This is a genomic window from Levilactobacillus tongjiangensis (assembly GCF_003946345.1).
GTDB classification, from domain to species: Bacteria; Bacillota; Bacilli; order Lactobacillales; family Lactobacillaceae; genus Levilactobacillus; species Levilactobacillus tongjiangensis.
In genome coordinates this window covers 1-57,671 of record NZ_RHNY01000012.1, presented here as the reverse complement: position 1 = coordinate 57,671, position 57,671 = coordinate 1, and the positions used below count along the sequence as shown (strand labels likewise).

Here is a 57,671-nt window from a genome sequence, read left to right as displayed (position 1 = left end):
CCAGTTCTTAAACAGTCCGGCAACCATTAAGGACATCATGGGGCACTTCCCAGATGCATTATCTGGTGAAATGGAAGGGGCCGCTGTGGGTCAAGTTGCTCACCAATTTGACGTCCCTTACGTGGTGGTTCGGGCAATGTCTGACAACGCCGACAATGATTCTGGTGTTAATTTTGATGACTTTATTGTTGATGCGGGCCACCGTTCCGCACAAATGTTACTGGACCTGCTAGCCGCACAGGACTAGTTCAGGTTTATTCAGGAGGTTTTTAGGGTGCAAGAGGTTCATGTAAGTAATAGTAATGCTGTCCAGGAAATCTACCTGGACAACGCCGCCACGACACCAATGGCCCCAGAGGTCTTGGCAGAGATGACGGATAAGATGGCCAACGTCTACGGCAACGCCTCGACGTTGTATGGGTTAGGGCGGCAAGCCCACACCCTGATGGAAAATAGTCGGCAAGTAATTGCCAACAGCATCAATGCTGCCCACGATGAAGAGATCATCTTCACTAGTGGCGGAAGTGAGGGCGATAACACCGCTATTACTCAGACGGCGTTGACCCGCCAGTCCTTAGGCAAACACATCATCTCGACCGCAGTGGAACACGAAGCCGTGTTACGACCACTGCATGCGTTGGAGGAAAAAGGGTTTGAGGTCACGTATCTGCCCGTTGATGAACAGGGTCGAATCAGTTTGGACGATTTCAAGGCGGCTCTCCGTGATGACACCATTCTGGTGACTATCATGATGGGGAACAATGAAGTGGGAAGTCGGATGCCGATTCACGAGATTGGTGAGATCTTAAAGGATCATCAAGCTTGGTTCCACACGGATGCTGTTCAGGCGTATGGTTCGTTGGACATTGACGTGCAGGCAGATCACATTGACTTACTGTCGACGTCCGCCCACAAAATCAATGGTCCTAAGATGATTGGTTTCCTGTACAAACGGGAAGGGGTCAACTTCCCTAGTCTGATCAAGGGTGGCGACCAAGAGGAAAAGCGGCGGGCCGGTACGGAAAACGTCCCAGCTATTGCCGGCTTTGCCAAGGCCGTTGAACTCTTGACGCCAGCCGCTAAAGAAGAAAAACGCGTCCGTTTCCACGGCTTCAAGGAACAGGTTGTGAAAGGGTTGACCGCCAATGGCGTTGACTTCGATATCAACGGTTCTCTGGAAGGTGAAAACTTGGAACACGTATTGAATATCTGGATCAAGGGTATTTCGACTTATGTGATGCAAACGAACCTTGATCTGGCTGGCATCGCCGTTTCTGGTGGTTCCGCATGTACCGCTGGTTCAATCGAGCCATCGCACGTGCTGACTGCTATGTTTGGTGAGGACAGTCCCCGGATTGCTGAATCGATTCGGTTGTCATTTGGTCAGCAGACGACGAGTTCAGAGATTGATGCGTTTGTTAAAAATGTGAGCGCCATTGTGAAGCGCCTATCCCACAGTGAGGTGAAGTAGGATGTTATTTGAAAAGACAATGCAGGTTGATGGTGATACGGATACGTATGAACTCCACCCTAACGTGAAGCCATACGCACTGAAGGACGTCGGGTTCCAAGTCTCCAACGCGGGGAACTACACACTCGAACGCTCCGTTGATCCCACGTCACCCTACAATAAGAACCAAATGTTAAAGGTGATTGTTGCTAAGGATTTGAGTGGCTTCAAGATGTCCACGACCAATGCGTCTGGCAACGCGCGGGTCAATATTTTCAAGGGTGCCCATGCCGAGGGCAATGTGGAACAATATCACTTTATTCTGCAAAACTTGATTGACCGTGAGATTTTACAAAAGAAGTAATTACGTGGTGGCTTTCCTCAGGGAGGGCCACTTTTTTTGTAGAACGAGAAGTCAGCGCGGCACGATTTTGGTTGCAACGATAGTGACACATTCAATAATGTGGGGTGATATCTGAGCTGCTACCTAGCTGGATAGCACCCGGTAATTTAAAGCATTATATTAACCGTTGACGATAATAATTAAAGGCGCTAAGATGAAGTTATTGATTATCAGAAGAAAGAACTTAATCCTTTGGCCTTGCCAATTTAGCCTTTGAAATTCACGTAACGACGGGAGAGACAGTTATGACCGAGATAGCGGGCGTCACCTTTTTTCAGCAAGAATTGACCTATCAGGAGAATCGACATCGCCAAGAAATTCTCTATTCTAAACCGGTAAACACGTTATTCCGAAAGCAACGGGTGTATTCGGAAATTAAGTCACAGGAACCCCGGTTTAAAGTTGGTCAGGATAAGATTATTGTGGGGAATCATGCGGTTATTGAGCCTTATGCAGCATTTGGCCGAGGACGCGTCATTCATTCCATGGGCGCGTTCAGTTATTCTTGGAGCAATTTGCCGGTGAATACTGTTATGGGTCGTTATTCTTCGGTTGCGGTCGGGTCGAGTGTGATGAATGTGGATCACGCGCTACACCACTTTACGACCTCGAGCCTCACGTTTGACAGCTATCATCAGCCGTTCAAGGACTATTTGACGGACCATCCCGAGTTGTCGTTTGATACGGTCGGTCAGGATGGCATGTACCGCATCAAGCCTGTCGTGATTGGGAATGACGTCTGGATCGGTAAGGGCTGTGTGTTTGGTAATAAAGGGATTGTTGTGAACGATGGGGCGGTCGTTGCGGCCGGGTCATTGGTCACGAAAGACGTGCCCCCGTACGCAGTTGTGGGCGGTTGGCCAGCAAAAGTAATCAAGTTTCGGTTTGATTTTGCGACCATTCACGAGTTGATGCGGCTGAAGTGGTGGCAGTATGACTTTGGGCAGTTTCAAGGAATCGAAGTTAAGGAAGAGATCGGCAGTTTCATTCAAAAAGTACGGACACTTGAGAACCGAGGCCAACTCACACCTTACGTGCCGACACCCTTAACGTTAGCAATGATTCAGGCGGCAGCGAAACGGGAGGATGAGTAGATGGCAACTGTGATTCGACACAATACGTTTTTTCAAAAAGAAATCAGTCTCCAGTCGCGGCCACGGGCAGTCACATTACCTTTTCAGACTGAAGTAGCTGACTGCTTGCGGCACCGTCACGTTTATACGCGTTTTAATTCAGCGGACCAACGCTTCAGTCTCAATGCTGACAGAATCAGAGTGGGCCAGAACGTGGCGATCGAACCGTTTACCACCTTTGGTTCAGGGCGACATTTTTTTACCATGGGTGCGTTTAGCTATTCTTGGAGTCAGTTGCCGGTGAATACCCTAGTGGGTCGCTACACGTCCATTGGTAGCCGTGTTCGCCAAATGGGCCACAATCACCCGTTACAACGGTTCACAACGTCTAGTGTGAGTTTTGATAGCCATATTCAGGCGTATCAGGATCACTTGGAGAATGAGCGGTCGGACTTTCAGACGGTAGCTAATCCAGAGGCAACGGTGAAGCCAGTGGTAATTGGTAACGACGTGATGGTTGGGGATGACGTGGTCTTTGGCAATGGCGGTATCGTCGTGAGTGACGGGGCGGTGATTGCGGCGGGGAGTCTGGTAACCCGTGACGTGCCGCCTTACGCAGTTGTGGCCGGCTGGCCGGCCCGGGTGATTAAGTACCGGTTTGACTTTAAAACGATTGACGACCTCTTAGATTTCAGATGGTGGCAGTACGATTTTGCCAAGTTTCACGGTGTGCAAGCGGCTGGCCCCATTAAAGAATTTATTAGTCAGGTAGCAACATTAGTGGCTCAGGCAGACCTGTCGACCTATGAACCACAGCCGTTGACTACGGCGATGTTGCAGGAATCTTTGCGGGAGTCTTGAACTGAGTCATCGGTGCGTAGTCGAAAGTGGCTGCTTTTTTTAGACCATCAGTGGGCGAATTACCCACTCAGTCGTTTTCATAGTGAGCAAAATAGTGAAAGGATACGCCAGGCTTGCAAAACGGCTTGAGAATGGGTAAACTAGGTCATACTGGATTTATGCGACCTTCAAATCGTAGATTCTCCAGAATCTGATAGAAATGATGGTGATACCATGCAAGACAACAGTCACACACGCGTTGTCGTTGGTATGAGTGGCGGGGTCGATTCTTCCGTCGTAGCTTTGCGGTTAAAGCAGCAGGGATACGACGTAATCGGCGTCTTCATGAAGAATTGGGACGATACAGACGAGAATGGTGTTTGTACCGCCACTGAAGACTACAAGGACGTAGCCAAGGTTGCCTCAGAAATCGGCATTCCTTACTACTCCGTCAACTTTGAAAAGGAGTACTGGGACCGCGTGTTCACGTACTTCTTGGACGAGTACAAGAAGGGGCGGACGCCTAACCCAGACGTGATCTGCAATAAGGAGATCAAGTTTAAGGCCTTCTTGGATTACGCTTTGGAATTAGGGGCAGACTACATTGCCACTGGTCACTACGCTCAGTTGACGCGTGATGAAAACGGTGACGCTCACTTGATGCGGGCCGTTGACCAGAATAAGGATCAGACCTACTTCTTGAGTCAGCTCTCCACTGAGCAGCTCGATCGGGTTATGTTCCCAATTGGTGATTTGGTTAAGCCTCAGGTACGTGAGATTGCGAAGGAAGCTGGATTGGCAACTGCTGATAAGAAGGATTCGATGGGAATCTGCTTTATCGGTGAAAAGGGCCACTTCAAGGACTTCTTGAACACTTACTTACCTGCCAAGCCTGGTAAAATGATGACGGTCGACGGTGAGGTCAAAGGTGACCACGCTGGTTTGATGTACTACACGATCGGTCAGCGTCGCGGCCTAGGTATCGGTGGCGATGGTGAAGACAACGAGCCTTGGTTCGTTATCGGTAAGGACCTGACGAAGAATATTTTGTACGTGGGTAAGGGGTATCATAATCCTCACTTGTACGCCACGCACTTGTCAGCTTCTGACATTCACTGGGTCAACACGATTGACCGCGGTTCAGAGTTCCACTGCACGGCTAAGTTCCGGTACCGTCAAAAGGATACCGGCGTGACCGTTCACTTGAGTGAGGATGGCCAGCAGGTCACCGTTGAATTTGACGATCCAGCCCGGGCAATTACGCCAGGACAGGCCGTTGTTTTCTACAATGGCGACGAGTGTTTAGGAAGTGCCATCATTGATGCTGCTTACAACAAAGATCGTGAGTTACAGTTGATCTAGGTTTGTCTTTGATTTACTGTCCGCAATTGATGCCTCCGATTGGCAAAGATGACGTCTGTTGTGGGGACCGGAGCAAGCCGTAGTGCGGTCTTGCTCCTCGACTGGAAGCCTCAGAAGTTCATTGAGTCTCCCAGCTCGTCCCATGGCCTAAGCTTGGGATAAATCACCCAAGCTAACGCCATCGACACAACCGACACCATCTTTGCCAACCTCCAGCTACGAAGCTGAATTGAAGCTCAGTTAATCTGGTTCATTGGTCAGCCATGTAGTGTTGAGGGTGTCATTGAAAAATGGGAGCAGGGTTGCATCACTTTTCTTGGTGGTGCAAGCGTTTAGCCAACAACCATAATCAAAATATTAATAAGTCCCACCGAGCCGGTTTGACCGGTTGGGTGGGACTTTTTCGGTATAATGGGGGTAGACGGCAGTTCGCGGGAATTATTCCGGCTTTTCTGAAGGAGTTTCTTTGAAAACTCATGAAAAACTGGCATAATATAGGTTATGTGACTAGACGGAAAGGACGGCAATAATCAGTGAAATTATACTTTATTCGCCACGGTAAAACACAGTGGAATTTGGAGGGGCGGTTTCAGGGGGCCGGCGGTGATTCACCGCTGTTAACTGAAAGCTACCAGCAAATGGTCCAAGTTGGCCGTTATCTGAAGGGAATTCCTTTTCAACATGCGTATTCAAGTCCCATCAAACGGGCTCGAATCACGGCGCAACACGTGGTTAGGGAACTGCATCAACACGTCCCGCTGACACTGATGAGTCGACTAGAAGAATTTCATTTGGGTCAGTTAGAGGGTATGGCCTTCGATGATGTGAAGACTAAATATCCCGCTGAGCTGGATGGTTTTCGGAATCATCCCGATCAATATGACACCAGTCGAGTTGGCGGAGAGACCTTTACTGAGGTCATTGACCGCATGACACCGGGTATCCAGGCCATCGTGGCAGCTAATTCCAACCCCAGCGACAACGTTCTGGTATTCAGCCACGGCGCTGCCCTTAACGCTGAGATTAACGCGCTGTTAGGCACGCCACTAGCTGACCTACGGAAACGGGGTGGCCTACGGAATACCAGTGTGACGGTACTTGAGACCAGTGACGGTCAGAACTTCGAGTTGATTGACTGGAACAACACCAGCTTTTTGACAGCAACGGCCAAGCCAACCGATACGATTTAGAGGTAGAAAATGACTGAAAAACAAACAACAGATAGAGCAGCTAGCAAACAGCGCTCAGAACAATTGGTCCACAAATTGGTTCAACAAATTGACCGGAATCCAGGGGATGCCGATGCTTACTATGAACTGGCTACAGCGCTAGTTGATTTGAATTCGTTTGCCCAGGCGGAGGAACTATTGATGAAATCGCTCGGTCTATTTGGGGCCCAACCAGAAACGGTGGAGAAACTTCACTATGGGCTTGGCAACGTTTACTACGCTGCTCAGGATTATACTAAGGCGATTCAACAATTTGACCAATTAGGTCCGAAATGGAAAGGTGCCGGTTACTTAATGTTGGCGCAAAGCTACATGGCTAATGGGGATCACAAGCGCGCGTTAGCCTTTGCATTGACGGCGTTGACGAGTCAACCACAAGATGTGGCGACGCTGCAGGTCGTCGCAGAAAACCTCCTGGCAGTGGGCAACTTTACGCAAGCAGCTACGTACTATGATCAAGTCTTAACGCTGGACAACCAGAATGGCCGAGCCACATTTGATCGCGGTTTAGTGGCGATGGTTCAGGGTACGCCCTATGCCGATTACTTTAAGCGAGCAGAACAATTAGACCCACAGTACTTTCAACAGGGGCAGAAGCGCCTCGCTGATATTGAAAAATTCATTCAAACTCAGGGCGGCCACGACACCAAGTAAGGAGGAGACGAGCGGATGGCAACCGAATCACTAGATTTATTTGCAGGTGAGAACACGACGAAAGCCGATTACGTGGTCGGTACTGTCAGTGCGGTCTTCTTCGCCAGTCAGGACAGTTTCTATAAGGTCATGCTGGTCAAGGTGTCTGAGACCAGTTTGGACTGGCATGAGGATGAAATTGTGGTGACCGGGAACTTCGCGGACATCAAGGATGACGTTACCTACCGTTTTACGGGAAAGCGGGTCGAGCACCCGAAGTACGGTGTCCAGTTTCAAGCGAAAAATTATCAAAACGAAACGCCGACTTCTCGGGCTGGGGTGGTTGCTTATTTAAGTGGCGACGATTTTCCTGGACTCGGGAAAAAGACAGCCGAGAAGATTGTGGATGCACTAGGGACCAACGCCATCGAGGCGATTCTCAATGACAGCTCGATCCTCACGCCGCTACAGCTATCTCCTAAAGTTGTGGCGACCTTAGTTAGCCAGCTACAGACCAACAATGGGATGGAGCAAATCATCATTGGTTTGAACGGCTATGGCTTTGGGAGTTCACTGGCGGCCGCCATTTATAACCGGTATCAAGAGAAAACGTTGGATGTCATTCACGAGAATCCTTACCAGTTGGCGGAAGACATTCAAGGGGTCAGTTTCAAACGAGCCGATCAGATTGCAACGCAGTTGGGTTACGAGGCCGACCGTCCCGAACGATTGCAGGCGGGACTGTTACAAACGCTGGCCGACCTGTCAGTGTCGAACGGGGACACCTTCACCACGGCTAAACCGCTTCTCGGAAATTCACTGCGACTCTTGGAAAATTCGCGTAACGTTCGATTGGACCCACAAAAGTTGGCGGATCAACTCCTAGAGTTGGCCAAACAACAAAAAGTTGTAGGTGATGACCAGCGAATCTATCTCAAGGGTCTATACGATGCCGAGTGGCAAATTGCGGAACACTTGCAACGGTTGCTCAACGCTGATGGTGTAGGTGACAAATTTGACGACGAGGCCATTCGTAAGCAAATTCGGATCGTTGAGAAGCAGGGCGACATTGTTTACGATGACTCACAAACCGCGGCGTTATCTGCGGCTGTGCGAGCTAAAATTATGTTACTAACGGGGGGGCCTGGAACCGGGAAAACCACAATTATTCGGGGATTGGTCAACCTTTACGCCCGGCTACATGATGTCTCCTTAGACATCAATGAATACAAGGATAAGCCATTTCCCATTCTGTTAGCGGCGCCGACTGGACGAGCAGCTAAACGGATGAGTGAGTCGACCGGTTTGCCGGCTAGTACAATTCACCGACTACTGGGCTTGACTGGTCGAGAGGCCAATCCCGACGAGGCGGCCACGAAGGACTTAGAAGGTGGCCTGCTAATCATCGACGAGGTGTCCATGGTGGACGTCTACCTGATGAAGACGTTGCTCCGGGCGGTCCCCGAGGGGATGCAGGTGATTCTGGTTGGAGATAAAGATCAACTCCCTTCAGTGGGACCTGGTCAGGTTTTCCACGACCTGCTGGCTAGTGATCAATTGGCCAAAATTCAGCTGGATACCATTTACCGTCAAGGGGACGGGTCGTCAATCATCCCCTTGGCCCATGCAATTAAGCGAGGGACCCTCCCAGCTGATTTCACTAAGAATCAGCCGGATCGCTCGTTTATCCCTTGTCGAGCAAACCAGGTGGCCGAGGTCATTGACCAAATTGTGGCTAAGGCGCACGCCAAGGGCTTCTCGGCTAGCGATATTCAGGTGCTGGCACCCATGTACCGTGGGGCCGCTGGTATTGATCAATTAAATGTGATTCTTCAAGAGATTTTAAATCCCAAGAAGAGTGAACGGACCAAGGAAGTTGAATTCCGCAATCAGCATTTTCGGATTGGTGATAAAGTTTTACACCTCGTCAATAGTCCTGAAAATAACGTGTTTAACGGTGACATTGGGACGATTACGGGGATCGACTTGGCCAGTGATAAGAATAGCAAGGTTAAAAGTGACCAACTGACCATTGCCTTTGAACAGACGGAAGTCACCTACGCTCGGAACGATTGGATTCGTTTGACCTTGGCTTACTGCATGTCGATTCACAAGGCGCAGGGGTCAGAGTTTAAATTGGTGATTCTGCCGATGGTGAGTCAGTACAACCGGATGCTCCAGCGTAACTTGCTGTACACGGCGGTGACGCGAGCAGCTGATATGCTTATTTTATTGGGGGAACCGCGGGCCTTTGAAGCCTGTGTCACGAATTTGTCGGTCAATCGGAATACGACCCTGACAACTCGGATTCAGTCGGTATTGGCACCTGATGAGGCGCAACCGACAAAGCAATCGGAGGCGACATCGCGTCAACCGGAGGCAACTGGTTCCGGTGAGACCGTGACTGTGGCAGACACACCGGTTGCGTCTGAGCAGGAGACATCGACCACGCCACCAGATTATCGGTTGACTTCTGAGCTGATTTTGGCAGGTAAAGTGGACCCGATGATTGGCATGCAAGGCGTTACACCGCAACAATTTATGCCATCAGCTTAAATTTGGTGGCACAAGCGTTGCGTTTCTGAAAAAAGATTGCGATAATGTAGACAGTAAAAACTAAGATTGTGGTGAACCCACTGGGAGGCTGTTATGGCAGAACACGTCGAAGCTGGCAGAATGAAAGTCTTTGCGTTAAATTCTAATCGGCCGCTTGCTGAAAAGATTGCAAAGGCGGCAGGCGTTGAATTAGGTAAAGCAACAATTAAGCACTTTAGTGATGGCGAAATTCAGATCAGTATCGATGAAAGTATTCGGGGCGACGAGCTCTTCTTGATTCAATCCGTATCCGATCCCGTTAACACCAATTTGATGGAACTCTTGATCATGGTAGATGCCGCTCGGCGGGCGAGTGCTGCCAAGATCAACGTGGTTATTCCATACTACGGATATTCACGGGCTGACCGTAAAGCTCGTTCACGGGAACCAATTACGGCCAAATTAATTGCGTCACTGATGCAGATGGATGGGGTCAACCGGGTGATTGCCCTGGACCTCCATGCAGCACAGTTACAAGGTTTCTTTGACATTCCAGTCGATCACTTACAAAGTGACCAACTGTTGACGAGTTGGTTTGAAGACAGCACGAGTTTGGCCGATGAGGATATCGTTGTCGTGGCGCCAGATCATGCCGGTGTGAGTCGGGCCCGGCGGTTAGCCGAAATTCTTGGTGCACCGATTGCCATCATTGATAACCGAACGGACACGGAAAGTGTGGCTCATCCGGAAGCCGTGATTGGGGATGTGCGCGGTAAGCACTGTATCCTGGTTGATGATATTATTGACACGGCTATTCGAATCACGGTATCTGCGGATGCGCTGAAGGCAGCTGGTGCGGACGATGTTTATGCCTGTGCGACGCATGCCGTACTGTCTGGCGATGCGCCAGAGCGAATCGAAAAGTCTGTGTTGAAGAAGGTCGTCATTACCGACTCCATTCAACTACCCGAAAGAAAGCAGATCGACAAGTTTGTTGTGATGTCCGTGGGTGAGTTGTTCGGGAAGGCTATCGACTTGATTTACCATGAAGAACCAGTCGATTCATTGTTCCACCCGGTGGTTAAGCGACAAAAACAATAGACTTAAAGCAAGCGTTAAGGGGGAGTGAGGCAGAAGTCTCATCCTCTTTTTTTAGCTTTCAGCTTACTTTGCTGAAATGCGCGTTAGAAGGTAGGCTAGCTTTACTTTGAAAACAACGCAGGGTCAGGATCTTTCGACGCACGACGCTGATGCTCACTAGCTAACTGCCTTCTGTCATATAACATTTACTTACTTTGTGCGGTCATAATGAATACGCTTGGTGCTAGTTGGAATTGACGTCTACCGGTTAGATTTTAAAAAGCTGGAACGCCATGGGCCATTTTGAAGTCAAACAGCGGTCTTCAAAACTGACCTTGGCCTCAGTCCGAGAAAAACACACGCACTAAGGCCAACGACACGGCTGAGCATTTTAGAATCCAACCTCTCGGCTAAACAACTGTGCTTAAAATAATCAATTGTTAATCCTTTAGTTCTTGTTAGTTAACGACAGCCGATTCTGGGCCAACCAGAGTGGCAAGCTAATCCAACTAGCACCAAGCGTAATGAATTTATTTTTACATTGAAACTGAGGAGGCGGTCCGTTTGGGACTGAACGATTGGATTGGTACACCCGCATTAACGTGGGGCCAACGGGTGCGTGACGGTGAGGTCACTAGTCAGGAGTTAGTTGAAGCAGCGTTTACAGAAATCAATCGGCAGAATCCGCAGTTGAACGCGGTTATTTCTACGCGTAAGGAACAGGCGTTACAGGAAGCCGCTGAACAAGTTGATACCGGTCAACCCTTCCTGGGAGTTCCTTTACTATTGAAGGGGTTGGGCCAACAGTTGCAGGGCCTGCCAAGTACCAGTGGCTCTCAATTATTGAAAGCTAACGTGGCTTCACAAACCAGTTTTTTTGTTGAAGCTTTACGACGAGCCGGTTTTATTGTGATTGGTCAGACCAATTATCCTGAATTTGGCTTTAAAAATATTACGGATTCACAACTATATGGGGATGCTCATAATCCCTGGAATCTAGACTACCAACCGGGTGGTTCCTCTGGTGGGGCTGGCGCTGCCGTTGCGGCTGGTCTGGTCCCCATCGCGGCTGGGAGTGATGGGGGCGGTTCAATTCGGATTCCGTCTTCCTGGTCCGGTACGATTGGGTTAAAGCCCACGCGTGGTCGAGTTCCCGTGGGGCCCGGCGACTGGCGGTCTTGGCAGGGGGCGGCGATTGATTTTGGACTGACTCGCTCCATTAAGGACACGGCAGCTCTACTGGACAGCTTGCAGGTCTTACAGCCCGCCGCAGTCTTTCAAACGCCCTTAGTTCGGCCAAGTTTCACCGCTCAGTTAGAACAACCGGTTCAACCTAGCGTGATTGGTTATACCACTGAGTCACCGGTGGGGACGCCAGTCAGTTCCGATGCTGTCCAAGCGGTAATGGCGGCCGTTAGTTTTCTAACGGAGCAAGGATTTGACGTGGAAGAGGTGCCTAACCCGATCGATGGCGTTGCGCTCATGGAAAGCTACTACACCATGAATGCAGGTGAGACCGCAGCCTTTATGAGTGAACTGGCCGCGGGGCTTGGACGGCCGCTGCAGGCCAATGACATGGAGCTGCTGACCTGGGCCCTTTATCAGACGGGGCTGAAAACGACTGCCGCTGATTACAGCTTAGCACTGGGCAAATGGGACCAGGCTGCTTGGCAGATGGCCCAATTACATGCGAAATATCCGGTGGTGCTGACGCCGACGACAGCTTGGCCAGCGCCTAAGGTGGGAGATTCACTGGTCTCGCCTGAAAATGCAGCCAAAATGGCTGATATTGTGGGATTGTCTGCGGCTGCGCAGAAACAGTTGATCTATGACCAATGGCTACCCGCACTAACGCGCTCACCATTTACGCAACAGGCCAATCTTACTGGTGAACCGGCCATTAGTCTGCCGACCGCAATTACGGCCGGCAGCTTACCTCTGGGCATTCAATTTAATGCCGCTAAGGGAGAAGAATTGCGGCTTTTGAGACTTGGCGCTTTATTTGAACGGGCAGGACGGTTAAAATGGTTACATGCAACTAAATTGGATTGAGGAGCGAACGTTTTGAAGGGAAAACAGTTAGGACTTTTAATCGGAGCGACACTATTGGTAGCCGGGGGATTGGCTGCCTGTGGTAAGTCAACGTCTTCAAACAATTCGGGACAATTGGCGGCTAAGCAAGACGTCAAGCTCTCGACTAAATCCGAGGTCACCACGCTGGATGTATCTAAAGCGGCGGACTCGACCAGTTTGACCCAGCTATACCACACCCAAGAGGGCTTGTATCGGTTAGGTAAAAAGGAAAAATTAATTAATGCATTGGCGACGAAGACCACGGTTTCAAACGGTGGGAAGACCTACGTCTTTAACCTGCGGAAGAATAACCACTGGAACGACGGTAAGGCGGTCACTGCCCAGGACTTCGTTTATTCTTGGCGGCGGACGGCCGCACCTAAGACAGCGGCTGAATACGCCTACCTGATGGCAGGAATTAAAAACTACAGCGCCGTTCAAAGTGGCAAATTGGCGCCTAGCCAACTGGGTGTGAAAGCTCTGAATAAGTCAACATTACAGGTAACTTTGAGCAAACCAGTGGCCTACTTTAAATTGTTGTTGGCCTTTCCAACCTTCTTCCCACAGGAACAGAGTGTCGTGGAGAAGTATGGTAGCGACTACGGTCATTCCAGTGACAAGACAGCTTACGATGGCCCATTTGTCATGACTAAATGGCAGGGGACCGATCAGAGCTGGACGTTGGTAAAGAATCCGCAATTTTGGGACAAAAAGGCCATTACTTTAAAGAAGTTAAACTTCCAGGTTGTGGCTGACCCATCGACGGGCTTGAACTTGTATCAAAAGAAGGAACTGGATGCCACGACTTTGGATGGGACACAGGTTGCGAACCTGAAGAACAACAGTGACATGAAAACCTTTGTCGGCGGAACGACCTATTACATGCAAATGAATCAAAAGCGGGTCAAGGCGCTGAAAAATCTGAAAGTTCGTCAAGCTCTGTCATTAGCAATTGATAAGAAACAATTGGCAAAGAGCGTGTTGCGGGATGGGTCCAAGGCACCACTGGGCTTTGTGTCCGAGAATTTGACGCAGAACCCTAAGACTAAGGCTGACTTTGCTAAGGATGCTTACGTCAAGGATGGGGTTGCTTACAACTTGACCGCGGCCAAAAAATTGATGAAGGCCGGTCTGAAGGCATCTGGTACGAAGCAATTGGACTTAACGCTGATGGCTGATGATACCAGTGTCACGAAGACGGTTGCCCAGTACATTCAAGCAGAGTTGCAGAAGCTACCGAACGTGAAGGTTTCTATTAATACGTTGCCGTACAAGACTCGGTTAAGTCGGTCGAATGCGGGGAACTTTGATTTAGTTATTTCAAGTTGGGGCGCCGACTTTGCTGATCCAATCAACTTCTTATCGTTGATGAGTACTGGTAACACCAATAACAATGGTGGTTTTTCCGACGCCAAGTACGATAGCGATGTTAAAAAGTCTGAGAATCAGGATGCCAACAATCCAACTGCTCGTTACCAAGACTTAGTTAGAGCTGAAAAGCGGCTGATGACGCAACAAGGCCTGGTACCTCTGTATCAACCAGCTACGGTTGAGATGTGGAATCCTAAGGTTTCGGGTTATGTTTGGAACCCAGCGGGGATGAGTCGTGGGTACCAATGGATGGAATTGAAAAAATAGTCATGTCAGTAGGCGTACGGAATGAAAATTCCGTACGTTTTTTTTATTTTGGATTCAAGCCGTCCCCTCAATTTGAAAAACCAGGTGGCTAAACGGTAAATGAGCCAAGATAATCGCGCCGTTTCAGAAAACTTTTGCTGTAGGTGAAGTGTCTCTCAATTTTGACTGGTGACCAGCGAAACTCCCGGCTGATTTTAATTGAGAATTGAAATTGCGTATGAAACATGTTATACCTAGAGTAAGACTTATGAAAGCGAATACATAAGACAATTCACGGAGCTGGAGGCAGAACACTATGCAATTTGACGACTTACTAACAGAGCAACGTAATCACCGGTCGACGCACATTGATCGGGAATCCACGTTAGAAATGGTAGCAACGATTAACCGGGAGGACCACCGGGTAGCTAGGGCGGTACAGAAGGAATTGCCTCAAATTGCGGCGGCGATTGACGCTGCCTACCCCAAGTTTGATCAAGGTGGCCGGTTGATTTATATTGGTGCCGGGACTTCTGGTCGGTTAGGCGTGATCGATGCCACTGAACTACAACCAACTTATGGGTTGACGGCTGAACAGACTTTTGGCTTGATTGCCGGTGGAGCTGACGCACTGACGCATACGGTGCAATCGGCTGAAGATTCGCCGGAACTAGCCCACGACGATTTAGCAGCAGTCAATTTAACGGCGCAGGACGTAGTGGTGGCGAGCGCTGCTTCCGGCCAAACGCCATACACACTAGCTGCCCTGGACTATGCACAGAAACAAGGTGCCTTAGGCATTGGTTTTTCCTGCATTGAAGGTAGTCCCTTGGCTGAGCTGGCGGACTACCCAATTACGCCGGTCGTTGGTCCTGAAATCATCACGGGGGCCACGCTTTTAAAGGCGGGGACCGCAGAAAAGATGGTGCTGAACATGCTGTCCACGGGAATCATGGTTAAGTCCGGGAAGGTCTATCAAAACCTGATGATCAACGTGGTGCCAACCAATGGCAAGACGTTTGAACGGGCCAAGAAGATCATTGCTGAAGCCACTCAGACGTCCATGATAGCTGCAGAACGGGCCTTAGATCGGGCGGGTAACAACGTTCCTTTAGCCATCGTGCTGATTGAAACGAAGGGAACCATCGCCGAGGCCAAGAGTTTGTTGGCAGCTACCGGTGGTCACGTGTCACAAGCGGTCAAGTTAAATGACGATCAACAGTAACGTCATGGATTGACTGGTCCACACCAATTCTCTATACTTTAGACTAGGTATAAGAGGAAAGGAAAGTGGCAAAATGTTTCTTGCAGATGAACATCGTTATGAAAAAATGCCGATTCGGCGGGCTGGTAACACGGGTTTTCAGTTACCGGCTATTTCTTTTGGCATGTGGCATAGTTTTGGGGAGAACGCGAATTACGGTGACACCCGCGACATCATCCTCAAGGCGTTTGACGCCGGTATCTTTAGCTTTGATTTAGCCGCCAACTATGGTCCTGGTTCTTACGAGGCAGAGCGGCTGTTTGGTCAAGTTCTGGAACGAGAATTGAAGCCCTATCGTGATGAATTGATCATCAGTAGTAAGGCGGGCTTCCACATGTGGCCAGGACCTTACGGACAAATGAGTTCGCGTAAGGCATTGACCGCCTCATTAGATCGGTCACTTCAAGCCATGGGTTTGGACTACGTTGACATTTTCTACAGTCACCGTTTTGACCCAGAGACGGATCCAGAGGAAACGGCGGTTGCTTTGGATAATTTGGTGAAGCAGGGCAAGACTTTGTATGTTGGTATTTCGAACTACACGGCGCCACAAGCTCTAGCAATGATCAAAATCTTTAAAGACTTGCATACACCATTTGTGGTCGACCAAGTTTCTTACAACATGTTGAATCAGTCCGCTGCAGACGACGGGTTATTCGATCGGTTACGGGAAAACAATGCCGGTGCGATTGCGTACGGTCCCTTATGTGAGGGCTTATTGACTGACAAATACTTGGATGGGATTCCTGAAGACGTTGACATTCACTGGTCTAGTGAATACATCTTGAAGCAGGGCCGCGACAAGCTTTATCAAAAGCTATTAGGTTTGAATCAGATTGCACAGAGTCGGGGTCAAAAGTTGTCGCATATGGCATTGGCGTGGCTGTTGCACAACCCAGTGATTACTAGCGTGATTACTGGGGCATCTAAGCCTGAACACTTGCTGGAAAATATCAAGGCGGTTCAAAACTTAGAATTCGATCCAGAGCAATTAGCGGCTATCGATAAAATTTTAAAAGCTTAATTTAAATTGGAATATTCGAAATGGCTGTCGCAACTTGATAGCCATTTTTTTGTCTAATCGGGTTTTAAAAATTCATTCACCAATGTAGTCGGAGGCGGCCACAGCGGGGGGCAGCAGTGCAGACGATATCACTTGGTGGGTCGGCCAAGTGATATCGTGGGACGAGCTTGGGGCCTCGGCGATTTACCGAGGCTTCAAGTCGAGGAGAAAGACCGTTCCTTGGCTTTCTCTGGTCCCCACATCTGGCCCTCGCTTTGACCGCCGGAGACGACGGATTGAGAGAATCTGACGCATTAGATGATTAATCAAAATTGGTCACATAATTTGTCCAGGCGTGGGGTATAATGGGTACAGGTTTAAAGGAAATGATGGAGGTTGCTATGACACGTAAAGTAACGATTCGGGACCTTGCAGAAGCGGCGGGCGTCTCGGTCACGACAGTTTCACAGATTCTGAATGGCAAGGGCGAACGTTTTAGCCTGGATACGCGTCGGCGGGTCCATCAACTACAAGAAGAGATGGGCTACGTACCGGATTTCAACGCCCGTAATTTAATCATGAAGTCCGCACAGACGATTGGTGTGTTGGTGCCAAACCTGGGGAACCCTTTCTTCAGTATGTTCATTCGCGGTGTGCAACAGACCAGTCGGGACCGGCACTTCATCCCGTTGATTTTTGGCGCTAACCATGATGAAAAGCTAGAAAGTTATTACCTCCAGGAATTGATCAAACGTGCGGTGGATGGCCTGATTATTGCGAGTGCCTCCATCACGGGCGAAGCCATTGATAATATCCTAAAGAAAAATGGGATCCCTTACCTGTTGATTGATCAGAACGGCGGTCCCAGCGTTGACCGGGTCCGAATTGATGATCAACAGGGGGGACAGTTAGCCGCACAACATTTAGTGGCATTGGGACATCAACGCATTGCTGTCGTGATGCCTGAGCACCCCACCCAAAACTTGCTGATTCGGCTGGATGGATTTCGTAAGCAATTGGCTGAGTTGGGTGTACAATTGGCCAGCACGGCGGTTGTGACGGCAGCCATGACAAAATTAGGGGGCTATCAGGCTACCTCGGCGGTCTTAGCTCAGAAACCAACGGCAGTCTTTGCGATTAACGATGAGACGGCTCTGGGCCTGATTCGTGGGTTACACGAACAGGGACTCAGGGTTCCCGAGGATATTTCGGTGCTGGGTTACGATGACATTGACTTGGATGAGTACGTCGTTCCTAAGTTGAGTACGATTCATCAACCAGTTGTGACGATGGGGCAGCAGGCAACGACGCTGTTGATCAATCGAATCCAGGACCAACGCCAACCAGAGCAACTGGTCAATTTGCCAGTTGAACTTCGGGACCGTGAAAGCACGGGACCGGTGAAATAAATTTCATTTAGTTCTTGTAAGCCTTTTCGAAACATGATACGCTAGGGTTATTCAAAACGGGTTGCCCAGTGTGTCGGCAATACGTAAAACGTTTTACAAACGATTCTGCTTAAGGAGTGAAGGTTAATTATGTCAAACAAAGTTACGGTTCTGGGAAGTCTCAACGTTGATACGACGCTACGAGTTGCACGGATGCCCCAACCAGGGGAAACGCTGTCTACTGAAAACAAGACGAGTGCTGCTGGTGGGAAGGGTGCGAACCAGGCGGTTGCTGCTGCCCGGGCTGGCGCACAGACTAACTTTATCGGGAAGGTCGGCAACGATGACGCCGGTCGTTTCATGGTTGAATCTCTGAATAACGATAACATTGACACCAGTGCCATTATCACGGACAAGACGGTGGGTACCGGCTCTGCCTTCATTCTATTAGATGAAGCGGGCCAAAACAGTATTTTGGTTTACGGTGGTTCCAACCAACAAATTGAGGCGGCAGAAGTGATTGCACGCGAAAGTGAAATTGCCAAGGCTGATTTCCTGATCACTCAGTTTGAAACGCCACAGGCGGCCACGTTAGCTGCATTTAAGGTAGCTAAGCAACATGACGTTACCACGATTTTAAATCCAGCTCCGGCCGCTAAGATCGACCCTGAAATCTTAAAGGTGACCGACTTAGTGGTGCCTAACGAGACTGAAAGTGCAGAATTAACTGGTATTGAAGTGACCGACGTTGCATCCATGGATGCAAATGCCAAAAAATTCCGTGAAATGGGTGTTAAGAACCTGATTATTACGGTTGGGAGTAAGGGTGCTTACTACGCAACTGAAAAAGAAAATGGTTTCGTTCCAGCCTTCAAGGTCAAGGCAGTGGATACGACGGCCGCTGGTGACACGTTCATTGGTGCACTGAGTTCACAACTGCTGCCAGATCTGAGTAACATTGCCACGGCTTTAGTCTTCGCGCAACGGGCCAGTTCCTTAACGGTCCAAGGTTTAGGTGCTATGCCATCGATTCCAACGTTTGATCAAGTTCAAGCTGCAAACGCCAAAGGCTAGTTTCAGAAAACAACTTAACAAACGACTATCTTTCGATTACTTTTCGGAAAGATGGTCGTTTTTTTGTGGAATTTTTGACAACCGGTTGCAACATTATCAAATCGGTATATTTCAATATACACTAGTGTACAACTAACAAATGTCTATAGATAGGCCTTTATAAAACTGGTTGCATTACAATTGTTTAATTGGTATAGTTATGAAAGTTGGTAGTTACCCACCAACCAGGTTGTACTTTGGTATAACGAAAATGATTGGCCGTGGTCAGTCCGGCCGGATTAAGTGAGGTTATTTGTGATGTTGAATACAGCTACACGTTCCGAATCGACTAATTTTGATGAAACTGATCAGCAAGCGGTTAATGCCGTTCGTATGCTGAGCATGGATATGATTTCTCGGGCTCATTCCGGTCACCCCGGGTTGCCATTGGGGGCAGCACCTATGGCCTACGTTCTATTTTCACGGCACTTACGGGTGGATCCCTCATTCCCACAGTGGTTTAACCGCGATCGGTTTGTTTTATCCGCCGGGCATGGATCCGCGATGCTGTACAGTCTTCTACACCTCAGTGGCTTCACACTGAGTCGAGACGATTTGATGAATTTTCGGCAATTGGGTAGCAAAACGCCTGGTCATCCGGAGTACGGGGTTACCCCTGGTGTTGATGCCACAACGGGTCCACTTGGGCAAGGAATTGGCATGGCCGTGGGGATGGCCATGGCAGAAGCTCATCTGCGCGGGGACTACAACCAGGATGGCTTTGACGTTGTCGATCACTATACTTACGCACTATGTGGGGACGGTGACCTGCTGGAAGGGGTAGCGGCGGAGTCTGCTAGCCTAGCGGGTCAGTTAAACTTAAACAAACTAATTGTACTGTATGATTCAAACGATATTTCACTCGATGGTCCCCTGGCTAATGCAAGTCATGACAACGTTGGTCAGCGTTTTACTAGTTACGGGTGGAACTACTGGTTGGTCGAAGATGGCAACGACCTAGTAGCGATTAACCGGGCCATTGAAGCAGCTAAGGCCAACGTGGATGGTCCAACCTTGATTGAAGTGAAGACTGAAATTGGGGCGGGTAGTCCGAATGCCGGCACAAACAAAGTTCACGGTGCGCCACTGAATGATGAGGACTTGACAGCAACCCGGGAATTTTATCACTGGAATGCCGATCCGTTCACGGTGCCAGCAGCGGTTCACGAACGGTTCATGACCACCATCAAGTCGCGTGGCTGGGCAAGCCATCAGGAGTGGTCTAACCTCATTGCCCGGTATTCAAATGAAGAACCTGAATTAGCAGCTCAGTTTGCTAAAGGCATTAGTAAGGCCGTTCCAGCTGACTTGGACCAGCAATTACCCACTTATTATAAAAAGGATGCACTGGCTTCACGAGCTAGCGGTCATGAGGTCTTACAACAACTGAGTGCCCAGTGTCCAAACCTGTGGGGTGGGTCTGCCGACCTCTTTAGCTCCAACAAGACAGCCGTCAATGATGAAGAACGGTTTGCGCCAGATAATCTAACTGGTCGCAACCTGTGGTTTGGTGTACGGGAGTTTGCCGAAGCCGCAGCGATGAACGGGATTGCGTTACACGGTGGTACCCGAGTTTACGGGTCGACGTTCTTTGTCTTCTCGGACTACATGAAGCCAGCTATTCGTTTGGCGGCTTTGCAACAACTACCCGTAATTTACGTCTTTACCCATGACTCATTAGCCGTGGGTGAGGATGGCCCGACTCATGAACCAGTGGAACAATTGGCAGCATTACGGTCGATTCCGGGGCTCGCCGTATATCGGCCAGCCGATGGCAATGAGACCGTCGCTGCTTGGCGGGAAGCGTTGCTAGCGACTGATCATCCAACGGCGATTGTGCTGACCCGTCAGGGGTTACCAACGTTGCCTAAGCCAGCTGCTCGTGTTCGGAGCGGTGTTAAGCGGGGCGCGTACGTGGTTGCCGATGCTCAGGATGAGGCAGAGGGGATTCTGATGGCTTCTGGGTCTGAAGTGCAGTTAGCCTTACAAGCACAGGAAAAACTATTAGCGTTGGGCCACGATGTACGGGTCGTTTCCATGCCGGGGATGGCGACCTTCAATGCTCAGTCAGCAGACTACCGTGAGAGTGTGTTGCCGGCCCATCTTCGTCGCCGGGTAGCGATTGAAATGGCTAGTGGTGGTGATTGGTATAGGTACATTGGCCTCGATGGAACCGCTTTATTACAGGAACAGTTTGGTGCGAGCGGTAATGGTTCAGCCGTGATGAAAATGGCTGGTTTTACCCCAGATGCCGTCGTACAAGCTTACCTACAACTGAAGTAACTTGGAAAGAGCATCTGTGACTGAGAGCCGGATGCTCTTTTTTTCAGCCGGATTTAAAGAAAGTCACGTCCTCAACTAGTAAGTTCTCGAAATTATTGGTATATTGGACGTAAAGACACTGGAGGCGGTTTTAATGGAGATTAGACGGATCAAGGTTCCGACGGCGCTAGTTTGGTCAGCGCCGACTGCTGTAACTGAAGTGGATCAAGACTACATACAAGATGGCGATTTGACTAAATGGTTAGCGAGCTTGCAGCCCGCAGATCAAGAGCGCTTATCTGATCAAGACTGTATTGTGACCGAGGCGTTATTCAACGACCGCGTCGTGTTGGATCGCGTTGAAGGTGACTGGGCCCATGTCTTTGTTAAGCGCCAAGATAATCGTCAAGAACGGCGGGGGTACCCAGGCTGGTTACCGTTAGCACAGATGACGGCTGACGATGAGGAACTGGAATATCCCACGACTACGGTCCGGCTCGTTCAACCTGAGACGCCTTTACTAGACGCTGACCGTCAGCCCATTGCGCAGTTACCATTGGGCGCGATTCTGACAACCACTGGTCAGGATGCGGAGTGGATTCAAGTTGTGACACCCTTAGGTAGCGGCTGGATTTCAGCGAATGCAGCTAAGCTGGGCGTTACTGGTGCCGATGATGGGAGTCGGTTATTAACACTAGGCAAACAGTTCATTGATACGCCATATCTATGGGGGGGCATCACCCCACAAGGGTTTGACTGTTCAGGCTTGGTTTACGCCTTACATCGTGCGCTAGGATACTCGGTACCGCGAGACGCTCAAGATCAGTTTGCGAATGGTTATCCTATTGCACCAGAGGCGTTGGCGGCTGGGGACTTGGTCTTCTTTGCCCGGGAACACGGTACGGGGGCTATTCACCACGTTGGACTCTACGCAGGTAGTGGGCAGGTTTTACACGCACCTAAGCCGGGTGAAAGCGTCCGGTTAACCTCTCTGACAACACCGAAATTTGCAGCTGAATATGCTGGTGCACGGCGGTTCTGGCAATAATTTCAAGTCTGAAGAATTCTCTAAGGTCTGGGCTGAAATGCGGCCAGCTACACAGCACATGCTATACTCAGCTTAAGGGAATCGATTAACAAAATAGTGAAAAGAGAGGGATCATGATGAAACTCAAACACGTTATTTTAGGACTTGCAGCAGCTGTCTTGGCTGTGGGAATTGGTGGAAGTACCGTTCGGGTCCACGCTGATACGGCAGACACTACGGACACGACGAGCAGTACCACTGGTGACAGCACTTCGTCTGATAGTGGCAGCACGGTTCAGACCAAGGCACTCTCAAAGGCCTACGTGGTGTATGGTGCTGGATTGGCTAGCGAGGATAAGGATACCGTTTCGAGTGCGTTGGGCGTCAAGTCTAATTACACGTCACTGACCGCTTCCGGAAGTGATTACGCGAAGTATCTGAATTCAGCTGGGACGACCGATGCTAGTATGATCAGTTCTGTGGCGTTAGCACCAGCTGACCCGGGGACTGGCGTCAAGGTCAACATTGCTAATTACAATGGGAGTAATAACATTACTGAGGTGACCTCCCAGCAATACGCGATGGTTGCCACGATGGCCGGTGTTAAGGACGTGATTATCACGGTCACGGCTGATAAGTCGGTTTCTGGGGAATCTGCCCTGACAGGGGTTTATAAAGCACTGGCTGCCGATGGCTTAACACTGAATTCAGAAAACACCCAAGCAGCTAACGGTGTGCTGGATGCCACCCAACCAGCTATCGATTCGAACAACAGTGACAAGAAGTACCCTGGGAAACTGATGGCTGCTGTGGGGGATGTTTCCTCTGATCTGGCTAAACAGCGCCAGAATGGTAACGACTTGGCAACCAAGTCCGATATCGAAGACATGCTGAACAAGGCTTTGGCTAAACGTGGAATTTCGGACAATACTAGTTCAACACAGATTACCAACATTGCAGTGGCTTTGAGCAAGGTTCAACAAGCCCCAGTTTCTACGAGTAAGAGCTACGTCACCAATGTAACAAATGTGGCAAATAGTCTAGCTAACAGTATTGGGAATAAAATGGCGGGTGTGAAGGACTTTGCTAACAGTGCCGATGCCCAAAAAGCTGAGAATTTCATTGTGAGAATTTGGAACAGTATCGTTAATTTCTTCAAAGGATTAGGCAATTAAAAGTCACCGGAACGGTGAGATAACTAATAAACGGGCGTAAAGACGTCCGTTTTTTTGTGTAGAAAATTTTATTTCACAAAGTCTAGTTGGAATGATTTAGTTGTAATGTACAGAAAGCGACATTAAGAACAACTTGTATTTTGCAATTTGATGGACCGGATGGAAACGCTGTCGCTGTCAACTAAATAATTGTGTTTGGATTCATTAGACAAAAGAACCAATGTTCGTCAGAAAGCCAAAATAGTTCCCTGATATAATAGGCTTTTAAAAGATAATAAGCTCATGAAAACGATTACGGGGAATGCATGTTCTTGACCCGAAATCCGTTAATATTTCCTTAATAATTCACAAGAAACTGGGAAAACGTGTGGTAATATGAATTTGTGATTCGTATTGAGTATGAACGAACGTGACTGTCGCATGATTGATGGGCAGTTGTCATTCACGCTGTTTTTGAAATCTAAAGTCATAAAAGGACGTGTTGGTAAAGATGAGTACAGGACAACGAACAACTAAAGCAGTCGTTGGGGTCGTCGGTGCCATTGGCGCATTTGCCGCTGGGGCTACAATCACCGCAAACGCAGATAGCATCAAAGTTCAACAAGGGGACACCGTTTGGGACCTTTCTCAAAAGTACAATGTCTCAATTTCGGATTTAGAACAACAGAATTCAATCGACGCTAAGACTGACCTGATTTTTGTCGGGCAACGGTTACAGGTAAAATCAGCAAAGAATAGTCAGCAATCATACACGGTAAAGTCTGGGGACACCCTCTGGGATCTTGCACAGACTTACCACTTAACAGTCGCACAATTACAGAAGGCCAACGGGTTGTCAGGTGACACGTTAAGCGTTGGTCAAAAATTGATCATTCCAGCTGGTGCTACTAAGAGCACGCAATCTAACTCAAGTACTCCAGCCACGCCTAGTGCAACGCGGCAAACGACTCAAAAGGCCGCTGCCGTTCAAGCCCAAATTGTTGCCGCACAGCAGGCGGCTGCTAGCAAGCAACAACAAAAGCAGGCACCTGCTACGACTGGTAGTTCTAATACCAAGACTTCCAGTGCCAGTTATGTAGCCGGTTCCTCGTCACAGTCACAGAGCCAGACTTCTAGTCAGACGCAATCGTCTACGCAATCCAATAGTTCTAGCACGTACAAGCATCAACAAGCGCCAGCGTCATCAGCTACTCAGACGCCTTCACGGGCATCCGTGACGAAGGCGGCACCAAGTTCTAGTGCTAGCCAGTCAGCGACTGTAAGCCAGAGTCAGAGCCAGCCAGCCACGACGCAAAGCCAGTCAGTTGCTTCTTCAGGTTCAAGCGCTACGGCAACGAGTCAATCAACGCCACAAAAGTCAACGACGCAGGCTAGCGTACAATCATCCGCCACTAGTCAGCAGTCGACCCAGGCATCCACGGCTGTCGCACCAAAGACGACGCGTGCGGCAGCCGTGTCATCAACCAGTCGGTCAGCTGCAACCTCGAGTGCTACCACGCAGACTGGTAGTCAAAATGCGACGGCTACGACTTCAGCGCAATCGACTAAAACGACAAAGAAGCGGATCAAGACGACTACCCGTTCAGCTGTGGCACAACCAGCAGCAACGTCCAGTAGCTCGACGACCACGCAAAGTAGTCGTTCAACGGCCGCAGTTAAGACTTCTAGTAGCACGAAGCAGGCCAGCACTGCTGGTTTGACTTCAGGCTCCGTTACGAGCTTAGCTTTGAAGCTGTCCACCGCTAGCATTCCTTACGTTTGGGGCGGTTCTTCATTAAGTGGAATGGATTGTTCTGGCTTAGTGGCTTACGTTTACGCCCATGCGAATGGGGTTAGCCTGCCACATAACACCGTTTCACAAGAAAGCCGTGTCTCAACGCACTCTGTGGCTAACGCCCAACCAGGTGATATCTTATTCTGGGGGAGCAAGGGTGCTAGTTACCACGACGCTATCTACTTAGGGAACAACCAATACGTTCACGCACCAGCTCCTGGTCAAAATGTAAAGGTTCAGTCCCTTAGCAAGTACTTCATGCCATCCTTTGCTGGGACGGTCAAGTAATCGTTTTCAGGAAGGCGACTATTTCTGAGAATCAGCCGGTTGTGAAAAAAGTTCATTTGAAGGCAACTTAAGGCGCAACACTCCGCAAGATGTGGGGCAAAAAACTTTTCACAATCTTCTTGCAAATCCAAATGTTTGGTGATATTGTAGTGACATCGAATTACGGTTCAGTAAAGATGTTTAAGTTTCTACCACGAGGTGAGAGACTGAACCACAATATCATTAAATCAAGAGGAGTTGTTAAAGGTGAGTAATCGAATTGAGATTCTGGAAGAGTATCGGCGGGCTAATTCACAGCTGGCTACGTTAAAACGGAAGGAATCCGAAAGTGTTCATTCTAGCGCTGACACGGTTCTAATTGAACCCCAGTTTGGGAAAGAAATGAATGACTTGTCCAATAAGTGCGCTCAGCTGGACATGATTCTGGAAGCCATGGAAGCTTCTGAAGACTAAATTAAACCCGTGAGTCGTGCAAACAACTCACAAAAGCCGCACCATCAACGATTGATGGTACGGCTTTTTTTGTGGCTAAATCGTGATATCAAACCAAAATGGGTACTGTTCAACGCCAGCATAAACGTCGAAGAAGCGGCCACCCATCTCCTCGCCGTCTAACTGGCCATATTCGATGGCTGGGACGGTTAGGTGGACTCGTGATGCCTGATAGTAGTGAACGGCCTTAGACGTCAAATGGCGCTTAAATACAAGGCGTAAAGCTAGCCAGAGCAATTTGAAGAAATTTGGTTTTTCAATAACGACTAGGTGAAGTTTGTGATCGGTGATTTTGGCGTTGGGTGCAATACCAACGCCGCCCCCAAAGTAGGGGTGATTGGTCGTGGTCACCAAGAAGGCGTGCGGGTAGATATCTCGTCGATTGCCAACGTGCACGGTCAAGGTGAAGCCCGTTTGGTTGTAGTACACACTCAGCGCAGAGGCCAGATATGAAAGGGACCCCAGGTGATGTTTATTGAGCCAAACTTTTGCCCGCGACTGGTTCGCTTGCGAAATGATGGCGGCGTCGAAACCGATACCAAGATTGTTAGTGAAAACACCACGTTCCTGCTTGATCGTTTCGTTGTAGGTTCCAATGTCATAGTTTGTTGCATGGGTACACTGGATCACTTGATTCAACGCTTCGTGCCAGTTAAGTGCCATGCCGGCACCACGGGCAAAATCGTTCCCTGAGCCAATTGGAATGTAAGCTACGGGAATGGGATATTCACGGTGAAGCTGCGTGAGACCGTTGATGGCCTCGTGGAGGGTGCCATCGCCACCAACGGCGAGGACGACCCATCCTTGATGCGGTTCATCCGGTAACTGCTTACCGAATTGCTCGCTTAATAACACGGTGTGGTGGGGGTACTCCGAAACTGCTACTTGGTAGGAGACCTGAGCAGCATCGAGACGCTCTTTAATCTGAGGCCAAAGTGTTCCGGCGTGGCCACTTCCCGCATGTTCGTTTAAGATGATATAGAACTGGACACTCACCGTACTGCTCCTCTCAATTTTTAGTCCATTTCATTATAAACGAAAACGTCAATGGTGCCTAGTAATTCCGGAGGAACTTTCCTTTGTTATAAGAAATGGCCATAATGGATGTTTAAAATCTTTGTAGTGGTCGGTTCTGAGCACTGAACGGTCACGATATAGAGCTGGCTTAACCCATGAATCAATTAGCATCAAAGAAACTGTAGGTTGTTATATACAAGATGCCTTGATAGGGGCTTAGTACTGAACAAGATGTATCACGCAACTATACGGATTTGGGGACGTTTTAGGCAGTTGAAGCGACGAAGCTTGGTTTGGATTGGCGGAGACTTAGCTTCACTTGCCGAGTGTTTCTCCTAGAAAATGACAACAGCTAAGGTACTATTTTACGGCCTAATCCAGTTTGTTTTTCAATCTTTAGTTTTCTTTACTTCTTGCCGGTTTTGCCTAAACTAAGTGATTAAGGAGGGGGGATCTGTATGGATACAAGAGCGGAAATAGTTAAGCAGTATTTTCAACTTTCAGACCTGGCGTCTAATGATTCTCAGGCATTAAGTGCGATAATCTCGCTTTTTTCGACTAAAGCGGTCGTTAAGAGCGCGAATGGCATGACGGTTGAGACACCAACTGGAATTGCTCGTTTTTTTGAGAACTTTTTCAAAGATAATCAAGAACTGCGACATCTCTGCCACGTCGTTGCCACAAAGAATGGCTATCAGGCGGAGTGGGCAGTTGCTGGACGTAAGCAGACGGGACGACTATTTGCATTTCACGGGACCGATACCTATACGTTTGATCAAAACAATAAAATAAGCTTTCTACAGGTAGTGATTGATGCCTAATGGTTCTGCGTGACAGTTTCTAAGCGGACTGCTAATAAATTGAAAGAACTGATTTGATTGACTCGCAATCAGACTCCTTTGGGTAAGCTACAAGGAAGTCGTCTGCGAGTCTTTTTTGGGATGGTTCAGTGCACTAAAAAGGTGATTGGCATTAGCCAATCACCTCATGAAATTTACTTGGTCATAATAAACATTGGTAAAATCATTGGATGCCGTTCAGTCTTCTCGAATAAGAAGTTCTGAAGATCATCAATGACAGCGTTGCGAATGGAAGCTTCGGTAGCCTTCGGATTGCGCATTGCCCGCCGAATCGTTTGGAAGACACGACGACGGCCTTCGTTTAACAACTCGCCAGATTCACGCATGTAGACGAATCCACGAGAGAGAAGGTCAGGGCCAGCCTTGATTTCCTGATTCTTTAGGTCAATGGTGGCTACGACGACAACTAATCCTTCTTCAGAAAGTAATTGCCGATCGCGTAACACAACGTTACCGATATCACCGATACCAGAACCGTCGATGTATACGTCACCAGCGGCGAAGTGACCCGCCACTCGAGCAGAGTCCTTGGTCAATGCCAAGACATCCCCATTTTGGAGGATGAAGCTATGATCAAGTGGGACACCACATTGTTCAGCAAGTTCAGTATGGATCTTTAACATCCGGTATTCACCATGAATTGGCATGAAGAATTTAGGTTGCATCAGCCGAAGCATCAGTTTCTGTTCTTCTTGACCACCATGACCAGACGTATGGATGTTGTTGACCTTACCATGAATAACGTTGGCACCAGCTTCTTCCAGCTCGTTGATCACCCGGTTCACAGAAATTGTGTTCCCGGGGATTGGGTTACTGGAGAAGACCACCGTATCGCCAGGTTGAATGGCGATTTGCCGGTGGGTTCCGTTGGCAATCCGTGAAAGGGCCGCCATGGGTTCACCCTGTGACCCGGTACAAAGAATCATAACTTTGTCAGCAGGCATTGAGCGAATCGTGTTGGCATCAACCAGAGCGTCGTCCGGAATATTGAGGTAACCCAATTCCCGACCGTTAACAATCGCAGCTTCCATGGAACGACCGAAGACAGCAATCTTACGCCCGTGGGCGAGGGCCGTCTCGCAGGCCGTTTCGATCCGTGAAATGTTTGAAGCAAATGTTGCAAAGATGACCCGACCCTCAACTTGGTCAAAAATCTTCCGGATAGATTTACCTACCCATTTTTCTGACTTCGTCCAAATTGGGCGTTCCGCGTTGGTACTATCCGACATGAGACATAGAACACCGTCAGCACCAAGCTTGGCCATCTTTTGAAGATCAGGCGGCTGGTTCGTAACGGGTGTTAAGTCGAACTTATAGTCACCCGTTTCCACAATTGTCCCAACCGGCGTATGAACAGCAATCCCCAAAGTATCAGGAATTGAGTGGGTCGTCCGGAAGAAGGTGACACTCATCTTTCGGAACTTGAGCACAGTGTCGTCATCAATTGTGTGTAGTTCAGTCGATTTAAGTAATCCGTGTTCTTCAAGTTTGTTCTTAATCAGTGCCAAGGCCAGGGGTCCTGCGTAAACAGGAACGTTTAAAGCCTTGAGCAAATACGGGATACCGCCAATATGGTCTTCATGGCCGTGGGTGATCACTAGCGCCTTGATCTTGGATTGGTTTTCAACGAGGTATTGATAATCAGGAATCACATAATCGATTCCTAATAGTTCGTCTTCCGGGAATTTGATTCCGGCATCAATCAGAATAATTTCGTCCTGAAATTGGATGCCATAAGTGTTCTTCCCAATTTCACCAAGTCCACCCACGCCAAAGATAGCAGTCTCGTTATTTTTGACGTTTAACTTGTTCATTCACCGAACTCCGTTAATTTGTAATTCGGATTCTCTTGCTCGTAAGCCAAGGTTTTACCCTCAATGGCTTCAATGAATTCGATATTGTGATCCGTGTGTTCTTCTACCAACGCCCGTGCTTCAACTTCCGTTGGGGCGTCTAAGTAGAGAGAGTGGGTATCCTCGCGCTTAGGATTCCGCTTGTTATCGTTCTGGTAATATACTTTGTAAATCACTAACAAAACTCCTTTAATTTAAACGATTTAATCCGCCAGGTTGACACTATTGTAGCGAATCATGAATGTCCTTCCGAACTGCGGGTTGCTTACACAACAATTAGCACAATTTTAGCATAGTTTGGGCCGATTGTATAGAATTACCCCTAGACGTTAAAACATGCTATGATTAAACTAGCATGAAGTGAACGGAGGAGACGCCATGGCACTAACAGTGGAAATAATTATCGGCATTGTCATTGCCCTCATTATTTATGAAATGATTCACCACATGATTGTCCAACGGGCAACTCGGATGGTTCGTTATTCGGCTCAGAATGAGACTGACGTGGCGTTTAAGGCCGCGTTACAGCGATTGGTCAATGAAGATGTGCTGACGGAGGAAGAGTGTCAAATCAGCTCGGCTGAAACGGTGGCAGATGTCTGGGGCCGCGGCGTCATGGCGTTTGAGTATGCGATGCCCATTGGAATGGATGTCGAACGGCGGTTACCGGAATTGGAGCAGGCCTTCAATGATGCTTTAGCTAGCTTTAGTGCAGATCATCAGATTAAATCCGTGGTTACCGGCTCAGCCTTCGTGGTCAGTGATATTTGGGTGTACGAAGATCGGTTACATATCGATGTAGCCTATTTGATGAATGAATCAACGGTGGAGTACCTCAAAGATTTAAAAAAATTGGGTGATTCAGATCACTAGTTATAATATGGAAGAAATAGGATTATTTTGTTCGTTAGTGAGCAAGGCAAACTGTGAAATGATGGCATTATAGCGTCAAAAAAGGTGCGACCGAATTTTCCGGTTGCACCTTTTTTGCACATACTTTATAGAAACTACTCAATCATAATCATGTCTTCGTCACGGCCGAAGGGTTCATCCTTACTGATGTGGTCGTAGAAGAGGGTCCCGTGGAGGTGGTCAATTTCATGTTGGCACACGATGGCGGGGTAGTTCTTTAGGCGAACCTGATGCTTTTCACCATTAACGTCGTAGTAACGAAGGGTGATGCGGTCATGTCGAGGAACAAAGCCAGGAACGTCTTTATCCACGGACAGGCAACCTTCGCCTTCAGTCAGGGCACCCGCTTGAACGGATTCTGAGATGATCACTGGATTAATGATGACATCAGTGAAGGGCGATTTGTCGCTGCCTTCGGGGGCAGGGACCAGAACGGACGCCATCTTCTCAGAGACACCGACTTGGGGAGCGGCTAAGCCGACACCAGCCCGCAACCCGTATTTCTTACATTGTTCTGGATCTTGCGAAACAACTAAGTATTCCATTAAGTCTTTTGCAAGTTGTTGGTCTTCCGCTGAGAGCGGAAATTTAACATCTGCAGCTTCTTGCCGTAAGACGGGGTCACCGTCACGGACGATATCTTTCATGAGAAACAAGAGCAATTACCTCCGCTAATAAAATCTAGATATTCTACATTGTAACATAACACGAAAAAAACATGAAATGAAAAGAAAACGCTTTCTTTTTTCAAAAAAAGCGAAAACGTTTAACTGCAAGTCCCACAAGGGATTTCACCTCACGCCTTTATTAATCACTATGAAAGGGCTTGCATGGATTCTGAAAAAATGGTACTTTATAACCGTAGTCAGGAAACGCAACGTTGACTCACTTTAGTTAACAATTTCATATTTAAGTGAAAGGAAAGTGTTACTTATGGCTAATGGAAGCAAACAGATTGTAGACTTTGCCAAGATCAAAGCTACGATGGCCGACCCATACAAGCACCCGGTTCAAGTCATCGATCGTGAAGGTAAGGTCGTCGATCCAGACACGTTGGCAAAATATTCAGATGACCAACTTGTCGACTTCATGAAGAAAATGGTTTGGGAGCGTACGTTACACGAACAAACAATGAACTTCTCCCGTCAGGGTCGTCTCGGTTTCTATGCTCCAACCGCCGGTGAGGAAGCCAGTGAAATGGGAAGTGTTTCTGCATTTAAGGAACAAGACTTCCTGTTACCTGCTTACCGTGATTTACCACAAATGATTCAACACGGTACTACCGTTGCAAAAGGTTTCTTATGGTCCAAGGGTCATGTTGAAGGTAATCAACATGAAAATCCTAACATGTTATTCCCACAAATCATTATTGGGGCACAATATGTTGAAACTGCCGGTGTTGCTTTAGGTATTAAGAAGAACAAGGACGAAGATCGTGTCGCCTTTGCTTACACCGGTGATGGTGGTACTTCACAAGGGGACTGGTATGAAGGGGTTAACTTCGCCAGTGCCTACCAAGCACCCGCTGTCTTCTTTGTTCAAAACAACGGCTGGGCAATTTCAGTTCCTCGTCGCAAGCAAACGGCTGCCGAAACTTTGGCACAAAAAGCTGTTGCCATGGGTGTTCCTTCCGTCCAAGTTGATGGGATGGATATCATTGCGGTTCACGAAGTTGCTGAAGCTGCTCGGGAATACGCTGCTGCTGGTAATGGGCCTGTCGTTATTGAAACGTTAACTTACCGTTTCGGTGCGCACTCATCTGCCGGTGATGATCCTTCGCGTTACCGGACTAAGGAAGAAGAAAAGCCTTGGTTCGATGCTGATCCATTGATTCGTTTCCGTAAAGTTCTTTCTGACAAGGGTCTTTGGTCACAAGCTGACGAAGACAAGTTAGTTGATCAATACAAAGACGAATTCAAGGAAGCAATGAAGGAAGCTGAAGCAGCTCCTGCACAAAAGGTCTCTGACTTCTTGAAGTGGACTTACAACGTTCCTACTCCAGCAGTTAAGAAACAAATTGCAGAATTTGAAGCAAAGGAGTCGAAGTAATCATGGCTAAAATGACGTATATCAAAGCGATCACTTCCGGATTGGATCAAGTCTTAGGCGACGATCCTAAGACCCTGATCTTCGGTGAAGACGTTGGTAAAAACGGTGGTGTGTTCCGGACGACTGTTGACTTGCAAGACAAGTACGGTGAAGACCGGGTATTCGATACGCCATTAGCTGAATCTGGGATTCTTGGTTTAGCTATTGGTTTATCCTTAACTGGCTGGCGTCCAATTCCAGAAATCCAATTCATGGGCTTCACTTTCGAAGCAATGGATGGGATTGTTGGTCAATTGGCTCGTGACCACTACCGGTTTGGTGGACAAAAGAACTTCCCTGTTACCGTACGGACACCATTTGGTGGTGGGACTCATACCGCTGAAATGCATGCCGATAACTTGGAAAACTACTTCACTAGCACTCCTGGGCTGCGGGTTGTTACCCCATCTAACCCATACGATGCTAAGGGCTTAGTTATCTCCGCTGTTGAAAGCGACGACCCAGTTCTGTTCATGGAAAACTTGAAACTTTACCGTTCAATGAAGGATGAAGTTCCAGATGAAAAGTACACGGTTCCGTTGGACTCCGCCAAGGTTGTTCGTGAAGGTACTGATATCACTATCGTTGCCTACAGTGCTGAAGTTAACGAAGCTTTGACCGCTGCTGATACTCTGGCAAAGGACAACATTTCTGCCGAAGTTATTGACTTGCGTTCACTGTCTCCAATTGACACGGATACTATCTTTGCTTCCGTTGATAAGACTCACAAGGTCGTTATCGTCCAAGAAGCACAACGGATGGCTGGTGTTGGTGCAGTTGTTGCATCTGACATTGCTGAAGAAAAGATCATGTCCTTGGATGCACCTATCGGCCGGGTTGCTGCCCCAGATAGCGTTTACCCATTTGCCCAAGCTGAAAACGACTGGATTCCAAACTCAGACGATATCGAAGCTAAGGCGCGCGAAATTTTCAACTACTAATTTAAACTTACATTAAAAACAAAAAACAATGTGGGAGACATCCTGCATTAGGAGATAGAAAGGAAGTTTTCCCATGGCTTATACGTTCAAACTCCCAGAGCTTGGTGAAGGGATGGCCGAAGGCGAAATTTCTTCATGGCTTGTTAAAGAAGGAGACGCAGTTAAGGAAGACGACACGTTAGTCGAAATTCAAAACGATAAGTCTGTTTCAGAATTACCATCACCTGTTGATGGCACTATTTCAAAAATTGTTGCACAAGAAGGGGACACCGTTGAAATCGGCGATCCACTGATTGTTATCGATGACGGTTCAGATACACCTGCTGACTTAGGTGGCGCTGCTGATGCTGCTCCTGCAGAAGAAGCTGCACCCGCTGAAGAAGCTGCTCCAGCCGCAGATGCTGCCCCAGCTCCAGCTGCCGCACCAACCGGTGTTCCAGCTGCTTCAGATCCTAACAAGTTGGTTATGGCAATGCCTTCTGTTCGGCAATATGCTCGTGACAAAGGTGTCGACATTACCCAGGTTGCTCCAACCGGGAATCACGGTCAAATTCTGAAGGCTGATATTGATAACTTTAACGGTGCTGCCGCACCTGCTGCAGCTGCTGCACCGGCAGCCGCTGCTCCAGCAGCTGGCAAAGCTACTGCAGGTCAAGCTATCAAGCCTTGGAAGTCTGACAATCCAGACCTGGAAACTCGTGAACCAATGTCAGCAATGCGGAAGATCATCGCTAAGAGCATGCGGACTTCTAAGGACATTGCTCCTCATGTAACTTCATTTGATGAAGTTGAAGTTTCAGCTCTGATGGCTAACCGTAAGAAGTACAAGGAAGCCGCTGCTGATAAGGGTATCCATTTAACCTTCTTACCATACATGGTTAAGGCTTTGGTTGCCGTTATGAAGGAATTCCCTGAATTGAACGCATCGATTGACGATACGACTCAAGAAATCGTTTACAAGCACTACTACAATATTGGTATCGCTACCAACACTGATGATGGTCTTTACGTACCAAACATCAAGGCAGCTGATTCCAAGGGTATGTTTGAAATTGCTAAGGAAATCTCTGAAAACTCACAAGCTGCTTACGACAACAAGTTGAGTCCAGCTTCAATGTCCGGTGGTTCCATCACCATCAGTAACGTTGGGTCCATCGGTGGTGGCTGGTTCACACCAGTTATCAACCAACCTGAAGTTGCTATCTTGGGTGTTGGCCGGATTGAAAAGGCACCTTACGTCAATGAAGATGGCGACATCGCAGTTGGTCGGATGCTGAAGATTTCCCTGAGTTACGATCACCGTTTAATCGATGGTGCCTTAGCTCAAAACGTTTTAAACAAATTCAAAGCATTGCTGCATGATCCAGAAATGCTGTTAATGGAAGGATGACAGAAAGTATGGCAGATGTTGAAAAAAAGGACACCGTCATCATTGGTGCCGGCCCCGGCGGATACGTTGCCGCTATCCGGGCTTCTGAATTAGGTCAAAAGGTTACTTTAATTGAAAAGTCCGATACCCTTGGTGGGGTATGTCTGAACGTTGGCTGTGTTCCTTCCAAAGCCTTAATTCAAGCGGGTCACCGTTTGGAACAAGCTGAAGACGGCTCAACCTACGGCATTTCAACGAAGTCAGCTACTATCGACTTCAAGAAGACCCAGGAATGGAAACAAACCAAGGTTGTTGACCGGATGACCAGTGGTGTCCAAATGTTAATGAAGAAGCATCACGTTGACGTGGTTAACGGTGAAGCTGTCTTCTTGAGTGACACCCAACTTCGGGTTATGCCTACGGGTGAAAAGCAATTCATGTCAACTGATACGGGTCAGACTTTCGAATACAATAACTTGATTATTGCTACTGGGAGTCACCCAATCCAAATCCCTAACTTCAAATTTGAAGGCCGGGTCGTGGACTCAACTGGTGGTTTGAACTTGCCTGAAATCCCTAAGGAATTCGTTGTTATCGGTGGTGGATACGTTGGGACTGAACTTGCTGGTGCATACGCTAGCTTGGGCGCTCACGTAACGATCATTGAAGGAACGAAGTCAATTCTGCCTAACTTTGCTAAGGACATGGTTTCCGTTGTTCTTAAGAAGCTTAAGAAGAAGGGCGTCGACGTCATCACGAATGCGATGGCTAAGAAGTCCGAACAGGATGACAAGAGTGTTAGCGTTACCTATGCCGTAGATGGCAAGGAAACGACGATCAAGGCTGACTACTGCATGGTCACCGTTGGACGCAAGCCTAACACTGATACCTTGGGTCTTGAATACACCAAGGTTAAGTTGAACGATCGTGGCTTGATTGAAGTTGATAACCAAGGTCGGACGGCCTCAGAACATATCTGGGCTGTTGGTGACGTTGTTCCTGGCGCTGCATTGGCTCACAAGGCCTTTGCTGAAGCTAAGACTGCTGCCGGTGCTATCTCTGGCGAAAAGACTGCTAACGACTGGTTAAGTGTTCCAGCTGTTTGCTTCTCTGACCCTGAAATTGCGACGGTTGGTTACAGTGAAGCTGCTGCCAAGGACAAGGGTATCAAGGTCAAGACTGCTAAGTTCCCATTTGCTGGGAACGCCCGTGCCGTTTCATTGGATGCACCTGATGGTTTCTTCCGTCTCATCTACACGGATGATGACAACAAGAACGTCGTTGGTGCTGAAGCGGTTGGCCCTGAAGCCAGCACGATGGCTGGTGAAATGTCAATCATCGTTAACGACGGTATGAACGTTGAAGACGTTGCTTTGACCATTCACCCACACCCAACGTTGAACGAACCTATTCAGGAATCTGCTGATATTGCCATGGGTCTGCCAACCCACGTCTAAGATTCTTGGTAAACAAACATGTGTTACAAAGGGACTGCCAGAGATGGCAGTCCTTTTTCGTGGGTTCGTTTGGTTTTCAATGTGGGGACTCTTTCACACGTTGACAGTCGGGCACGCCTGTTGAACAAGTTTTTGTACACAGAGGACCGGTACCTGAGTAGTCGTTGTAACATGGTCAATCCGTCTTCACCGCTAAGCACTTTGGTAAAATGGGCGTAACAACTTGCTATCCCGGTAGGTTCACTTATAATGGAATCATGTTTACATTTTCGTCAAAAGGGAGGGTCACCATGAAGCCGATTTTAATGATTCAAGGAAATTATGAAGAGGCTAGTCAATTGATTCAGCAGTTGTTGATCACCGACCTGCCATTAGATGTGGTTGTGATGCCAAATACGACTGACGATACACCCCGTTATCAGCCGCTTGTGGTGGCCAGCGCCATCTGTCCGCATCTGAGCGTACGGGTTGGAACGGCTGCGGATTACGGCCAGGCTACTTGGTTAGTCGTTTTGGACCGCTATGAAGCTGAGACCGAGGCGACGACTTCCGTGGCTGAACTGCGGGTGTTGATGAACAGAATTGTGGAGAATGGGTTTAAGGGCCAACTGATCTTCTGTGGTGCTCAAGATGAATTGATGACGTACTTTGCGTGGAAATTTTCGGGCCTGCAGCCTAATCAAATCTGGGGACTGGGAACCTATCCATTGACCCGGTTACTGACCTATCGGTTGGCTGAACGACTCGGCGTCGGCGCTACCGCCATTCAGGCGGCAGTCGTGGGAACGGCCGTGGATCCAATCGTGGCTTGGAGTAGAACGTATGTCGGACCGGCACCCATTCTGATGTATTTAGCCAATGAAGATGCCGGTTTTAGTGCCGAAGATTTGAGTAAAATGGCCACCTGGTTGCACCGTGAGGCAACGGAACAGCAAGTTACCTTGCGTTTTATGGGGCTTATTCGCCTGCTAAGGGGTGTGTTAGCCGACCAACCACTCATTGTGGCGGTCAGCAATATTCAGGCTGAGGAGCCAGTATATGCGGCCGCAACGCCGGTCCTGGTAAATGCTAGTGGCGTTAAACATTTGACTAATCTGGTTCTGTCTGAAGATGAACAGCAGGCCTATGATGAACAGATTCAAGGATTACGTGATCAAATTCAAGCAATTGAGAGTCACCAAACGGAGGGACGAAACTAAAATATGGAAGCAAATAATTATGAATATCCCTTACAGCCGGATTGGTCAACGACCGACATTGTGGCCGTTACCACACTTTATCAACGGGTAGAGGATGCTTATGAACAGAGTCAGGGCGTGGCGAGTGCTGATTTATTGACGGCTTACCGGGCCTTTCAGCAGGTTGTCCCACAGAAGTTTGAAGAAAAACAGCTGGATAAGGCATTTGAAACAGCGTCAGGCTACAGTATCTACCGAACAATGAAGTTGGCTCGACAAACGAGCGGACAAATCAAGATGGAGGGGACGGCGAAATAATGAGTCAGGATTGGCAACGGCTGAACGATGAGGTGACAGCCTTAATTAAGGAAGCACGGGCTAACGTTTTAGAGAAAATGTCAGATCCACTGACAGTGAATGAAAAGACTAATCGCAAAGATTTGGTCACTAACGTTGATAAAAGCAATGAACAATTTTTAATTGCTGGTATTCGACGAATCGATCCCACGGCTCACATTTTGGGTGAGGAGGGCTTCGGCGATGACTTGAAGAGCTTGGATGGTCGCGTGTGGATTGTCGATCCCATCGATGGCACCATGAATTTCGTCAAGCAACGAGATAATTTTGCTATTATGATTGGTATCTATCAGGATGGTGAGGGACAGCTTGGGTACATTGACGACGTGATGAACGATGTCCTTTATTATGGTGGGCCGCAGCTCGGGGGCGTTTGGGCCAATGATGAGCGGCTCAGTGCTCCAGCAAACTTGGCTTTAGCTGACGGGCTGATTGGTGCCAGTGGTCCCTTAGTGATTCACGACGTGGCGCAAATGCACAAGATCATCCACGTTAGCGCGGGGATGCGGGTCTACGGGAGTGCCGGTATTGAAATGATTAATATCATGCGTGGTAAAACACTGGGGTACATTTCTCACCTCAAGCCATGGGATATTGCTGCCGGACAAATTTTACTGAACACGTTGGGCGTCCGGGTGTCTGCTATTGACGGGAAACCACTCAATATGCTATCATCTAACCTTGTACTAGTAGCGACGGAAAAAGCGCAACGTGATATTCTCCAAATTGAAGAAGATGACGTCTCACTGTGACACTGTCACAGTTTTTTTATGCGACCGGTCAGTACGGATGGACTTTACCGGTTATTGACGCTACAATAAAGCGTACTTACAGATGTAAGCATGCCGTGATCCATCTAATTCAACAAGCATGAAAGGAAGAAATACACTTGAAATTCAGAGATGATATCCGTAACATTGCCATCATTGCCCACGTTGACCACGGGAAGACGACCCTGGTTAACGAAATGCTTAAACAATCCGATACGTTAGACGAACACACGGCCATTGACGACCGTGCCATGGATACTAACGCAATCGAAAAGGAACGGGGCATCACGATCCTGTCCAAGAACACCGCTGTTCGTTACGGCGACAAGCAAATCAATATCTTGGATACCCCAGGACATGCCGATTTTGGTGGTGAAGTTGAACGGATCATGCGCATGGTCGACGGCGTTTTGCTGGTTGTCGATGCCTATGAAGGTACGATGCCACAGACCCGTTTCGTTTTGAAGAAGGCCTTGGATCAACACTTAACACCTATCGTGGTCATCAACAAAGTTGACCGTGAAGGTGCCCGTCCATCCGAAGTTGTTGACGAAGTCTTAGACCTCTTCATCGAATTGGGTGCTGACGAAGACCAACTGGACTTCCCAGTGGTCTACGCATCTGCTATGAATGGGACTTCTAGTTATGAACCAGAAATCTCAGCACAAGAACACACGATGAAGCCTGTCTTTGACACTATCATCAAGCACATCCCAGCACCAATTGACAACACTGACGAACCTTTACAGTTCCAAGTTGCTATGTTGGACTACAACGACTTCGTTGGTCGTATTGGGATTGGCCGGATCTTCCGTGGGAAGGTTAAAGTCGGCGACAGTGTTACTGTTATGAAGCTTGATGGTACTAAGCAAAACTTCCGGGTTACCAAGTTATTTGGTTTCTTTGGTTTGAAGCGTTTGGAAATCAATGAAGCCCAAGCTGGTGACTTGATTGCCGTATCTGGTATGGATGAAATCAACGTTGGGGAAACTGTTGTGGCCCCTGACACGTTGGAACCACTACCAATCTTACGGATCGATGAACCAACGCTGCAAATGACTTTCCGGACCAACGACTCACCATTTGCTGGTCGTGAAGGTAAGTTTGTGACATCTCGTCAAATCGAAGAACGTCTGAAGCGTGAATTGCATACCGACGTTTCCTTGCGGGTTGACGACACCGACAATCCTGGTGCCTGGGTCGTTTCTGGTCGTGGTGAACTTCACTTGTCCATCTTGATCGAAACGATGCGCCGTGAAGGCTACGAATTGCAAGCTTCTCGTCCAGAAGTTATCTACAGAAACGTGGACAACGTTCGTTGCGAACCATTTGAATCCGTTCAAATCGATACGCCAGATGAATACACCGGTTCAATCATTGACACGCTTTCTCAACGTAAGGGTGAAATGAAGAACATGGAAGCTGTTGGGAACGGTCAAACGCGTTTGACTTTCTTGGCACCTTCACGTGGGTTGATCGGTTACTCCACTGAATTCTTGTCATTAACTCGTGGATACGGGATCATGAACCATACGTTTGCTAAGTACTTGCCAGTTATCAAAAACTGGAACCCTGGTCGTCACAACGGGACTTTGGTTTCAATCAACTCTGGTAAGGTTACGACGTACGCTATCATGGCCGTGCAAGACCGTGGTCTTATCTTTACCGATGCCGGTACTGAAGTCTACGAAGGTATGATTGTTGGTCAAAACAGCCGTGACAATGACATCTCTGTCAACATCACGCGTGGCCGTAACCAAACCAACGTCCGGGCTGCCGGTTCTGAAGATATTGCCAAGGTTAAATCACCATTGAAGATGTCTCTGGAAGAATCACTGGAATTCATCAACGAAGATGAATACTGTGAAATCACCCCAGAACACGTTCGTTTGCGTAAGCAAATCTTGAACACTGGTGAACGTGAAAAGGCTGCTAAGAAGCGCCGGACTGCGTCTAAGGCTAAAAAGTAAATTTAAATGAATCTTTACCGGCAAGGTGAGTGGGCAAACCACGCGTCTTGCCGGTTTTTTTGTCGACAGAACCCCGAACAGCTATGCTATAATGTAAACATTCGATTGCCGTCGTTGGACGGTGGACTTGGAGCGAATGAATCGTATGCAGAAGTTAAAATATTTAGATTATTGGCTAGTGGTGCCTTACCTCATTTTGAGTGTCTTAGGTATCGTTATGGTGTACTCAGCGAGTGCGGACATCGGTTCGCAAAACGGGGGAAGTCCCGGGAGTTATCTGGTCAAGCAAGCAATTTACGTGATCATGGGTTTGATTATTGTGAGCTTCATGATTATGTTGAACATTAATAAACTACGTGATAAGAATATTTTGCGGTATGCTGGTTACGTTGCTTTGGCGTCACTATTACTCTTGCTAGTAATGGGGCAAACCATTAATGGGGCGGCTGGATGGTTCCACGTGGGGCCCATCAGCATTCAACCCGCTGAATTCGTAAAGTTTTACGTGATTATTTGGCTGGCTAACGTCATTGCACAGCGACAGGATGACATTGAACTGTATGGGTGGTGGGTGACCATGCGTTGGCCACTAGCTATTTGTGCGGGGATCGTGGGCCTAATTCTGGTCCAACCCGACTTAGGTGGGGCAACTATCAACGCCACAATTATCTTTGTGATGGTGTTGGCGAGTGGTATCAGTACCAAAAAGTCCGTGTCAATTTTTGGGGCGGCGCTATTGGGCGTTGTTTTGGTCGTTTTTCCACTATTAACCAAAATTTCAGAAATGGGTTTTGCTAAGAACGTTTACCAATTACAACGAATTGTTGCCTTTGTTCACCCGTTTGCCCATTCGCAGGGGGTTGGTCAGCAATTAGTCAACTCATATTATGCGCTGAGCAACGGCGGAATCTTTGGCGTTGGTTGGGGAAATAGTATTCAGAAAACGGGGTACTTACCAGAACCCAATACTGACTTTATTATGGCGATTTTAACGGAAGAGTTGGGACTCATTACGGCACTGGCTGTCGTGACCCTACTGTTTATCTTGATTTTGCGAACCCTGTTAGTTGGGATTCGCAGTAATTCCACGTACCAATCCCTGATTTGCTATGGGGTGGCGACCTATTTGACCATTCAATCGATCTTTAACTTGGGTGGTGTGCTGGGGATGCTGCCGATTACCGGGGTGACTTTTCCATTCATCAGTTACGGGGGGTCCAGCACCTGGACCTTAGCGTTAGTGATGGGAACGGTTATGAATATTAGCGCCCGGCAGAAACGGTTTCGGGCGACACATTAAGCAGAGGGGGTCAGAACATGGCATTTGAAATTCAACCGCGGCAGAGCTTGATTGTTTACACGTACAGTCTGAAGCAGACCCGGCAGTTAAAACGGTATGGCACCGTTATGTACGTCTCCAAGAAGATGCGCTACGTGGTGTTGTACGTTGACCAAAAGGACGTGACAAGTCTGACGGACCAACTGAACAAACTTCGGTTCGTCAAGCGCGTGGTGGCCTCTTCACGACCAGAAATTACCGAAAGTTTTAACGGTGTTGCCGAAGAGGTCGCCGAAAATTCCGAAGATGAAACGAAGGATGATGAGGAATGAGAATTGTCGCAGGTGACTTTGGTGGTCGACGGTTAAAGGCTGTTCCCGGAATGGCAACCCGTCCAACTACTGACAAGGTCAAAGAAGCGTTGTTTAACATTATTGGCCCATACTTTGATGGTGGCCGTAGTCTGGACTTGTTCGCGGGTTCTGGCGGACTGAGTATTGAAGCCGTTTCTCGAGGAATCGAGCAGGCGGTTCTGATTGATCGGCAATATGCGGCGATTAAGACCATTAAGGATAACGTAGCAGTGACAAAGGCACCCGATCGGTTTGAAATTATTAAGCGCGATGCCAATAAAGCCGTTAAGGAATTGAGCGACCGGGGGGATCAATTTGATTTAGTTTTCTTTGATCCACCATATGCGCAGCAGAAAATTGTTGATCAGATGGGCGTTTTGCGAGAGTTGAACCTACTGACAGCCACGGCCCGAGTCGTTTGTGAGACCGATCAGAATGCACAGTTACCCGATGAAATTGCGGGATTTGATTTGATTGAGCGGCGTGATTATGGTATTACCGAGCTGACGATTTATGCTGTGGGGAGTGAAGTTGCATGACAATTGCCGTTTTTCCAGGGAGCTTTGACCCGTTGACCAATGGTCATTTGGATTTAATTGCCCGGGCTAGCCGCATGTTTGACCAGTTAATCGTAGGCGTTGGCCAAAATACCGCCAAACGGGGGTTATTTACGGCCGCTGAGCGGGTAGCTTTTATTGAGGCCAGTACAGCGGATCTACCTAACGTTTCTGTACGGGTAGAGAGTGGTTTGACTGTCGATTTTTTGCGGTCTGTTCACGCCACTGTCCTTGTGCGGGGTCTTAGAAATAGTGCGGATTTTGAATTTGAACAGGGAATTGCTGGGATGAACCGAGCCCTAGCACCAGATTTGGACACGGTTTGTCTCATGACGGACCCACAGTATCAATTCGTTTCTTCCAGTTTGCTAAAAGAAGTGGCGCGGTTTGGCGGTGACTTGACGAATTTAGTCCCGACAGCGGTTGCACAGGCATTAGCTCAGCGATTGGCGGGTGATCAATAGATGCGATATTGGACGCGACGTCAATGGCGCCAATTAGTTTTGCTGGTTACGATTGGAATTGCTGTGCTGGCATTCTTTTTCCTGCCACTCCCTAAGTATATCGAGGGGCCAGGCGAGGCAGACGACTTGAAGTCATTTGTCAAAATGCCAGGCCATGCTGATACTCATAATGGAAAATTTATGATCACGTCGGTCATGCAGTCACAAGCGACGCCGGCAACGTACCTGTATGCCAGTCTACACGCCTATGACACCATCGAGAGTATTGATGAAGCCACGGGTGGCGTCAGCACGGCGACGTACGACCGAGTACAAGACTTCTACATGCAGGATGCCATTAATGAAGCAATCTATACGGCGTATAAGGCAGCTAATAAGACCGTTAAACGGACGTATCTCGGCATTTATGTGGTGAGCGTAGATAAGACCTCACCATTTGCGAAAACGTTGAAGGTCGGTGATACGGTTACCAAAGTCAATGGTCGCCACTTCGATTCGATGGTTGGCTATCAGAAGTATATTCAAAAGCAAAAAGTCGGACAAAAAGCAACAATTACCTTTAAACATAAAGGGAAGACGAAACAAGCAACAGCTAAGCTTATGCGCCTACCAACGAAGAAAGCTGGGATTGGCATCACTTTGACGGACAACGTGAAGGTGACCGCTAAGCCCAAGGTTTCAATCGATGCTGGTAATATTGGTGGTCCATCTGGTGGACTGATGTTTAGTTTACAGGTCTACACGCAGGTAACAGGTCGAAATCTTCGTCGCGGCAAGAAGATTGCCGGAACGGGGACAGTGGACGGTGATGGCAATGTCGGCGAAATTGGTGGTATTGATAAGAAAATCATTGCTGCGAAACGCGCCGGTGCTACGGTTTTCTTTGCCCCATACGTCAAGCCTAGCAAGTTGCTGCTAAAGTATGAAGAACATCACCAAACGAACTACCAGTTGGCTAAATCAACAGCTAAGAAGTATGCTCCCAACATGAAAGTTGTCCCAGTTAAAAACTTTAATGACGCGGTGCATTACTTGAAAACCCATTAAATGACGAAAAGCTTGGATTTTTTCAAGCTTTTTTATTTTGCGGAAAAAATCGCGACTTAAATACGGAGTTAGTGGGAAAGGGGGTCATTAGTTTGGAAAATATCAAGGCCTGGTGGTGGGATCGTTCACAACGGGATAAGTGGCTTATCGGTGGTGTCGTCGCATTGATCGTTATGGGAATCGTGGGTGGCTGGTTGTTGCGCCAACCTGCGACGCCAGCCCCACTACCAGCTGCAGTACCGCCGGCAGCACAAGGCAGTCAGCGTGAATCCGGCGTTGTTCGGGAGAGTACAGCGCATGTGAGTGGTGAGGCCAGTTCTGCTAGCAGCCATGACACGCGGGTGTTTGTTGACGTTCAGGGCGGTGTTAACCATCCTGGCCTTTATCAATTCTCAGCGGAGATGCGGGTGGCAGATGCCATTAAGGCTGCCGGCGGATTGGCCGCCCGCGCTGATCGACAGCAAGTCAATTTAGCAACTAAGTTAACGGATCAACAACAGCTTTATATTCCATTGCGTGGTGAGAAAGCTCCGGCAGCACAGGCTACCAGTTCAGCGGTGAATGCGGCTAGTGGCAGTACAGCAGCTAAGCAAGGCAGTAGCGGGCCGGCTGCGGTGATTAACTTGAATACAGCGACTGTGACGGAGCTTCAGCAGTTAACGGGAATTGGGGAGAAGAAGGCTCAAAAGATTGTGGATTATCGCTCTGAACATGGCTCCTTTAAGACAGTCAAGGATTTGAGCCAGGTTCCGGGGTTTGGCGACAAGACGGTTGCCAACTTGCAGGATCAACTCACTGTTTAAGCACCGTGGTATACTTAAAAATAAAATTTGAAAATGGGGTAATGATTGTGAAACGTGAACGAATTCCTTGGGATCAGTATTTTATGTTGCAAGCGCTAGTGATTTCTACGCGGAGTACCTGTAATCGGTTGTCCGTGGGGGCGACGATTGTCCGAGACAAGCGAATCATTGCGGCAGGGTACAATGGCTCCGTTTCGGGGGATGACCACTGTTTAGATGCTGGTTGTTACCTGGTCGATGGACACTGTGTACGCACGATTCATGCCGAAATGAATGCAGTATTGCAGTGTGCTAAATTTGGGGAAGCAACTGATGGGGCTGAAATCTATGTGACTGACTTCCCTTGTTTGCAATGTACTAAGATGTTACTGCAAGCAGGAATTCGTAAAATTACTTACATGCGTAACTATCATAACGACCCGTACGCGCAAAAGCTGATTGCCTTAAAGGGTGTCACGTTAAATCAAGTGACGGTCGAGCCTGAAATGTTGACCCATTTATCCTTTGATCAACCGAAACACGATTAGTGGCATCCGGCCATTGGTTTCTTATCAGCTTGGTCGTGGCAGCCTATACTGTGATAGTTGGCGGCCATTTCTGGGGTGGCTGTTTGTTGCTGGTGATTGCAGTGGCGCGGGTCGTCACACTACGTTCATGGCGTGTCCTGGTTGTAATGGTTGGTGTGCTGGTTCTCATGGCTGGATACTTGGCGTTACGGGAGCAGCAGCTTAAGCAGCGAGAACTTAGTTATTTGCATGCCTCACCTGTCAGCGTGCGGTTACGGGTCCAGCCAGATGCCATTTCATTACGTGGCGCGGCCTACTACCTGGTTGCTAGGGTGGAGACGACCGGCGAGCCAGTATTAGTTCGTGGTCGGGTGAAAACGGCTGGTGAATTGGCGGCCTTAAAACAGGTATCAGCCCCTCAGCTGTGGATGATCCAAGGACAACAGCAGGGGATTTTACCAGCAACCAATTTCGGGCAGTTTGATGCCGCCAAGTACTGGCGACGACGAGGAATCGTTAAAACGATTGCCGTCACGGAGTTAACTACTCAACAGCCGACTCAAAGTACGCTATACGGCTGGTTTGGTGATTGGTGGCATAGTTGGCGGGCAAGGCTCATTCACTACTGTGAGGGGCTACCAGGCGCTTTGAGTGTCTATGCTTTGGGACTATTTCCGGGTCAGAAGCGGGCCGAGACAGCTGTAGAGTTACAGGGGATGCGTCAGTTGGGATTGCTACATCTTTTTGCAATTTCGGGGATGCACGTTGCTTTGCTCTTGAGTGTGCTAACCTGGCTATTGGTACACTTACGGTTGGCTCGGGAGCACTGGGAGTGGCTGTTATTATTGGGATTACCTGGCTACTTTATTTTAGCGGGTGGCGGTAGTGGTGTTCTCCGGGCTTGCTTGATGCGAGGACTACAACTTTTTGGGAAAAGAATTGGCCGGCCAATCGGGACTTTAGATGCCTGGGCGAGTGCACTTATAGGTGGTTTGGTGCTAAATCCGGGTTTACTATTTGAGTTAGGTGGTCAACTAAGCTACGGTCTATCCTTAGCCTTGATTTTGTTAGCGAATGAACGTGAACATTGGCGCCAAGTGGGCTTAACGCTGCTCAGTCTGTCTAGTCTACTAAGCGGTGTTTTTCAGTGGCACCTTTTGACGTTGGTGGCGAATTGGGTAATTGTTCCGCTGTTTCCCACGGTTATTTTGCCACTCACCGTTGTCGGTACGCTGACCGGTCACTATTTGCCGCTAGTCAGCCAGTGGGCCGCAGCTGTTTTGGGTAGTTTAGACAGGCTTTTAGGGTGGTTTGGAGGACTTCCAGGTAACGTGACTTTTGGTCAGCCGGTCTGGTGGTTAACGTGGGTGTGGGTGGCGCTTACTTGGTGGCTATTTACCCGTCCGGTGGTTCAACGACGCCGGTGGATTTTGGGGCTCCTAGCCAGCTATGGAATTGCGTACGGAATGATTCACGTACCATTTTTTGGGGAAGTTACCTACTTTGACGTGGGTCAAGGAGACAGTATATTGATTCGTGAGCCATATAATCAGCGGGTTTCTCTGATCGATACTGGTGGTCATTTGGGGTTTCGTGAGCCGGACTGGGTTCCACGATTACCCCCAACATACGCAGCTACCCGGACCAGTTTAGCTTACTTACGTAGCCGTGGAATTACGCGTATTGATGATCTCTACTTAACCCACCACGATGCGGATCATATTGGCGATTTACCGGCATTTTTGCGGGACATGCGGGTCGGTCGAATTCTGGTACCGGCGGGGATGGAGCGGGAACCGAGCTGGCAGTATCTGCTCCGAGGTAGCCACGTACCTGTCCAGCCCATTAAGGTGGGGACGGTCATGCCGCTCAAAGTGTTGCATCCATTTGAGGCAGCTCCAGCTGAGAATGCCAACTCCTTGGCATTGCAAGGAAATTTTGGTGGTCATAATTTTCTGTTCATGGGGGACCTGGATCGTTCTGGCGAACAAAAAATATTGGACGCGGTCCCGCAGCTACGGACGGACGTGTTAAAATTAGGACATCACGGTAGCAAAACGGCAAGTGCGCCAGCTTTTTTGGCGCAAACAAAACCACAGTGGGCGATTATTTCGGCGGGACGGCAAAATCGTTATGGCCATCCTAATCAGGAGACCCTCGCAACCCTCACCGATTTAAAAATACCAGCGGTAAGTACTCAGACAAGTGGGATGATCCGCTACTCCTATCACGGAACACATGGTTTTTGGCAAACTAAACTAAAAGGGGACCAAGAGACGTGACGATTAACGAACTCTTAAAAACATTGAGTAAAGGCGGCCAATTAGCAAACGTCTATTTGATTCTGGGCGAGGCAGATTATCTGCAGCGCAGGTTAAAAGCTGGGTTTAAAAATAGTGTGCCCGCTGAAGAACAAACAATGAATTTTGCCAGTTATGACATGGATACGGTTCCACTGGCCGTTGCGTTGGATGATGCGATGGCGGCACCATTCTTTGGTGAGCGACGCGTGGTTTGCATTGACAACCCGCAATTTCTGACGGGGGAAACTAAGAAACAGAAGGTCGATCACGATATTGACAGTCTTCAAACGTACTTGGGGTCACCAATGCCAAGCACAGTGCTCGTTTTCTTTGCGCCCTATGAAAAATTGGATGGTCGAAAGAAGGTCGTCAAGCAACTGAAAAAAACGGCCACGACGATTGAAATCGGCAATTTTTCTGAACGCGATGTCCGACAATTTATTGGTGATCAATTGAAACATGATGGGTATACCATGGCCCCCGACGCGTTAAATGAGTTGATTCAACGAACGGATGCTGATTTAACCCTGATGATGAGTGAGCTACCTAAGCTGGAACTTTTCACGTTACCGGCGAAGGAAGTGCAGCTAAGTGCTGTGACTGGTCTGGTTCGCCAGACATTGACTCAAAATGTTTTTGATTTGGTCAATCGTGTCTTGGCTAAGGATACGGCAGGGGCGGTGACGCTTTATCGTGAATTGCTGTTGGCTAAGGAAGAGCCGTTGCGAATCAATGCCATTCTGCAAGGACAATTTCGACTGTTGATTCAAACTAAAATTCTGGCCAAACAGGGGTATAGTCAAGGAAAACTTGCTAGCATCTTAAAAGTTCATCCATACAGAATTAAGCTAGCCTTGCAATCACATCGTAAATTTAAGTTGACTGACTTGAACCGTGCTTATCTGGGGTTATTTCGGGTTGAACAGCAGATGAAGTCGACGGCCATGGAACCAGAGATGCTATTTTCACTCTTCATGACACAGTTTGCAGCTCAGGTACCAGCGTAGAAATCTTAAAAGTAGACAAAAAAGGGGGTCGACCAATTGGTCGACCCCCTGATTGCATCATCTAATCATGTTGATTAATTGATTACTTAGCTAAACGTGCAGCCATCCGTGACTTGTCACGGGAAGCCTTGTTACGCTTGATCAAGCCCTTTGAAGCGGCCTTGTCAACTGCAGCACTAGCAACACGGTATAATTCTTCTGCGTTGTCGGCGCCAGCCGTCTTAGCTGCTTCAAAACGCTTAACGGCAGTCCGCATAGTGCTCAATTGAGCAGAATTACGTTCGTTTGCCTTCACGTTCGTCTTGGCACGTTCGATTGCTGATTTGATAATTGGCATGAAAATTTCACCTCCGAATGAGAAATCCTTTGTACCGGAAATCTTAATTTCAACGTAAGTTATTATACAGAAGGCACCGACTGAATGCAATAGCTAGGCTCGATAAATGTAAAGTAATTTTACTTGATAGCTACTTAGAGGAAAAGGCTTGCTATTTCAAGGCAAGTTCAGTATGATTGATAACTGTGCAAAAGCACAAACCTCTAACTTAGTTTGTCGGGCGGCCACCGTCGACTTACTCAGTTTGGGGCAATTATTTGAAAGGTGGTATATTTACCATGGCTATTAGTCAAGCAAAGAAAAACGAAATCATCAAGCAATACGCCCGTCACGAAGGTGACACGGGTTCTACTGAGGTCCAAGTTGCCGTTTTGACCGCTGATATCAACGAAATCAACGTTCATATGCAACAACACCGTAAGGACTTCCACTCACAACGTGGGTTGATGAAGAAGATCGGTCACCGTCGTAACCTTTTGGCTTACTTACGGAAGACTGATGTTCAACGTTACCGTGAATTAATCAAGAGCTTAGGTCTGCGTCGTTAATTCTACGCGACTTATGGGTCCATTTCCCGCTGGGAGATGGGCTTTTCTTTTTGCCTTTAAAACAGATTAGCCATCTTAGTTCTGTATGCCATCAAAGTATGGTAAACTGGAGGAAGTTTAATCACGGACGAATTTTGGGCTGAAGTTGCCCATAAGAAAACACTGGCGATTGATTTGCCAGGGATTGAATTGAATCTATCAAAGATACTTGAGGTGAACTTATGAGTGCAAAAATAAAGATTATTCCGTTTGGCGGTGTTCGCGAAAACGGTAAGAACATGTATGCCGTTGACGTTAATGGTGGCATTTACATTTTAGATTGTGGGTTAAAGTACCCGGAAAACGAATTATTAGGGATTGACGTGGTCATTCCTGACTGGGCTTACTTGCGTGAAAATAAGGATCGCATCGTGGCGGTCTTCTTGACCCACGGGCATGCGGATGCTATTGGGGCGTTGCCTTACTTCTTGAGTGAGTTCAACGTACCCGTATTTGGTTCTGAAATGACGATTGCCCTAGCTAAAATTGGGGTTAGCGCTGAACCAAAAGTGAAGGATTACGATGATTTCCACGTAATCGATGAAAAGACAGAAATTGATTTCGGTGACGTCACAGTTTCCTTCTTCTCGACGACCCACTCAATTCCTGAATCACTGGGAATCGATTTAAAGACTGACGAAGGTCAGATCATTTATACTGGTGATTTCAAATTCGACCAAACCGCTAAGCCTGGGTACCAAACGGACTACGCACGGTTAGGGTCAATCGGCCAAAATGGCGTCTTGGCCGTATTGAGTGATTCTGCTAATGCAGAAAACCCGGCCATGAACGCCTCTGAACAGACTATTGCGGAATCCATTGAAGAAACCTTTCACTACCAGGAAGGGCGGGTCATCGTTGCCTGTGTTGCCTCAAATATTCTGCGAATTCAACAGGTCTTTGATGCAGCTAAAGAGACAGGGCGTAAAGTTTGCCTGACTGGCCAGGATCTTGAAAAAATCGTGAATACTGCTATGGAACTGGGCAAGTTGGACTTTGACGACGATCTGCTGGTTACTCCAGAACAATTGGAGAGTTTGAGTCCTGCTGAAACAGTTATTCTCCAGACTGGTAAGATGGGTGAACCAATTAAGGCCATCCAACGTATGGCTAATAAGCAAGAAAAAGATTTGAACATCCAGGAAGGCGACCTGGTTTACATTACCACGACGCCTTCACACGCCATGGATACGACGGTTGCTCAGACCCGCGACATGATCTACCGGGCGGGTGGTGAAGTTAAAGCTATTTCGGATGAACTCAATTCTTCAGGTCATGCGTACATCCGTGACTTACAATTGATGTTGAATCTGTTAAAACCTAAGTATTTGGTACCTATTCAAGGTGAATACCGGTTATTGAACGCCCATGCGAATGCGGCGATGGAACTCGGTATGCCTGCCGACCACGTCTTTATTTTGGCCAAGGGTGATGTCTTGACCTATGACAAGGGCGAGATGGGCCTTGGTGAAGGAATCGAAGTCGGCGATACCATGATTGATGGTATCGGTGTCGGGGACATTGGAAACATTGTTCTTCGTGACCGGAAAGTCTTAGCAGACGACGGTATCTTTATTGCGGTCGTGACTATTGATCGCAAAAAGAAACAAATCGTTGCTGACCCTAAGATTACCTCTCGTGGGTTCGTCTACGTTAAGGCTAACAAAGACTTGATGCAGGAAAGTGCGCAAATCATTCGCAAGGCTGTTCAAAATAATTTGGACAACAAAGAGTTTGATTGGGGGCACTTGAAGCAGGATGTCAGAGAACACTTGAGTCATTACCTGTTCGAGCAAACGCACCGGCGGCCAGTTATCTTACCAGTGATTATGGAAGTTAACCAGCATCATCGGCGGAGCACTGGCAAGGACAAGCCGGGTGAACAGCCACAATCTAAGCCTAGTGCCAAGAAGGCACCGGCTAAGGCGCAAAATGCCAAGGCTAGCAAGCCAGCGGCAGCTGCTGCTAAACCAAATCATAAGGCTCATCGTAACCGTAAACGGCGGCGTGCAAGCAAGCCTGAAGGTATGACCAGCGAAAAAGATTAAGATGACGGACCGAAGCCAGTGAGGCATTCGGTCCGTTTTATGTCAGCAAAGAATAAGGGGGAAATAATTGTGGCAGATTTTTCGAGTCCCGCCGCTCGCGAGAAAGCCTTTGAGGCGGCCCGTAAGGCGTTTGAGGAGCAGCAATGGTCCGCAGCTAGTTCGGCGTTTCAAACGTTGTATCAGGACCAGCAGACGCCTGAATTGAACTGCTATTTGGTGATGAGTCTCTTCTATGACCAACAATATCTGGCAGCTGAACAAATTGCGGCCGAACAGGACCAAATTTATTTGACCGATGAAACTTTGTTTACTTTGCGGTTAGACGTGGCGTTACAGAATCAACAGTTTATTTTTGCCCGCGAATTCTGTGAGTTGCCGGATGCTCGTAACTGGCGTGAGGCAGGTCTTGAGAAGATTCGACAGGGAGAAGAGGAAGCCGAACAATCACTGGCCGCGACCCAAAAAACGATTGCCAAGCAATTTTATCATTTGGGGGATGTTTCATTTTCTGAGCAGCGCCAGCGGCTGGAGCGTGCCAAACAGTTGCCACTGGTCACTTTTATGAAAGGCGTTCAATATCTTTTGGTCGACCCGTTCTTACACCCTTTGATTCGTGCGACACTGTTGGAAGAACTTTTACGGTTAAAGGCGGATACGTCGGTGCAGTTGCACTGGTTGGATGACCAAACCTATACTGTTGCCACCAAAGATCTTAAGCCTGTGGGAGCCAGTCAAGCAGCACGAGCCATTCAGAGTTATTTGCAGCTAGAGCTAGGTCAAAATGATCCGATGCTGGCGGTCAATCTGCAACAGACGGTTACGTTACAGTTAATGATGCTCTATCCGTTTATTGATAAAGTTATAACGCAACCCGTTTTATGGGTTCAGGCAGTGGGGGGAATCACGCCATCCGAAGCGGATTCTGAAAAATTAAAAGATGTCCTGACTTGGCAACAGCGCCTAAACCGGTATTTGGCTGAACTTTTTGGACCTTTAAGTGGCGAAAATACCGAAAAACCGAAAAATGAGTGAATTTTTAGTTTACAAATAATTCTTCAGCATATATACTGGTCAAGGATTCTTTTTTGGGAGGGTTCCAGCTTTCCCTTTCTGAAAAGAAGTAGTATAATTTTACGCAAAGGGTGATTAATTTAATTGCCCTTAGCGATAAAATACAGGAGGGTTTCATTAATGGCTGAAAAAGAACATTATGAAAGAACTAAACCCCATGTAAATATTGGTACTATTGGCCATATTGACCATGGGAAAACGACGTTAACTGCTGCAATCACTAAGGTACTTGCTAGCAAAGGTTTAGCAAAGGCCGAAGATTACGCTGATATCGATGCAGCTCCAGAAGAACGTGAACGTGGTATCACGATCAACACTGCTCACGTTGAATACGAAACTGAAAAGCGTCACTATGCGCATATCGATGCCCCAGGACATGCTGACTACATCAAGAACATGATCACTGGTGCTGCCCAAATGGACGGTGCTATCTTGGTTGTTGCCGCTACTGATGGTCCTATGCCACAAACTCGTGAACACATTTTGCTTGCTCGCCAAGTTGGTGTTGAATACATCATCGTCTTCTTAAACAAGACTGACCTTGTTGATGACGACGAACTTGTCGACTTAGTTGAAATGGAAGTTCGTGAATTGCTTTCAGAATACGATTACCCTGGTGACGATATTCCAGTTATCCGCGGTTCTGCTTTGAAGGCTCTTGAAGGCGACGAAGAACAAGAAAAGGTTATCCTTCACTTGATGGATGTTGTTGATGATTACATCCCAACTCCAGAACGTGAAAACGACAAGCCTTTCTTGATGCCAGTTGAAGACGTCTTCACGATCACTGGTCGTGGGACTGTTGCTTCTGGTCGTATCGACCGTGGGATGGTCAAGGTTGGTGACGAAGTTGAAATCGTTGGTTTACATGACGACGTATTGAAGACGACTGTTACTGGTCTTGAAATGTTCCGTAAGACGTTGGACCTTGGTGAAGCCGGGGATAACGTTGGTGCCTTGCTCCGTGGGGTTAACCGTGAACAAGTTGTACGTGGACAAGTTTTGGCTAAGCCAGGCTCGATCCAAACGCACAAGCAGTTCAAGGGTGAAGTCTACATCTTGAGCAAAGAAGAAGGTGGCCGTCATACGCCATTCTTCTCCAACTACCGTCCACAATTCTACTTCCACACCACTGATATCACTGGTGTAATTGAATTGCCTGATGGCGTTGAAATGGTTATGCCTGGTGATAACGTGACGTTCACTGTTGAACTGATCCAACCAGCTGCCATTGAAAAGGGTACTAAGTTCACTGTTCGTGAAGGTGGCCACACCGTTGGTGCCGGTACCGTTACGGAAATTGACGACTAATTAATCTGATTAATTAGAAGTATCTGTAAGAGGGGTCGAAAAGTTTAACTTTTCGGTCCCTTTTATTGTGGCTAGATTTCGTGTGACGATGGTGAAAGCTGGTTGACCTTTTAAAATCGGTTTATTCATCGAAAAATCGCAAAGAATCCGCGTCATTCACGGTGTTTCGGCAAAAATCATTTTACAATTTCGGTGGCGTAAGGTACACTAATATAGTATGCAATTGCTAGAATTGTAAATAGTAATATCTTTCATTTCGGAGGGAAAATAATGGCTGCAAAGTGGGAAAAAAAGGAAGCTACTAAAGGCGAACTGACCTTTGAAATTGCTCCTGATAAGATTAAGGAAGGCTTAGACAAAGCGTTCCAACGTACTAAAAAGAATTTAGCGGTTCCAGGTTTCCGTAAGGGCCGGGTTCCACGTCAAATCTTCAACCAAATGTATGGTGAAGAAGCTTTATACCAAGACGCTTTAAACATCGTCTTGCCAGAAGCTTACGATGCTGCCATTAAAGAAGCTGGTATCGAACCAGTTGACCAACCACAAGTGGATGTTGAATCCATGGACAAAGGTAAGGCTTGGGTCTTGAAGGCCGTTGTTACGGTTAAGCCAGACGTTAAGTTGGGCGAATACAAGGGTCTTAGCGTAACTAAGCAAAACACCCGTGTTTACCAAAAGGACATTGACGCTGAATTAGAAAAGCAACGTCAACAACAAGCTGAATTAGTCTTGAAGGAAGACGAAGCCGCTGCTAAGGGCGATACTGTTGTTATCGACTTTGACGGTTACGTTGATGGCAAGCAATTCGACGGTGGTAAGGCTGATAACTACTCCTTGGAATTAGGTTCTAACTCCTTCATTCCTGGCTTTGAAGATCAATTAGTTGGTCACAAGGCTGGCGAAAACGTGGACGTTAAGGTAACCTTCCCTAAGGATTACCAAGCCGAAGACTTACGTGACAAGGAAGCCACTTTCAAGGTTACCATTCACGAAGTTAAGGAAAAGCAATTACCAGAATTGGATGATGAATTCGCTAAGGACGTTGACGAAGATGTTGACAGCTTAGAAGAATTACAAGCCAAGACGAAGGATCGTTTGAAGGAACAAAAGACGACGGCTGCTCATGAAGCAATCGAAGACGAAGCCATCAGTACTGCTGTTGACAACTCTGAAATTGCCGAAGTGCCAGAAGCTATGATGACTGAAGACATCAACCGTCAAATGGACCAATACCTGGCTAACATGCAACAACAAGGTATCGAACCTAAGATGTACTTCCAATTGACTGGGACGACCGAAGACGACTTGCGTAAGCAATTCGCCGATGGTGCTGAAAAGCGGGTTAAGACCAACTTGGTTCTTGAAGCCGTTGTTGAAGCCGAAAAGATCGAACCTAGCGAAGACGAAGTTAAGGCTGAAGTTAAGGACTTGGCTAGCCAATATGGTATGGAAGAAAGTGCCGTACGGAGTGCTTTGTCTGACGATATGTTGAAGCATGACATTGCTATCAAGAGTGCAGTTGACTTGATTGCTGACTCTGCTAAGCAAGACAAGAAGAAGGATGCTGAAGACGACGAATAATCGTTAACAGTGTTTTGACCGGGATGACAGGCGATGTTGTCCCGGTTTTTCTATCTTTTAATCAGTTTTCCTAGCCGCGAGGCGAATTAATTTTCACATGCCGTTAACTGTGGTATAGTACACGATTGAATAGGGAATCTGGTTAGTTCGACAGGCTTACTGACCAAGAACCGTTGACTAATTAGTTCTAAGCCTGGAGAGAAAGGGTGAGTTTATTGTTTGAAAACACCGATACGAATGGCACAGTAACCTGCTCATTCTGTGGTAAAACACAAGACCAAGTTCAGAAGATCGTTGCTGGCCCAGGTGTTTACATCTGTAACGAATGTATCGACCTCTGTAAAGAAATCATTGACGAAGAAGTCAGCCAAGATGCTGCACCAGAAACGTTGGAAGTGCCAACGCCTGCTGACATCGTAAACACGCTAGATCAGTACGTTATTGGCCAAGACGAGGCTAAGCGGACGTTGTCCGTAGCGGTTTATAACCACTACAAGCGAGTTAACGAAATGGCTCAAGCTGACAACGAAGGTCCTGAATTACAGAAGAGTAACATTGCTGTTATCGGACCAACTGGTTCAGGGAAGACCTACCTGGCACAAAGCCTGGCTAAGATCTTGAACGTGCCATTTGCAATTGCGGATGCGACGACTTTGACCGAAGCTGGTTACGTGGGTGAAGACGTGGAAAACATTCTGTTGAAGTTACTGCAGAACGCTGACTACGACGTGGACCGTGCTGAAAAGGGAATCATCTACATCGATGAAATCGATAAGATTGCCAAAAAGGCTGAGAATGTTTCGATTACGCGAGACGTTTCCGGTGAAGGTGTTCAACAAGCACTGTTGAAGATTCTTGAAGGGACGATTGCTAACGTGCCACCTCAGGGTGGTCGGAAACATCCACAACAGGAATTCATTCAAATCGACACCACGAACATCCTCTTCATTGTTGGGGGAGCGTTCGATGGTATCGACGGCATCGTTAAGCGTCGTTTGGGTGATCAAACGATTGGTTTCGGTGCGGATTCCAAGGAACAAAATGTGTTGGCGTCAGGTGATAGCTTGATGCAACATGTCATTCCAGAAGATCTCTTACAATTTGGGTTAATTCCTGAATTCATTGGGCGGTTACCAATCCTAACAGCCTTAGAGAAGCTGGATGAAAACGATTTGGTTCGGATCTTAACGGAACCCAAGAACGCATTGGTCAAGCAATATGAGAAGCTCTTATCATTGGACAACGTTCAATTAGAGTTCCAACCTGCAGCCTTGCGTGAAATGGCGAAGTTAGCGATTGCCCGGAACACTGGAGCTCGTGGGTTACGCTCTATCATTGAAGATGTGATGCGTGACATCATGTTTGACTTGCCAAGTCGTAACGACGTGGCTAAGGTCGTCATTACGGCGGCAACGGTCACTGATCATGCGGAACCTGAATTGGTTTTGAAGGATCAAAAGGCGTCTTAATTAACAGAATTATCTGAATGTTATGATCCCTCTGTGGTTGTCAGATGAAATAATATAATTCATCTGACAATGACGGAGGGATTTTCGTATGCCAA

Annotated in this window: 51 protein-coding genes (1 of these 51 running past the window's edge); 46 read left to right on the top strand and 5 right to left on the bottom strand. The window is 47.9% G+C overall.

The annotated features are described in order from the left end of the window. From EKM75_RS08425 to EKM75_RS08325, 21 genes are all read left to right on the top strand, one after another. Positions 1–247, top strand: the 3' portion of a protein-coding gene (locus tag EKM75_RS08425) for a 5'-methylthioadenosine/adenosylhomocysteine nucleosidase (protein ID WP_125693727.1). 446 nt of this gene lie to the left of the window's left edge; only the last 247 of its 693 coding nucleotides appear in the window; the start codon falls outside the window, past its left edge; the stop codon is at positions 245–247. Positions 248–346: 99 nt separating this feature from the next. Further along, entirely contained in the window at positions 347–1,471 is a 1,125-nt protein-coding gene (locus EKM75_RS08420) for a cysteine desulfurase family protein (RefSeq protein WP_382338553.1), read from the top strand. Position 1,472: 1 nt separating this feature from the next. Further along, positions 1,473–1,814: a DUF1831 domain-containing protein gene (locus tag EKM75_RS08415; protein WP_125693723.1), complete on the top strand. Its 342-nt coding sequence runs from the start codon at positions 1,473–1,475 to the stop codon at positions 1,812–1,814. Between the two features lie 284 nt (positions 1,815–2,098). Beyond that, entirely contained in the window at positions 2,099–2,947 is an 849-nt protein-coding gene (locus tag EKM75_RS13065; protein WP_318531120.1) for a CatB-related O-acetyltransferase, read from the top strand. After that, positions 2,948–3,787 (top strand): CatB-related O-acetyltransferase, encoded by an 840-nt coding sequence (locus EKM75_RS13060; protein ID WP_125693721.1) that lies wholly within the window; start codon positions 2,948–2,950, stop codon positions 3,785–3,787. A 213-nt stretch (positions 3,788–4,000) separates the two neighbouring features. Further along, the gene (gene mnmA / locus EKM75_RS08400; protein WP_125693719.1) at positions 4,001–5,128 is read left to right on the top strand and encodes a tRNA 2-thiouridine(34) synthase MnmA; all 1,128 of its coding nucleotides are present in this window, start codon (positions 4,001–4,003) and stop codon (positions 5,126–5,128) included. A 533-nt stretch (positions 5,129–5,661) separates the two neighbouring features. Further along, the gene (locus EKM75_RS08395) at positions 5,662–6,318 is read left to right on the top strand and encodes a histidine phosphatase family protein (protein WP_125693717.1); all 657 of its coding nucleotides are present in this window, start codon (positions 5,662–5,664) and stop codon (positions 6,316–6,318) included. 9 nt (positions 6,319–6,327) lie between these two features. Further along, on the top strand, positions 6,328–7,011 hold the full coding sequence (locus tag EKM75_RS08390) for a tetratricopeptide repeat protein (RefSeq protein WP_125693715.1): 684 nt from the start codon (positions 6,328–6,330) through the stop codon (positions 7,009–7,011). Positions 7,012–7,026: 15 nt separating this feature from the next. Beyond that, positions 7,027–9,546, top strand: a complete 2,520-nt coding sequence (gene recD2, locus EKM75_RS08385) for an SF1B family DNA helicase RecD2 (protein WP_125693713.1) — start codon at positions 7,027–7,029, stop codon at positions 9,544–9,546. 93 nt (positions 9,547–9,639) lie between these two features. Beyond that, positions 9,640–10,626, top strand: a complete 987-nt coding sequence (locus EKM75_RS08380; RefSeq protein WP_125693711.1) for a ribose-phosphate diphosphokinase — start codon at positions 9,640–9,642, stop codon at positions 10,624–10,626. Between the two features lie 543 nt (positions 10,627–11,169). Then, positions 11,170–12,657 carry an amidase gene (locus EKM75_RS08375; protein WP_125693709.1) on the top strand — a complete coding sequence of 496 codons (1,488 nt, stop codon included), beginning with the start codon at positions 11,170–11,172 and terminating at the stop codon, positions 12,655–12,657. Between the two features lie 12 nt (positions 12,658–12,669). Further along, entirely contained in the window at positions 12,670–14,316 is a 1,647-nt protein-coding gene (locus tag EKM75_RS08370) for a peptide ABC transporter substrate-binding protein (protein WP_125693707.1), read from the top strand. A 295-nt stretch (positions 14,317–14,611) separates the two neighbouring features. Then, positions 14,612–15,520, top strand: coding sequence for an N-acetylmuramic acid 6-phosphate etherase (murQ, locus tag EKM75_RS08365; protein WP_125693705.1), 909 nt, complete (start codon positions 14,612–14,614; stop codon positions 15,518–15,520). 73 nt (positions 15,521–15,593) lie between these two features. Next, positions 15,594–16,583, top strand: a complete 990-nt coding sequence (locus EKM75_RS08360) for an aldo/keto reductase (protein WP_125693703.1) — start codon at positions 15,594–15,596, stop codon at positions 16,581–16,583. A gap of 380 nt (positions 16,584–16,963) precedes the next feature. Continuing rightward, positions 16,964–17,971: a ribose utilization transcriptional repressor RbsR gene (gene rbsR, locus EKM75_RS08355; protein WP_125693701.1), complete on the top strand. Its 1,008-nt coding sequence runs from the start codon at positions 16,964–16,966 to the stop codon at positions 17,969–17,971. Between the two features lie 129 nt (positions 17,972–18,100). Further along, positions 18,101–19,024 (top strand): ribokinase, encoded by a 924-nt coding sequence (gene rbsK / locus EKM75_RS08350; RefSeq protein WP_125693699.1) that lies wholly within the window; start codon positions 18,101–18,103, stop codon positions 19,022–19,024. Positions 19,025–19,321: 297 nt separating this feature from the next. Beyond that, positions 19,322–21,346, top strand: a complete 2,025-nt coding sequence (gene tkt / locus EKM75_RS08345; protein ID WP_125693697.1) for a transketolase — start codon at positions 19,322–19,324, stop codon at positions 21,344–21,346. 133 nt (positions 21,347–21,479) lie between these two features. Beyond that, entirely contained in the window at positions 21,480–22,373 is an 894-nt protein-coding gene (locus tag EKM75_RS08340; RefSeq protein WP_125693695.1) for a C40 family peptidase, read from the top strand. Between the two features lie 116 nt (positions 22,374–22,489). After that, positions 22,490–23,527 carry a DUF1002 domain-containing protein gene (locus EKM75_RS08335; RefSeq protein ID WP_125693790.1) on the top strand — a complete coding sequence of 346 codons (1,038 nt, stop codon included), beginning with the start codon at positions 22,490–22,492 and terminating at the stop codon, positions 23,525–23,527. Positions 23,528–24,017: 490 nt separating this feature from the next. Further along, positions 24,018–25,589, top strand: a complete 1,572-nt coding sequence (locus tag EKM75_RS08330; RefSeq protein ID WP_125693693.1) for a LysM peptidoglycan-binding domain-containing protein — start codon at positions 24,018–24,020, stop codon at positions 25,587–25,589. Positions 25,590–25,835: 246 nt separating this feature from the next. After that, positions 25,836–26,042 (top strand): hypothetical protein, encoded by a 207-nt coding sequence (locus EKM75_RS08325; protein ID WP_125682581.1) that lies wholly within the window; start codon positions 25,836–25,838, stop codon positions 26,040–26,042. 75 nt (positions 26,043–26,117) lie between these two features. Here the strand turns inward: EKM75_RS08325 and EKM75_RS08320 are convergent, their stop codons facing one another. Then, positions 26,118–27,077: a diacylglycerol/lipid kinase family protein gene (locus tag EKM75_RS08320; protein WP_125693691.1), complete on the bottom strand. Its 960-nt coding sequence runs from the start codon at positions 27,075–27,077 to the stop codon at positions 26,118–26,120. Between the two features lie 479 nt (positions 27,078–27,556). Between EKM75_RS08320 and EKM75_RS08315 the strand changes: the two genes are divergently transcribed. Further along, positions 27,557–27,919 carry a nuclear transport factor 2 family protein gene (locus EKM75_RS08315; RefSeq protein WP_125693689.1) on the top strand — a complete coding sequence of 121 codons (363 nt, stop codon included), beginning with the start codon at positions 27,557–27,559 and terminating at the stop codon, positions 27,917–27,919. A gap of 173 nt (positions 27,920–28,092) precedes the next feature. On the opposite strand, the gene rnjA is transcribed toward EKM75_RS08315, so the two are convergent. Together rnjA and EKM75_RS08305 are read right to left on the bottom strand one after the other, a co-directional pair. Further along, on the bottom strand, positions 28,093–29,772 hold the full coding sequence (gene rnjA, locus EKM75_RS08310; RefSeq protein WP_125693687.1) for a ribonuclease J1: 1,680 nt from the start codon (positions 29,770–29,772) through the stop codon (positions 28,093–28,095). Beyond that, positions 29,769–29,987, bottom strand: coding sequence for a DNA-directed RNA polymerase subunit epsilon (locus EKM75_RS08305; protein ID WP_125682573.1), 219 nt, complete (start codon positions 29,985–29,987; stop codon positions 29,769–29,771). The genes rnjA and EKM75_RS08305 overlap by 4 nt, the downstream gene beginning before the upstream one ends. Positions 29,988–30,189: 202 nt before the next feature. Here EKM75_RS08305 and EKM75_RS08300 point away from each other — a divergent pair, with 202 nt between their 5' ends. After that, on the top strand, positions 30,190–30,684 hold the full coding sequence (locus EKM75_RS08300; RefSeq protein WP_125693685.1) for a hypothetical protein: 495 nt from the start codon (positions 30,190–30,192) through the stop codon (positions 30,682–30,684). Positions 30,685–30,818: 134 nt separating this feature from the next. Here EKM75_RS08300 and def read toward each other — a convergent pair whose 3' ends face one another. After that, complete coding sequence (def, locus tag EKM75_RS08295; RefSeq protein WP_125682569.1) at positions 30,819–31,379, bottom strand: peptide deformylase; 561 nt, start codon at positions 31,377–31,379, stop codon at positions 30,819–30,821. Between the two features lie 277 nt (positions 31,380–31,656). Here def and pdhA point away from each other — a divergent pair, with 277 nt between their 5' ends. The 17 genes from pdhA to holA all read left to right on the top strand — a co-directional run bounded on the left by pdhA (position 31,657) and on the right by holA (position 49,172). Beyond that, entirely contained in the window at positions 31,657–32,772 is a 1,116-nt protein-coding gene (gene pdhA, locus EKM75_RS08290; RefSeq protein WP_125682567.1) for a pyruvate dehydrogenase (acetyl-transferring) E1 component subunit alpha, read from the top strand. 2 nt (positions 32,773–32,774) lie between these two features. After that, entirely contained in the window at positions 32,775–33,752 is a 978-nt protein-coding gene (locus EKM75_RS08285; protein WP_125693683.1) for an alpha-ketoacid dehydrogenase subunit beta, read from the top strand. Between the two features lie 73 nt (positions 33,753–33,825). Continuing rightward, positions 33,826–35,142 (top strand): 2-oxo acid dehydrogenase subunit E2, encoded by a 1,317-nt coding sequence (locus EKM75_RS08280; protein ID WP_125693681.1) that lies wholly within the window; start codon positions 33,826–33,828, stop codon positions 35,140–35,142. Positions 35,143–35,150: 8 nt separating this feature from the next. Beyond that, positions 35,151–36,578, top strand: coding sequence for a dihydrolipoyl dehydrogenase (lpdA, locus tag EKM75_RS08275; RefSeq protein ID WP_125693679.1), 1,428 nt, complete (start codon positions 35,151–35,153; stop codon positions 36,576–36,578). A gap of 290 nt (positions 36,579–36,868) precedes the next feature. After that, positions 36,869–37,777 (top strand): Rossmann-fold NAD(P)-binding domain-containing protein, encoded by a 909-nt coding sequence (locus EKM75_RS08270; RefSeq protein ID WP_125693677.1) that lies wholly within the window; start codon positions 36,869–36,871, stop codon positions 37,775–37,777. 3 nt (positions 37,778–37,780) lie between these two features. Next, positions 37,781–38,074, top strand: coding sequence for a UPF0223 family protein (locus EKM75_RS08265; RefSeq protein WP_125693675.1), 294 nt, complete (start codon positions 37,781–37,783; stop codon positions 38,072–38,074). Continuing rightward, positions 38,074–38,865 carry an inositol monophosphatase family protein gene (locus EKM75_RS08260; RefSeq protein WP_125693673.1) on the top strand — a complete coding sequence of 264 codons (792 nt, stop codon included), beginning with the start codon at positions 38,074–38,076 and terminating at the stop codon, positions 38,863–38,865. Before EKM75_RS08265 ends, EKM75_RS08260 begins: the two co-directional genes overlap by 1 nt. Positions 38,866–39,002: 137 nt before the next feature. Then, entirely contained in the window at positions 39,003–40,853 is a 1,851-nt protein-coding gene (typA, locus tag EKM75_RS08255; RefSeq protein ID WP_125682553.1) for a translational GTPase TypA, read from the top strand. Positions 40,854–40,998: 145 nt separating this feature from the next. After that, positions 40,999–42,153, top strand: a complete 1,155-nt coding sequence (locus EKM75_RS08250; protein WP_125693671.1) for an FtsW/RodA/SpoVE family cell cycle protein — start codon at positions 40,999–41,001, stop codon at positions 42,151–42,153. Between the two features lie 17 nt (positions 42,154–42,170). Then, positions 42,171–42,464: a YlbG family protein gene (locus tag EKM75_RS08245; protein WP_125693669.1), complete on the top strand. Its 294-nt coding sequence runs from the start codon at positions 42,171–42,173 to the stop codon at positions 42,462–42,464. After that, positions 42,461–43,024 carry a 16S rRNA (guanine(966)-N(2))-methyltransferase RsmD gene (gene rsmD, locus EKM75_RS08240; protein ID WP_125693667.1) on the top strand — a complete coding sequence of 188 codons (564 nt, stop codon included), beginning with the start codon at positions 42,461–42,463 and terminating at the stop codon, positions 43,022–43,024. The genes EKM75_RS08245 and rsmD overlap by 4 nt, the downstream gene beginning before the upstream one ends. Beyond that, positions 43,021–43,506, top strand: coding sequence for a pantetheine-phosphate adenylyltransferase (gene coaD, locus EKM75_RS08235; RefSeq protein ID WP_125693665.1), 486 nt, complete (start codon positions 43,021–43,023; stop codon positions 43,504–43,506). Before rsmD ends, coaD begins: the two co-directional genes overlap by 4 nt. Continuing rightward, on the top strand, positions 43,507–44,553 hold the full coding sequence (locus tag EKM75_RS08230) for a SepM family pheromone-processing serine protease (RefSeq protein WP_125693663.1): 1,047 nt from the start codon (positions 43,507–43,509) through the stop codon (positions 44,551–44,553). It begins immediately after the preceding gene. 92 nt (positions 44,554–44,645) lie between these two features. Further along, positions 44,646–45,356, top strand: coding sequence for a helix-hairpin-helix domain-containing protein (locus EKM75_RS08225; RefSeq protein WP_225426685.1), 711 nt, complete (start codon positions 44,646–44,648; stop codon positions 45,354–45,356). Between the two features lie 41 nt (positions 45,357–45,397). Further along, complete coding sequence (locus EKM75_RS08220; protein ID WP_164508771.1) at positions 45,398–45,883, top strand: ComE operon protein 2; 486 nt, start codon at positions 45,398–45,400, stop codon at positions 45,881–45,883. Next, positions 45,883–48,144 carry a DNA internalization-related competence protein ComEC/Rec2 gene (locus tag EKM75_RS08215; RefSeq protein WP_125693659.1) on the top strand — a complete coding sequence of 754 codons (2,262 nt, stop codon included), beginning with the start codon at positions 45,883–45,885 and terminating at the stop codon, positions 48,142–48,144. The genes EKM75_RS08220 and EKM75_RS08215 overlap by 1 nt, the downstream gene beginning before the upstream one ends. Beyond that, the gene (gene holA, locus EKM75_RS08210) at positions 48,141–49,172 is read left to right on the top strand and encodes a DNA polymerase III subunit delta (RefSeq protein ID WP_125693657.1); all 1,032 of its coding nucleotides are present in this window, start codon (positions 48,141–48,143) and stop codon (positions 49,170–49,172) included. The genes EKM75_RS08215 and holA overlap by 4 nt, the downstream gene beginning before the upstream one ends. 82 nt (positions 49,173–49,254) lie before the next feature. Here the strand turns inward: holA and rpsT are convergent, their stop codons facing one another. Next, positions 49,255–49,509 carry a 30S ribosomal protein S20 gene (gene rpsT / locus EKM75_RS08205; RefSeq protein WP_125693655.1) on the bottom strand — a complete coding sequence of 85 codons (255 nt, stop codon included), beginning with the start codon at positions 49,507–49,509 and terminating at the stop codon, positions 49,255–49,257. Positions 49,510–49,787: 278 nt separating this feature from the next. On the opposite strand from rpsT, the gene rpsO reads away from it, so the two are divergent. From rpsO to clpX, 6 genes are all read left to right on the top strand, one after another. After that, positions 49,788–50,057 (top strand): 30S ribosomal protein S15, encoded by a 270-nt coding sequence (gene rpsO / locus EKM75_RS08200; RefSeq protein WP_125577216.1) that lies wholly within the window; start codon positions 49,788–49,790, stop codon positions 50,055–50,057. 221 nt (positions 50,058–50,278) lie between these two features. Next, entirely contained in the window at positions 50,279–52,144 is a 1,866-nt protein-coding gene (locus tag EKM75_RS08195; RefSeq protein WP_125693653.1) for a ribonuclease J, read from the top strand. A 69-nt stretch (positions 52,145–52,213) separates the two neighbouring features. Next, entirely contained in the window at positions 52,214–53,176 is a 963-nt protein-coding gene (locus EKM75_RS08190) for a hypothetical protein (RefSeq protein ID WP_125693651.1), read from the top strand. A gap of 159 nt (positions 53,177–53,335) precedes the next feature. After that, a complete protein-coding gene (gene tuf / locus EKM75_RS08185; RefSeq protein WP_125684919.1) occupies positions 53,336–54,526 on the top strand; it encodes an elongation factor Tu in 1,191 nt (396 codons plus the stop codon). A gap of 270 nt (positions 54,527–54,796) precedes the next feature. After that, entirely contained in the window at positions 54,797–56,107 is a 1,311-nt protein-coding gene (gene tig, locus EKM75_RS08180) for a trigger factor (protein WP_125693649.1), read from the top strand. Positions 56,108–56,322: 215 nt separating this feature from the next. Next, positions 56,323–57,576 carry an ATP-dependent Clp protease ATP-binding subunit ClpX gene (gene clpX / locus EKM75_RS08175; protein ID WP_125693786.1) on the top strand — a complete coding sequence of 418 codons (1,254 nt, stop codon included), beginning with the start codon at positions 56,323–56,325 and terminating at the stop codon, positions 57,574–57,576. Positions 57,577–57,671: the final 95 nt, after the last annotated feature.

What these genes read in the sequence shown, in the direction of transcription:
- EKM75_RS08420 (WP_382338553.1), top strand. Translation starts at nt 347, where the DNA reads ATGGCCCCAGAGGTCTTGGCAGAGATGACGGATAAGATGGCCAACGTC.
- EKM75_RS08415 (WP_125693723.1), top strand. Translation starts at nt 1,473, where the DNA reads ATGTTATTTGAAAAGACAATGCAGGTTGATGGTGATACGGATACGTAT.
- EKM75_RS13065 (WP_318531120.1), top strand. Translation starts at nt 2,099, where the DNA reads ATGACCGAGATAGCGGGCGTCACCTTTTTTCAGCAAGAATTGACCTAT.
- EKM75_RS13060 (WP_125693721.1), top strand. Translation starts at nt 2,948, where the DNA reads ATGGCAACTGTGATTCGACACAATACGTTTTTTCAAAAAGAAATCAGT.
- mnmA (WP_125693719.1), top strand. Translation starts at nt 4,001, where the DNA reads ATGCAAGACAACAGTCACACACGCGTTGTCGTTGGTATGAGTGGCGGG.
- EKM75_RS08390 (WP_125693715.1), top strand. Translation starts at nt 6,328, where the DNA reads ATGACTGAAAAACAAACAACAGATAGAGCAGCTAGCAAACAGCGCTCA.
- recD2 (WP_125693713.1), top strand. Translation starts at nt 7,027, where the DNA reads ATGGCAACCGAATCACTAGATTTATTTGCAGGTGAGAACACGACGAAA.
- EKM75_RS08380 (WP_125693711.1), top strand. Translation starts at nt 9,640, where the DNA reads ATGGCAGAACACGTCGAAGCTGGCAGAATGAAAGTCTTTGCGTTAAAT.
- murQ (WP_125693705.1), top strand. Translation starts at nt 14,612, where the DNA reads ATGCAATTTGACGACTTACTAACAGAGCAACGTAATCACCGGTCGACG.
- EKM75_RS08360 (WP_125693703.1), top strand. Translation starts at nt 15,594, where the DNA reads ATGTTTCTTGCAGATGAACATCGTTATGAAAAAATGCCGATTCGGCGG.
- rbsR (WP_125693701.1), top strand. Translation starts at nt 16,964, where the DNA reads ATGACACGTAAAGTAACGATTCGGGACCTTGCAGAAGCGGCGGGCGTC.
- rbsK (WP_125693699.1), top strand. Translation starts at nt 18,101, where the DNA reads ATGTCAAACAAAGTTACGGTTCTGGGAAGTCTCAACGTTGATACGACG.
- tkt (WP_125693697.1), top strand. Translation starts at nt 19,322, where the DNA reads ATGTTGAATACAGCTACACGTTCCGAATCGACTAATTTTGATGAAACT.
- EKM75_RS08340 (WP_125693695.1), top strand. Translation starts at nt 21,480, where the DNA reads ATGGAGATTAGACGGATCAAGGTTCCGACGGCGCTAGTTTGGTCAGCG.
- EKM75_RS08335 (WP_125693790.1), top strand. Translation starts at nt 22,490, where the DNA reads ATGAAACTCAAACACGTTATTTTAGGACTTGCAGCAGCTGTCTTGGCT.
- EKM75_RS08330 (WP_125693693.1), top strand. Translation starts at nt 24,018, where the DNA reads ATGAGTACAGGACAACGAACAACTAAAGCAGTCGTTGGGGTCGTCGGT.
- EKM75_RS08315 (WP_125693689.1), top strand. Translation starts at nt 27,557, where the DNA reads ATGGATACAAGAGCGGAAATAGTTAAGCAGTATTTTCAACTTTCAGAC.
- rnjA (WP_125693687.1), bottom strand. Translation starts at nt 29,772, where the DNA reads ATGAACAAGTTAAACGTCAAAAATAACGAGACTGCTATCTTTGGCGTG.
- EKM75_RS08300 (WP_125693685.1), top strand. Translation starts at nt 30,190, where the DNA reads ATGGCACTAACAGTGGAAATAATTATCGGCATTGTCATTGCCCTCATT.
- pdhA (WP_125682567.1), top strand. Translation starts at nt 31,657, where the DNA reads ATGGCTAATGGAAGCAAACAGATTGTAGACTTTGCCAAGATCAAAGCT.
- EKM75_RS08285 (WP_125693683.1), top strand. Translation starts at nt 32,775, where the DNA reads ATGGCTAAAATGACGTATATCAAAGCGATCACTTCCGGATTGGATCAA.
- EKM75_RS08280 (WP_125693681.1), top strand. Translation starts at nt 33,826, where the DNA reads ATGGCTTATACGTTCAAACTCCCAGAGCTTGGTGAAGGGATGGCCGAA.
- lpdA (WP_125693679.1), top strand. Translation starts at nt 35,151, where the DNA reads ATGGCAGATGTTGAAAAAAAGGACACCGTCATCATTGGTGCCGGCCCC.
- EKM75_RS08270 (WP_125693677.1), top strand. Translation starts at nt 36,869, where the DNA reads ATGAAGCCGATTTTAATGATTCAAGGAAATTATGAAGAGGCTAGTCAA.
- EKM75_RS08265 (WP_125693675.1), top strand. Translation starts at nt 37,781, where the DNA reads ATGGAAGCAAATAATTATGAATATCCCTTACAGCCGGATTGGTCAACG.
- EKM75_RS08260 (WP_125693673.1), top strand. Translation starts at nt 38,074, where the DNA reads ATGAGTCAGGATTGGCAACGGCTGAACGATGAGGTGACAGCCTTAATT.
- EKM75_RS08250 (WP_125693671.1), top strand. Translation starts at nt 40,999, where the DNA reads ATGCAGAAGTTAAAATATTTAGATTATTGGCTAGTGGTGCCTTACCTC.
- EKM75_RS08245 (WP_125693669.1), top strand. Translation starts at nt 42,171, where the DNA reads ATGGCATTTGAAATTCAACCGCGGCAGAGCTTGATTGTTTACACGTAC.
- rsmD (WP_125693667.1), top strand. Translation starts at nt 42,461, where the DNA reads ATGAGAATTGTCGCAGGTGACTTTGGTGGTCGACGGTTAAAGGCTGTT.
- coaD (WP_125693665.1), top strand. Translation starts at nt 43,021, where the DNA reads ATGACAATTGCCGTTTTTCCAGGGAGCTTTGACCCGTTGACCAATGGT.
- EKM75_RS08230 (WP_125693663.1), top strand. Translation starts at nt 43,507, where the DNA reads ATGCGATATTGGACGCGACGTCAATGGCGCCAATTAGTTTTGCTGGTT.
- EKM75_RS08220 (WP_164508771.1), top strand. Translation starts at nt 45,398, where the DNA reads ATGATTGTGAAACGTGAACGAATTCCTTGGGATCAGTATTTTATGTTG.
- rpsT (WP_125693655.1), bottom strand. Translation starts at nt 49,509, where the DNA reads ATGCCAATTATCAAATCAGCAATCGAACGTGCCAAGACGAACGTGAAG.
- rpsO (WP_125577216.1), top strand. Translation starts at nt 49,788, where the DNA reads ATGGCTATTAGTCAAGCAAAGAAAAACGAAATCATCAAGCAATACGCC.
- EKM75_RS08195 (WP_125693653.1), top strand. Translation starts at nt 50,279, where the DNA reads ATGAGTGCAAAAATAAAGATTATTCCGTTTGGCGGTGTTCGCGAAAAC.
- tuf (WP_125684919.1), top strand. Translation starts at nt 53,336, where the DNA reads ATGGCTGAAAAAGAACATTATGAAAGAACTAAACCCCATGTAAATATT.
- tig (WP_125693649.1), top strand. Translation starts at nt 54,797, where the DNA reads ATGGCTGCAAAGTGGGAAAAAAAGGAAGCTACTAAAGGCGAACTGACC.